53 protein-coding genes are annotated in these 52733 nt (G+C 60.7%); 12 read left to right on the top strand and 41 right to left on the bottom strand.

The genetic code is table 11. The features are described 5' to 3' along the window. The 26 genes from ACEW8N_RS07540 to flgB form a co-directional block, all read right to left on the bottom strand. Nucleotides 1-308 (bottom strand): hypothetical protein (locus ACEW8N_RS07540; protein WP_373499189.1); only part of this gene is annotated, 308 nt, incomplete at its 3' end. Continuing rightward, nucleotides 298-2400, bottom strand: coding sequence for a flagellar biosynthesis protein FlhA (gene flhA, locus ACEW8N_RS07545; RefSeq protein WP_373499190.1), 2103 nt, complete (start codon nt 2398-2400; stop codon nt 298-300). The genes ACEW8N_RS07540 and flhA, both read right to left, overlap by 11 nt. 72 nt (nt 2401-2472) lie before the next feature. Continuing rightward, complete coding sequence (gene flhB, locus ACEW8N_RS07550) at nt 2473-3534, bottom strand: flagellar biosynthesis protein FlhB (protein ID WP_373499191.1); 1062 nt, start codon at nt 3532-3534, stop codon at nt 2473-2475. A gap of 21 nt (nt 3535-3555) precedes the next feature. Further along, nucleotides 3556-4332, bottom strand: coding sequence for a flagellar biosynthetic protein FliR (fliR, locus tag ACEW8N_RS07555; RefSeq protein WP_373499192.1), 777 nt, complete (start codon nt 4330-4332; stop codon nt 3556-3558). Nucleotides 4333-4359: 27 nt separating this feature from the next. Next, nucleotides 4360-4629 carry a flagellar biosynthesis protein FliQ gene (fliQ, locus tag ACEW8N_RS07560; RefSeq protein ID WP_373499193.1) on the bottom strand — a complete coding sequence of 90 codons (270 nt, stop codon included), beginning with the start codon at nt 4627-4629 and terminating at the stop codon, nt 4360-4362. Between the two features lie 74 nt (nt 4630-4703). After that, nucleotides 4704-5507 carry a flagellar type III secretion system pore protein FliP gene (gene fliP, locus ACEW8N_RS07565; RefSeq protein ID WP_373499194.1) on the bottom strand — a complete coding sequence of 268 codons (804 nt, stop codon included), beginning with the start codon at nt 5505-5507 and terminating at the stop codon, nt 4704-4706. Next, nucleotides 5491-5856, bottom strand: a complete 366-nt coding sequence (gene fliO / locus ACEW8N_RS07570; RefSeq protein WP_373499195.1) for a flagellar biosynthetic protein FliO — start codon at nt 5854-5856, stop codon at nt 5491-5493. Before fliO ends, fliP begins: the two co-directional genes overlap by 17 nt. Next, entirely contained in the window at nt 5853-6230 is a 378-nt protein-coding gene (gene fliN / locus ACEW8N_RS07575) for a flagellar motor switch protein FliN (protein WP_373499196.1), read from the bottom strand. The genes fliO and fliN overlap by 4 nt, the downstream gene beginning before the upstream one ends. A gap of 5 nt (nt 6231-6235) precedes the next feature. Beyond that, a complete protein-coding gene (fliM, locus tag ACEW8N_RS07580; RefSeq protein ID WP_373499197.1) occupies nt 6236-7222 on the bottom strand; it encodes a flagellar motor switch protein FliM in 987 nt (328 codons plus the stop codon). 12 nt (nt 7223-7234) lie between these two features. Further along, entirely contained in the window at nt 7235-7705 is a 471-nt protein-coding gene (gene fliL / locus ACEW8N_RS07585; protein ID WP_373499198.1) for a flagellar basal body-associated protein FliL, read from the bottom strand. A 57-nt stretch (nt 7706-7762) separates the two neighbouring features. Then, on the bottom strand, nt 7763-8251 hold the full coding sequence (locus ACEW8N_RS07590) for a hypothetical protein (RefSeq protein WP_373499199.1): 489 nt from the start codon (nt 8249-8251) through the stop codon (nt 7763-7765). A gap of 530 nt (nt 8252-8781) precedes the next feature. Further along, entirely contained in the window at nt 8782-9138 is a 357-nt protein-coding gene (locus tag ACEW8N_RS07595) for a HigA family addiction module antitoxin (RefSeq protein WP_373499200.1), read from the bottom strand. Next, entirely contained in the window at nt 9122-9397 is a 276-nt protein-coding gene (locus tag ACEW8N_RS07600; RefSeq protein WP_373499201.1) for a type II toxin-antitoxin system RelE/ParE family toxin, read from the bottom strand. Before ACEW8N_RS07600 ends, ACEW8N_RS07595 begins: the two co-directional genes overlap by 17 nt. Nucleotides 9398-9571: 174 nt before the next feature. Continuing rightward, nucleotides 9572-9847 carry a winged helix-turn-helix transcriptional regulator gene (locus ACEW8N_RS07605; protein ID WP_373499240.1) on the bottom strand — a complete coding sequence of 92 codons (276 nt, stop codon included), beginning with the start codon at nt 9845-9847 and terminating at the stop codon, nt 9572-9574. Nucleotides 9848-9952: 105 nt separating this feature from the next. Continuing rightward, complete coding sequence (gene ltrA, locus ACEW8N_RS07610; RefSeq protein ID WP_373499202.1) at nt 9953-11215, bottom strand: group II intron reverse transcriptase/maturase; 1263 nt, start codon at nt 11213-11215, stop codon at nt 9953-9955. A gap of 801 nt (nt 11216-12016) precedes the next feature. Beyond that, entirely contained in the window at nt 12017-13264 is a 1248-nt protein-coding gene (locus tag ACEW8N_RS07615) for a flagellar hook protein FlgE (RefSeq protein ID WP_373499203.1), read from the bottom strand. A gap of 35 nt (nt 13265-13299) precedes the next feature. Next, the gene (locus ACEW8N_RS07620; protein ID WP_373499204.1) at nt 13300-13971 is read right to left on the bottom strand and encodes a flagellar hook assembly protein FlgD; all 672 of its coding nucleotides are present in this window, start codon (nt 13969-13971) and stop codon (nt 13300-13302) included. Nucleotides 13972-14071: 100 nt separating this feature from the next. Continuing rightward, nucleotides 14072-14779 (bottom strand): flagellar hook-length control protein FliK, encoded by a 708-nt coding sequence (locus ACEW8N_RS07625; RefSeq protein WP_373499205.1) that lies wholly within the window; start codon nt 14777-14779, stop codon nt 14072-14074. A gap of 189 nt (nt 14780-14968) precedes the next feature. Continuing rightward, nucleotides 14969-15427: a flagellar export protein FliJ gene (gene fliJ, locus ACEW8N_RS07630; protein WP_373499206.1), complete on the bottom strand. Its 459-nt coding sequence runs from the start codon at nt 15425-15427 to the stop codon at nt 14969-14971. A gap of 26 nt (nt 15428-15453) precedes the next feature. After that, entirely contained in the window at nt 15454-16770 is a 1317-nt protein-coding gene (fliI, locus tag ACEW8N_RS07635) for a flagellar protein export ATPase FliI (RefSeq protein ID WP_373499207.1), read from the bottom strand. Between the two features lie 57 nt (nt 16771-16827). Continuing rightward, a complete protein-coding gene (locus ACEW8N_RS07640) occupies nt 16828-17565 on the bottom strand; it encodes a FliH/SctL family protein (RefSeq protein WP_373499208.1) in 738 nt (245 codons plus the stop codon). Beyond that, nucleotides 17549-18508: a flagellar motor switch protein FliG gene (gene fliG / locus ACEW8N_RS07645; RefSeq protein ID WP_373499209.1), complete on the bottom strand. Its 960-nt coding sequence runs from the start codon at nt 18506-18508 to the stop codon at nt 17549-17551. Before fliG ends, ACEW8N_RS07640 begins: the two co-directional genes overlap by 17 nt. A 10-nt stretch (nt 18509-18518) precedes the next feature. Then, nucleotides 18519-20102: a flagellar basal-body MS-ring/collar protein FliF gene (gene fliF, locus ACEW8N_RS07650; RefSeq protein ID WP_373499210.1), complete on the bottom strand. Its 1584-nt coding sequence runs from the start codon at nt 20100-20102 to the stop codon at nt 18519-18521. 14 nt (nt 20103-20116) lie between these two features. Continuing rightward, entirely contained in the window at nt 20117-20413 is a 297-nt protein-coding gene (gene fliE / locus ACEW8N_RS07655; protein ID WP_373499211.1) for a flagellar hook-basal body complex protein FliE, read from the bottom strand. Between the two features lie 8 nt (nt 20414-20421). Continuing rightward, nucleotides 20422-20859, bottom strand: a complete 438-nt coding sequence (gene flgC / locus ACEW8N_RS07660; RefSeq protein WP_373499212.1) for a flagellar basal body rod protein FlgC — start codon at nt 20857-20859, stop codon at nt 20422-20424. A 2-nt stretch (nt 20860-20861) separates the two neighbouring features. Next, nucleotides 20862-21275, bottom strand: a complete 414-nt coding sequence (gene flgB, locus ACEW8N_RS07665) for a flagellar basal body rod protein FlgB (protein WP_373499213.1) — start codon at nt 21273-21275, stop codon at nt 20862-20864. 403 nt (nt 21276-21678) lie between these two features. On the opposite strand from flgB, the gene ACEW8N_RS07670 reads away from it, so the two are divergent. The 6 genes from ACEW8N_RS07670 to ACEW8N_RS07695 all read left to right on the top strand — a co-directional run bounded on the left by ACEW8N_RS07670 (nt 21679) and on the right by ACEW8N_RS07695 (nt 28825). Then, the gene (locus tag ACEW8N_RS07670) at nt 21679-22869 is read left to right on the top strand and encodes an HD domain-containing phosphohydrolase (RefSeq protein ID WP_373499214.1); all 1191 of its coding nucleotides are present in this window, start codon (nt 21679-21681) and stop codon (nt 22867-22869) included. A gap of 69 nt (nt 22870-22938) precedes the next feature. Further along, nucleotides 22939-23742 (top strand): MotA/TolQ/ExbB proton channel family protein, encoded by an 804-nt coding sequence (locus ACEW8N_RS07675; RefSeq protein WP_373499215.1) that lies wholly within the window; start codon nt 22939-22941, stop codon nt 23740-23742. A 45-nt stretch (nt 23743-23787) separates the two neighbouring features. Further along, on the top strand, nt 23788-24519 hold the full coding sequence (locus ACEW8N_RS07680; protein WP_373499216.1) for a flagellar motor protein MotB: 732 nt from the start codon (nt 23788-23790) through the stop codon (nt 24517-24519). 441 nt (nt 24520-24960) lie between these two features. Further along, entirely contained in the window at nt 24961-25977 is a 1017-nt protein-coding gene (locus tag ACEW8N_RS07685) for a sigma-54 interaction domain-containing protein (protein WP_373499217.1), read from the top strand. A 275-nt stretch (nt 25978-26252) separates the two neighbouring features. After that, on the top strand, nt 26253-26792 hold the full coding sequence (locus tag ACEW8N_RS07690) for a hypothetical protein (RefSeq protein WP_373499218.1): 540 nt from the start codon (nt 26253-26255) through the stop codon (nt 26790-26792). Between the two features lie 296 nt (nt 26793-27088). Next, nucleotides 27089-28825, top strand: a complete 1737-nt coding sequence (locus ACEW8N_RS07695) for an aldehyde ferredoxin oxidoreductase family protein (RefSeq protein ID WP_373499219.1) — start codon at nt 27089-27091, stop codon at nt 28823-28825. 109 nt (nt 28826-28934) lie between these two features. Here ACEW8N_RS07695 and ACEW8N_RS07700 read toward each other — a convergent pair whose 3' ends face one another. Genes ACEW8N_RS07700 through ACEW8N_RS07710 form a run of 3 tightly spaced genes read right to left on the bottom strand, consistent with a single transcriptional unit; the run spans nt 28935 to nt 31432 of the window. Beyond that, entirely contained in the window at nt 28935-29816 is an 882-nt protein-coding gene (locus tag ACEW8N_RS07700; RefSeq protein WP_373499220.1) for a ThiF family adenylyltransferase, read from the bottom strand. Next, nucleotides 29816-30049, bottom strand: a complete 234-nt coding sequence (locus ACEW8N_RS07705; RefSeq protein WP_373499221.1) for a MoaD/ThiS family protein — start codon at nt 30047-30049, stop codon at nt 29816-29818. The genes ACEW8N_RS07700 and ACEW8N_RS07705 overlap by 1 nt, the downstream gene beginning before the upstream one ends. Before the next feature lie 9 nt (nt 30050-30058). After that, on the bottom strand, nt 30059-31432 hold the full coding sequence (locus ACEW8N_RS07710; RefSeq protein ID WP_373499222.1) for a sigma-54-dependent transcriptional regulator: 1374 nt from the start codon (nt 31430-31432) through the stop codon (nt 30059-30061). A 334-nt stretch (nt 31433-31766) separates the two neighbouring features. On the opposite strand from ACEW8N_RS07710, the gene ACEW8N_RS07715 reads away from it, so the two are divergent. Both ACEW8N_RS07715 and ACEW8N_RS07720 read left to right on the top strand, forming a co-directional pair. Next, nucleotides 31767-33026 (top strand): exonuclease SbcCD subunit D, encoded by a 1260-nt coding sequence (locus ACEW8N_RS07715; RefSeq protein ID WP_373499223.1) that lies wholly within the window; start codon nt 31767-31769, stop codon nt 33024-33026. Further along, nucleotides 33023-36565 (top strand): AAA family ATPase, encoded by a 3543-nt coding sequence (locus ACEW8N_RS07720; protein ID WP_373499224.1) that lies wholly within the window; start codon nt 33023-33025, stop codon nt 36563-36565. The genes ACEW8N_RS07715 and ACEW8N_RS07720 overlap by 4 nt, the downstream gene beginning before the upstream one ends. Before the next feature lie 36 nt (nt 36566-36601). Here ACEW8N_RS07720 and ACEW8N_RS07725 read toward each other — a convergent pair whose 3' ends face one another. Both ACEW8N_RS07725 and ACEW8N_RS07730 read right to left on the bottom strand, forming a co-directional pair. Then, nucleotides 36602-37852, bottom strand: coding sequence for an IMP cyclohydrolase (locus ACEW8N_RS07725; protein ID WP_373499225.1), 1251 nt, complete (start codon nt 37850-37852; stop codon nt 36602-36604). A 98-nt stretch (nt 37853-37950) separates the two neighbouring features. Further along, nucleotides 37951-39192, bottom strand: coding sequence for a response regulator (locus tag ACEW8N_RS07730; protein WP_373499226.1), 1242 nt, complete (start codon nt 39190-39192; stop codon nt 37951-37953). A gap of 356 nt (nt 39193-39548) precedes the next feature. Here ACEW8N_RS07730 and ACEW8N_RS07735 point away from each other — a divergent pair, with 356 nt between their 5' ends. Further along, on the top strand, nt 39549-39917 hold the full coding sequence (locus ACEW8N_RS07735; RefSeq protein WP_373499227.1) for a nucleotide pyrophosphohydrolase: 369 nt from the start codon (nt 39549-39551) through the stop codon (nt 39915-39917). Continuing rightward, nucleotides 39877-40437, top strand: coding sequence for an LEA type 2 family protein (locus ACEW8N_RS07740; RefSeq protein ID WP_373499228.1), 561 nt, complete (start codon nt 39877-39879; stop codon nt 40435-40437). Before ACEW8N_RS07735 ends, ACEW8N_RS07740 begins: the two co-directional genes overlap by 41 nt. Before the next feature lie 76 nt (nt 40438-40513). Here ACEW8N_RS07740 and ACEW8N_RS07745 read toward each other — a convergent pair whose 3' ends face one another. The 8 genes from ACEW8N_RS07745 to ACEW8N_RS07780 all read right to left on the bottom strand — a co-directional run bounded on the left by ACEW8N_RS07745 (nt 40514) and on the right by ACEW8N_RS07780 (nt 48726). Beyond that, nucleotides 40514-40690 (bottom strand): MarR family transcriptional regulator, encoded by a 177-nt coding sequence (locus ACEW8N_RS07745; RefSeq protein WP_373499229.1) that lies wholly within the window; start codon nt 40688-40690, stop codon nt 40514-40516. A 195-nt stretch (nt 40691-40885) separates the two neighbouring features. Further along, complete coding sequence (locus ACEW8N_RS07750) at nt 40886-42004, bottom strand: Coenzyme F420 hydrogenase/dehydrogenase, beta subunit C-terminal domain (RefSeq protein WP_373499230.1); 1119 nt, start codon at nt 42002-42004, stop codon at nt 40886-40888. Between the two features lie 8 nt (nt 42005-42012). Continuing rightward, entirely contained in the window at nt 42013-42948 is a 936-nt protein-coding gene (locus ACEW8N_RS07755) for a methylenetetrahydrofolate reductase (RefSeq protein WP_373499231.1), read from the bottom strand. Beyond that, nucleotides 42941-43609 carry a methylenetetrahydrofolate reductase C-terminal domain-containing protein gene (locus ACEW8N_RS07760; RefSeq protein ID WP_373499232.1) on the bottom strand — a complete coding sequence of 223 codons (669 nt, stop codon included), beginning with the start codon at nt 43607-43609 and terminating at the stop codon, nt 42941-42943. The genes ACEW8N_RS07755 and ACEW8N_RS07760 overlap by 8 nt, the downstream gene beginning before the upstream one ends. Further along, a complete protein-coding gene (locus ACEW8N_RS07765; RefSeq protein ID WP_373499241.1) occupies nt 43606-44094 on the bottom strand; it encodes a hydrogenase iron-sulfur subunit in 489 nt (162 codons plus the stop codon). The genes ACEW8N_RS07760 and ACEW8N_RS07765 overlap by 4 nt, the downstream gene beginning before the upstream one ends. A gap of 88 nt (nt 44095-44182) precedes the next feature. Continuing rightward, nucleotides 44183-47206, bottom strand: a complete 3024-nt coding sequence (locus ACEW8N_RS07770; protein WP_373499233.1) for an FAD-dependent oxidoreductase — start codon at nt 47204-47206, stop codon at nt 44183-44185. Further along, complete coding sequence (locus ACEW8N_RS07775; RefSeq protein WP_373499234.1) at nt 47196-48077, bottom strand: CoB--CoM heterodisulfide reductase iron-sulfur subunit B family protein; 882 nt, start codon at nt 48075-48077, stop codon at nt 47196-47198. Before ACEW8N_RS07775 ends, ACEW8N_RS07770 begins: the two co-directional genes overlap by 11 nt. A 16-nt stretch (nt 48078-48093) precedes the next feature. Further along, on the bottom strand, nt 48094-48726 hold the full coding sequence (locus ACEW8N_RS07780; protein WP_373499235.1) for a 4Fe-4S dicluster domain-containing protein: 633 nt from the start codon (nt 48724-48726) through the stop codon (nt 48094-48096). A 537-nt stretch (nt 48727-49263) separates the two neighbouring features. Between ACEW8N_RS07780 and ACEW8N_RS07785 the strand changes: the two genes are divergently transcribed. Continuing rightward, nucleotides 49264-49746 carry an ACT domain-containing protein gene (locus ACEW8N_RS07785; protein WP_373499236.1) on the top strand — a complete coding sequence of 161 codons (483 nt, stop codon included), beginning with the start codon at nt 49264-49266 and terminating at the stop codon, nt 49744-49746. A gap of 68 nt (nt 49747-49814) precedes the next feature. Here ACEW8N_RS07785 and ACEW8N_RS07790 read toward each other — a convergent pair whose 3' ends face one another. Beyond that, nucleotides 49815-50468 (bottom strand): hypothetical protein, encoded by a 654-nt coding sequence (locus tag ACEW8N_RS07790; RefSeq protein WP_373499237.1) that lies wholly within the window; start codon nt 50466-50468, stop codon nt 49815-49817. Nucleotides 50469-50680: 212 nt separating this feature from the next. Then, complete coding sequence (locus tag ACEW8N_RS07795; protein WP_373499238.1) at nt 50681-51883, bottom strand: response regulator; 1203 nt, start codon at nt 51881-51883, stop codon at nt 50681-50683. A gap of 397 nt (nt 51884-52280) precedes the next feature. Here ACEW8N_RS07795 and ACEW8N_RS07800 point away from each other — a divergent pair. Continuing rightward, the coding region (locus ACEW8N_RS07800) for a single-stranded DNA-binding protein (protein ID WP_373499239.1) at nt 52281-52733 on the top strand (453 nt) is incomplete at its 3' end.

Below are 52733 nucleotides of genomic sequence, written 5' to 3' on the forward strand. Positions count from 1 at the left end.
GCGGGGCCGGGTTTGGGCGCAGGCGCCGCGGCCCGCCGTTTCCGGGGGGCCGAGAGGGTGACGGAAACCGGCGGACGCTCCAGGGAAAAGGGCTGCCTGCCATCCTGTTCCTGCCGCGGGGGGGCATCGGTAAAGGGCGCGTCGATGGCGGCCGTCACCTCCAGGCCGCCCCTGCCCATGATGCCGAAAAGCCCCTTGCCCTTTTCCAGATCACGAACGGAGAGAATCACCGCTTCAGGCCCGAATTCCTGTTTGATCATCTTGAGTGCCGAATTCATGTCGGATGATCTGAATCGTTTAATTTGCATCGGAGAGCTCCACAGTTGCCAGAGACTGAATCTTGAAGGTGTTGACCAGTTCACTATACGAGAGGACCGCCACGTTGGGCACAAAACGGTCCAGCAGCTTCTTGAGATGGGGCCGGACCGGGGCCGAGCAGAGCACGACCGGCGTCTGGCTCAGCCCGGAGAAGATCTGCATCTGCCGGGAGATTTTCGTGATGATCTTCTGGGCGACATTCGGTTCCAGGGCGATGAAGCTCCCCTGGTCCGTCTTCTGGATGGCGTCGGTGATGAGCTTTTCGACATCGTGCCCCAGGGTGACCAGGGAGATGTTTCCGTCCGGGGACTGGTACAGCCGGGTGATGGTCCTGGCCAGGGCCTGGCGGACGTACTCCGTCAAAATATCGACATCCTTCGTCAGGGTTGCCCAATCCGCAAGCGTTTCGAGGATGGTGCACAGGTCCCGGATGGGGATCTGCTCCCGCAGGAGGTTCTGAAGCACCTTGCCGACCGCGCCCAGGGAGAGCAGGCCGGGAATCAGCTCCGAAACCACGGTCGGGTGGGTCTCCTTCAGTTGGTCCAGCATCTTCTGGACCTCCTGCCGCCCCATGAGTTCGTCCGCATGCCGGCGGATGATCTCCGACAGATGGGTCACCAGCACCGTGGGCAGGTCGACCACGGTGTATCCCTTGGACAGCGCGTCCTCACGAACCTCTTCCTTGATCCAGTATGCGGGCAGGCCGTAGGTCGGTTCAACCCCGCGGACGCCCCGGAGGCCCTCGGCCGACTTCCCCATGTGCATCGCCAGGAAATGCCCCGGCATCAGTTCGGCCCGGGCGACTTCGTTTCCCTTGAGCAGGATGCAGTACTCCCCCGGCTTCAACTGCACGTTGTCCTGGATATGAATGGGCGGGATCATGACGCCCACTTCCCGGGCGATCTGGTCCCGGATCGCATGGATCCGGGTCAGGAGCTGCCCGTCCTGCTCGGCATCCACAAAAGGGATCAATTCATACCCGACCTCGAGGCCCAGGGCATCCACGGGCAGCAGCCGCGAGGCCCTGTCCGGCGCGACGGGTTCTCCGCCGCGATCCGCCGCGGCCTTCTCCGCCCGGGACCGTGCCTTTTCAGACTTGAGCAGGAAATAAGCCATGGTGCCGGATAGTCCGGCCAGGATCATGAAGGGAAGCCAGGGCATTCCGGGGATGAGGCCGAAGCAGAGGAGGATGACGGCCGCGGTGGCGATGGCCCTTGGATGCCTGAAGATCTGGACGGTGATCTCCTCCCCCATGCTGGCCTCGGCGCCCGCGCGGGTGACGATGATGCCCGCCGCGGTGGCCACGATCAGCGCGGGGATCTGGGAGACCAGCCCGTCCCCCACGGCAAGCAGGGTATAGGTCCTTGCGGCGTCGGGGAAACTCATGCCGTGCTGGAAAACGCCGATGATCAGGCCGCCCAGGATATTGATGATCGTGATGATGATGCCCGCGATGGCGTCGCCCTTGACGAACTTGTTCGCGCCGTCCATGGCCCCGTAATACTCGGCTTCCCGGGTGATATCGAGCCTGCGCCGTTTGGCGGTCTCTTCATCGATGAACCCCGCGTTCAAGTCGGCGTCGATGCTCATCTGCTTGCCCGGCATGGCGTCCAGGGTGAACCGGGCCGCCACCTCGGCGATTCTTCCCGCGCCCTTGGTGATCACCATGAAGTTGATCAGCACGAGGATCACGAAGATGATGGCGCCGACGACGTAGTTCCCGCCCACCACGAAATTGCCGAAGGCGTTGATCACCTTTCCGGCGGCCTGGGGGCCGTCGCTGCCGTTGAGGAGGATGATCCGCGTCGAGGCGATGTTGAGGGAGAGGCGGAACAGGGTCATGACCAGCAGCATCGACGGGAATACCGGCAGGTCGAGGGGTTTCAGGATGTAGATCACCACCAGGAGAACGATCAGCGCGAAGGTGATGTTGAAGGTGATGAGCAGATCCAGAAGCGGCGTCGGCAGCGGGAGAATCATGAGTACCAGGATGCTCACCACCAGAAGCGACATGACGGCTTCGCTGTTCTTCGAAATCAGATGAACGCCGCCCGAATCGGCGGCCGGATTACTCGCAGTCATATTCGCCATTCCGCAAAAGGAGGTTCTGAACAAAACTCATACAAAAAGTTATAGCAACAACCATGCCAGCATCTACCCCCTCTTCAGGCGGTAGACGTAGGCGAGGACTTCGGCCACGGCCCGGTAGAGATCGGATGGGATCGCCTTGCCGATATCGACGCTCTTGTAGAGGGTCCTTGCCAGGGGCTTGTTTTCGACGATGGGCACGGCGTGTTCCCGGGCGATCTCCTTGATCCGCCGGGCGATGATATCGGCGCCCTTGGCCGTGACGACGGGCGCAGCCATCTTCTTCGGGTCGTACCGAATGGCGATGGCCAGGTGCTCGGGGTTGGCCACGATCACGGAGGCGTCGGGGATCGTCTGCATCATCCGCCTCCGGGACATCTCCATCTGGGTCCTTCGGATGCGCGCCTTGATCTGCTGGTCCCCCTCCATCTGGCGGGTTTCATCCCTGACCTCCTGGCGGGTCATCCTGAGGTCCCGCTCATGGCGCCACCGCTGGAAGAGATAGTCCAGCCCCGCGAGAAACATCAGCCCCATGCAGGCATAGAGGCCGATCCACAAGCCACCCCGGCCCATGATGACCAGGATGTCCCCCACGCCGGCATCGATCAGCCGGGGGAAACTTTGGGCCTCACGCCGTATCTGGATATAGGCGATGGCGCCGACTGTCAGAATTTTGACGAGGGATTTGACCAACTCGACGAGGGACCGGAGCGAAACGAACCGTTTGATTCCCTCAAGGGGATTGAGCTTCGAGAATTTGGGCGAAAGAGCTTCCCCGGAGATCAAAAACCCCACCTGTGCTACGTTGGCGGCGATGCCCCCGGCCCATGCCGCCAGCATCAGCGGCAGCAGGACCCATGCCGTATGCCGGAGGACCTCCCCCATCAGCCGCGCGGACGATGCATCGTCCATCCGGAACGCCCCCATGCCCTGGAGCATCTCGCGCATGAATGCCGTCAGATGCCGGCACATCCAGGGTCCGGCGAAATAGAAGACCAGCAGGGAGAACAGCAGCACGACCGCCGATGAGATCTCGGCGCTGTGGGCGACGTTTCCCTTGCGCCGCGCCTCGGTGCGCCGCTTCAGGGTGGGTTTTTCGGTTCTTTCCTGTTCGTTTTGGGCCGACATGGGGCAATCCTTTACACGGGGTCAGAGGGTTTTCAGCAGGGTGTGGACCACCCCCGCGAAATCCCGGAAGAACCGGGCGAGATACGTCCAGAAAAAGGGAAGCGACAGGCCGATGAAGATCAGGCCCACGACCACGTTGGCCGGCGCCGCCACGAAGAAGACGTTCATCTGGGGAACGGTCCGGGCCATGATGCCCAGGGCGATGCTGGTCAGCATCAGCACCACGACGACGGGGGCCCCGACCTGAACGGCGATGACGAACATGCTCCCCGACAGGTCGACGACCGTCCATGCGGCAGCCCCGCTGTAGTGCGCGCCCAGGGGCGGGATAAGCCGGAAGCTCTCGGCCACGGCCCGCAAAAACAGGTGGTGGGCGTTGGTCACCATGAAGATGACCATGGCCAGGAGGTTGTTGAACTGGCCGATCACGGAGACCTGGCTGCTCGTGACCGGATCGAAGACATTGGCGATGCCGATGCCCATCTGGAACCCTGCGAGCTGTCCCGCGAGCTGAACGCCGGCAAAGATAAGCCTGACGGCAAAGCCGATGACCGCCCCCAGGAGGACCTCGCCCGCGGCCCCCAGCCCAAAGGCGACGGACATCCCCGCAGCAGGCGGAAGAACCGGATCGAGAAGCGGCAGCAGGAGGAGGCTCATGCCAAGGGAGAGCCCGGCCTTGAACAGGACCGGGACGCTCCTGCCGTCGAAAACCGGCAGGAGCCAGATCATGGCCCCGATGCGAAGGAAGATCAGAAAAAGCATCTGGAGCTGCTCCGGAAGGATGTGAAAAGATGCCATTTCAGGTGACCGCGGGGCGGAGGGCCACTATCGGACGTAGTTGGGAATATGGATCAGGAGATTCCGCGTGAAGCCGACGAGCAACTGGAGCATCCACGGAAAAAACAGGAGCAGGGTGACGACGATGGCGATCATCTTCGGGATGAAGACCAGGGTCATCTCGTTGATCTGGGTCGCGGCCTGAAACATGCTGATCGCAACACCCGTGATGAGGCTCGCGGCCAGCATGGGGGCGGAGAGAAGGATGGCCGTCTTCAGGGCGTCGAAAAAAAATCCGGTGACGAACTCAGGGGTCATGGCTGGCTCCTCGATGGGGCTCCGTTTTCAGGACACGCGCCGGGCGACGGCCGTATCCGGGGGTTTTCCCGCCTTCACCCGAAGCTCTTCACCAGGGACCCGACGATGAGGTTCCATCCGTCGGCCAGCACAAAGAGGATGATCTTGAAAGGCAGGGAGATCATGACCGGCGGCAGCATCATCATGCCCATGGAGAGCAGGATGCTTGCCACGATCATGTCGATGATCAAAAAAGGGATATACAGCAGAAACGATATCTGAAAGGCCGTCTTCAACTCGCTGATGATGAAGGCCGGGATCAGAATGAAGGTGGACACCTCCTCGATGTTTTTCGGCCGCTCCGTTTTCGAGATCTCGACGAACAGGGCGATGTCCTTTTCCCGGGTCTGCCGGCTCATGAACGTGCGAAGCGGCCGGGCGGCGGTCTCTATGGCCTCGGACAGGGGCATCCGGCGCTCCAGGTAAGGCTGGAAAGCCTGGATGTTGATCTCCGTCGCCACCGGCTGCATGATGAAGACCGTCATGAAGATGGCCAGGCCGATCACCACCTGGTTGGGGGGCATCTGCTGGGTCCCCATGGCCTGCCGGAGGACCGAAAGCACCACGACCACCCGCGTGAAGGAGGTTACCATGATCAGGATGGCCGGCGCGATGGAGAGCACCGTCAGGAGCAGGAAGATTTCCAGCACGACGGCCACCCGCTCGGGATCGTCGGCCTTGTCCAGGCCGATGCTGACCTGGGGAAAGGGGATCGACGGCGTCTGGGCCGCTGCCGGGGCCGCAAGAAGGATGGCGGCCAGCAGGAGGCAGACGGCCATCCGCACCGCGGCCTGTTGCGGAATCCGTGTCGGGGTCATCCCGTCAGCGCTGTTTTTCATGCCCGGAGACCAGGCGCTTCAGGTGCGCCGCAAAAGGAAGCGGGGGGCGCTCGCCATCGGGCGCGCTGAATTGAGCCATGACCCCCGCGTCGTCGATTCTGTCCAGGACCCGGATGTCGTTTTTGGTGACGCCCAGGACGAGGATTTTTCCGGGAACCTCCACGAGGGAGATCACCTTTCTCGGACCCAGATAGGTGGTGGCCAGAACCCGGATCGGCCGTCCTTGGTACTGCCCCGCGCCGGACAGGCGCCGCACCGCGTACAGGGCCAGCAGAAGCCCCCCCAGGAGGACCACCAGGACGACCACCATCTTGACGCCCGCCATCGTCATATCGGGCGGAGGGGTCATTTGAGCCTCTCGATGCGCTCTTTGGGGCTCACGATCTCGGTGATCCGGATGCCGTATTTCTCGTTCACCACCACCACCTCGCCCTTGGCGATCAGCTTTTCATTGGCCAGAATCGCCAAGGCGTCGCCGGCCAGGTTCGACAGCTCGATCACCGACCCCTGTCCGAGTTTGAGGAGGTCGCTGACCAGGAGGCGGGTCCGGCCCAGCTCCACGCTGATCTGCAGGGGGATGTCCAGGATGAAGTCGAGATCCCGGGGGGCCCCGATGCCCGAAAGGTCGTCCTGATCCAGCATCTCGAACGGGTCATCATCTGCGGAGCGGGTGGTGTTTCTGCCCGCCTGAGCGGTCTTGTTCTCCTGGGTTGGATTTGCCATGATCTTTATACATCCTCCATCTTTTCACTGTGGATTTCCGCGATGCGAACGGCCTGGTTCCCATAGTAAACCCCTGGATATCCCTTGTATTTAATTGAATTTTCGATCTTGACCGGAATGGGGACGTTGGGGCCGGTATTCAGCTTGATGGTGTCGCCGACCTTGAGCCGCAGGAGGTTTCTCACCGTGCAGGTGGCCCGACCCAGTTCGGCGGAGACGTTGAGGAAGGTGCTCTTGAGGACCGCCTTCATCCGCGGGTCCGGCGAATTGCCCGAATCGGCGGCGCTCAGGCTGCCGTAGGTGAGCTTTTCCTTGACGGGTTCGATCATCAGGTAGGGCATGCAGACATAGATGTGACCCTCGTAGCTGTTTCTCCGGACGATGAACCCCGCGGCAACCACCAGATCATCGGGCGCGATCATCCGGATATAGTCGGGGTTCGACTCCATCTTCCGGAATACCGTCCGGACGGATTGGACCACCTCCCAGGCCTTCTCCAGGTTTTTGAGGATATCGAGGACCAGGCGCTGCATCACCCGTTTCTCGATCTGGGTGAACTCCCGCACCCGGGCCAGGGGCTTCCCGGTACCGCCGAACATGGAATCGATCAGGGAGAAGAAGAGCGGCGCCGTGATGACCAGGAGGGCCGACCCGTGAAACGGCTCCATGTTGAACACGTTGAAGCAGGTGGGCCGGGAAAAACGCTTCAGGAACTCCCTGAATTTGACGATCTCCGTCGAAATGAAATCCGTATCGCTTGCGCTCTTCAGTTTTGTTGACAGGGTGTCCCGAACCAGGAGGGAATACTTGTCATAGACCTCCTCGAGGACCTCGAAGTGCCCCTCCATTTTGCTCTGCTGCGAATAGAGCACATACGGGGTGGCCTCTGTCTCGGCTTTCCGGCCGCGCTCCGGATCCGTGTCGATCTGGCCGTCGGACATGGCTGAATAGAGGGCTTCTATCTCTTCCTGGGAAAGAATCTTTTCGGACATGCAAGCGCTCCCCTACTGGATAACGAAATCCGTGAAATACAGCGAGGTGATCTTTCCTTTGGAGAGGAATCGGTTCAACCCCTCCGTGAGCTGGCTTCGCAGCACCTGCTTCCCCTCGGTGCTGAGAATCTCGGCGCTCTTCTTGGTGGGCAGCAGGGTGACGATGTAGTCCTTGATTTGGGGAAGGCGGCTGGTGGCCTCGGTGACCGCCAGGTCGCTGTCCATCTCGACGGCGATCGATGTTTTCAGAAAGCGCTGCGCATCCTCGTCCGCCAGGTTGACGATAAAGGTGCTGAGATCGAGAACCGGCCCGACCTGGGGCCCCTTCTCCGCCTCGGTTTTCTGAGCTCCGGCGGTCTCGGTCGCCTGGGCGGGGGCCGCCAGGTTCGAGATCTTGGTCCAGATCACGTAAAACCCAGCGCCGCCGGCACCCAGCAGGAAAACCAGCACCACGCCGATGATAATGACCAGCTTTTTATTCATGTCCTCTCTCTTTCATTTTCGTTCCACCCATTGGATTCCAGGCGGCGGATGAGCGGTTCAGGGATGGGTCGGGGCGTCTTCGTCGACACTCAGGGGCTGGATGTCGATCCCCGTCCCCCTGGCCGCCGGTTCTACGTCCGTCATGTCGCCCGTCTCCGGGGCGGCGGCGGTCGATTCCCAGAAACCTGACGGCGGACGCGACGCCGGCCTGGTTTCAACACCGGCCCCGGCATCCGTTTTTATTTCGGCTTCAACTTCCACACCTGCCTCGATTTTCACGACGGCTTCAGGTTTCACGTCCGCCTCGGCTTTCACATCGACTTTCGGCTTCATTTCGGGAGGCGGCGTCACAGGGCGGCGCACCGGGAGCTCCCGCCCGGCATCCTTCCCGGGAACGGCTGCGACTGCCCCGGGCGATGCCGTCCCGGTGGCCCCATGCCGACGATGATGGATTTTTTTAACGTCCATGGCGGTGATGACGAACATCAGCATGAAGAGGGCGAACATCACGTTCACCATGGCAGTGTTTTCCGCTGTTTTTTCCATATCTTTCCCAAGCCTGCGCGGTCTTCCGGACGGAGCGCCCTCCCGAAACCCGGCATTTGATCCGATTCCCACCGCTCACGCGTGGGGGGAGATGCAATCGTTGCCCCAGATATCAGCAAAGAATGTGCCATACGGCGGGAATGCCGTCCATCCCCGGAAAAAACGCCCCCCGATCCGGCCGGCATGCTTGCAGGGGCCGAAGACGCGGGCGATCCCGGTCATCGAAATGGCCTGAGTTGTCATGTAACCGGCGGGGATCCTGTCAGGGGAGCTTAAGGGGTCGTCAAAGCGTTGACACCGGCGCTGCGATGCCTGCGGGTTCGGGACGGGAGCGCAGAAGGATTGGTAGGAAGGATTTGCACCTGAGGAGACAAGGCAAAAACGTCGGTTGGCCGAGGCCCCCTCTTCACAAGTGCCAACGTGCGGGTTTCCCACGCACAATGGATATGAGGCCCCATTTTGAAGCTTCTTTGCAGGAGCCTAACTCCCGCGTCACGGGCGGCATGCTGCTCGCCGTCCCGTGGACGCAATTAGGTATTGCAGCAATCTGACGTGAGTGATTCAATTTTGGATAGCTCATCTGCCATCCGATGCTCAGCATGCCATAGATCATAGGCCTGCTGCATTCGCAGCCATATCCCCGGTCCATTGCCGGCAAACTTACCGATCCTAAGAGCCATTTCTGTTGTGATTGGATGTGTGCAGGCTAAAACACGGTGCAACTGCTGGCGAGAAACACCGAGCCGCCGGGCAGCTTCGCTAACCGACAGACCAAGATTTTTCAGGACATCTTCGCGCAAAATCTCACCGGGGTGAATCGGTGGTCGTTTCAATGGGCGCTTGACAAAATATTCTGCCATGGTTTTACCCTCAATGATATTGTTCAAGATCGACTCTAAGCGCATCACCTTCTTCCCGCTCAAAGGTGATTCTCCAAGGGCCATTGACATGAATGCTGTAGCGTTTAGGTACTCCTTGAAGGCCGTGGAAATTAAATCCCGGAACATTTAAATCCGTCAACGACTCTGCTTGATCTAAAGCCTCCAAGCGGCGCAGGGACCGTGATTGTAAATCCTGCCGCACCTTTTTAGAACTGCCATTCTCAAACAATTCAGTAAGGCCCTTATGCTTAAAGCTTTTTATCATATTTTATATTGTAGCATGATTTGTTACAGTGTCAACGATATTGTTACATCGATTCTGAGGAAACTTAGATTTTTTCTGTTAAGCAGCGAAAGCGGATACCAAGGGCCTCGCCGCAACCCCTGGTCCGATTTCTCCGTACACATGGTTCGATTCCGAAAACCGAATCGAATTGACCTACCTTTCCGGCAGTTCCGTGCCGCGACTCATGATATCGATGCAGCCCGTGTAGCTGAACAGGCGGTTGCGCTTCCGGGCGGTCAGTTCCTTGACGATGCCGAGCTGCTCCAGATGGCCGAGCGCCTTGTTGACCGTGGCCGGAGTGATGCCGGTCTTCTCCACCAGAGAACCCGAGGTGGCGATGGGGTGCTCCATGAGCGCCCGGTGAACCTGCAGGGTGGATGCCGCCGCCCGGCCGAGGCCACCGATCTTGTCGCGGTCCTGGTTCGACAGATCGAGGAGCCGCTGCTACGATCGGAGGGTCGAGTGGCCCGAGGGAACTGCCCCCTCAGGCTCTCACAGAACCGTACGTGAAGCTCTCACCTCATACGGCTCTTCTTATCCATGACCTTTTGCAAACAGGTAATCCCAGTGTACAAACATTTTGGAGAAGGAGTTACGGCATCTCTTTAGCCATTTCCAGGAACGGCGTTTATGGCCACGCAGTCTTTTATATTTATTTCTAGCCCAACGTCCTAACCTCAAATCAATCTGTATTAGAAACCGTTTCAAAGGCTCCGGATAAAATGCCCCGTAGTAGGCAATCCAGCCTCTTACCATCGGGTTGATTCTTTCAGCCAACTCCGGCAGCGTTGCCTGCGTACTGCGGTTGATATTGAGATTTCGGATATCTTCGTTCATGCGCTTGAGAGATTTCCTACTGACAGCAGGATTGAATCCTGTGAATAGATTGCCTTTTCGATCTTGAACTGTCCTTCCATGAAAGCTGAAACCTAAAAAATCGAAGCGAGTAAAGGGATACGCTCCCTTCCTCCTGTTATCTTTGCAGTAAACCAGTCGGGTTTTGGCCGGATGCAATTCTAATTTGCAGTTTGCCAGCCTATCCCTCAGGCTTTCCAGAAGTGCTTCGCCCTCATTTCTGGTCCGACAGTGACAAATCACATCATCAGCATATCTCGCAAACAATATGCCGGGATAATTTACCTTCATCCAGCGATCAAAAGCATAGTGAAGATAAAGGTTTGCTATCAGCGGGCTTATCACGCCCCCTTGCGGTGTCCCACAAGAACGGCTCACCATTTCACCGTTTTCCAACTGAATCGGGCATTCCAACCATCGCCGTATGTACAACCGTATCCACTTTTCTGGAGCGTGCTTCTCCACTGCCCGCATCATCAGGTCATGGTCAATGGAGTCAAAAAAGGCCTTGATGTCCATATCCAGCACCCAATCATACTTCCAGCAGCTTCGACGCACTTGTGCAACCGCGTCCTTGGCACCTTTCCCGGGGCGATACCCATATGATTCCGGGTAAAATATCTTCTCGAGTCTGGGCTCAAGTGCCATCTTTACCGCCGCCTGGGCAACTCGATCGGCAACGGTTGGTATTCCCAGCGCACGAAAGTCATCTCCTTTCGGTATCAGAACCTGCTTTACCGGGGCCGGATGGTAGCTTCCTGAGCTCATACGGTTCCACAATTTGTACAGATTACCTCCCAGATTTTCCTGGTATGCCTGGATGCTTTCATTATCCACACCTGGTGCACCTTTATTGGCGGCTACGTCTTTCCAGGCATTCCATATCAATCGTTTGGGGATCTCAAAAGGTTTGGCCTGGGGCCGGGGATCATCCTGTTTCAACAGTTGTCACCCTCCTTTGGCCGAATAAGGTCATGCCTTCGCTCTTCCGCCATTACAGCGTCCTCAACACTACTACGCATGACTCCGCCGCTGTGCTCCGCATCGGTACTCTGATTCTTGCAGGTTCTCTGCTTGAACGGCTCCCTTATCATCGGAACGACAACTTCCCAAGTTCCATACCAGCGCCTGAAACGAAGTTCACGCCACCTCTATGCCGGATGCCACCAGACCAGAACTCAGGTGCCCGTCTGATTTGTCCCGGGATGATGTCAAGACCCCGGTTTTGGCATCGGTTGCAATTATCGACACTTCTTCGATGGTTCACTTGTATTCGTCTCCTTCGTTCACACCTTGCGGAATTATTTCCGCCTTTTCCTTTGACGCTCACCACAAACGCTCTTTACGTTTGCAGCTCAAGGTGGTTTGGTATCTCCTCCTGATAGACGACACCGAGAGGCCTGCTCTCATCACTGGTATAGCATGGCTAACCGGATTACTTTGGTTTTGCCTTCATGGCACACTGACAACTATCCTGGCACAGGGGGGGACCATCCTTGAGCAAACCGATGTCCTTCGGCTGGACATTCTCAAAATCGACGAGGACAAAGTTTGTGCGTGTCGTAACGAGAGAACCCTAACGGGGCGGCGGATAAGCCGCCGAAGGCGGCTTATCCGTATTGATATATGGAAAATTTTCCATCTATTGCAGATATTGAGCGTGTGAACATGGAAACTGGTTTGGTTTTTCCGTTTCTTCTAAATACCTTGTCAATCCTTAACATGCGAATATTGCGTTCTGCATCAGCTCTTCAACTTCATCAGTTCCTGAAGAAGCGCGTCGCTCGTGGTGATCACCTTGGAGTTGGCCTGGAAGGCGCGTTGGGTTGTAATCAGGTTGACGAATTCCGAGTTGAGATCCACGTTGGATTTCTCGAGGGCACCGGAGGTGATGCCGCCGAAGGGGCCTATGGCCGGCTCGCCTGTCCTGGGCTGGCCCGATGCGGCGGACTGTCCGAAGAGATTGCTTCCCTTGTCGATCAGCCCGTAGGGGTTCCTGAAATCCGCCAGGGTGATCCGGTAAATGGGGGTAACATTTCCATTGCTGTAAATAGTTGAAATAATACCTGTCTCATCCACGCCCACCCCCTGAAGTACCCCTTCGGGATACCCGTTCCGGGCCTGGCCGGTCACCTCCGAGGTCCCGGCGTATCCGGTGATCGATCCGTCGGAGGCCCCATCCTCCAGATATTGCCATTCTACGCTGAGGGGGTCGGCCCCGCTTTTCAGGCCGGTGAGATCGATGGTCGGGTTGCCGCCGGCCGGGATGCAGGCCGAGGGATCGAGCCGGCCGTCGGGGTCGAAGGCCAGGACGCCGCCGGAGGAGACGGGGCTGTCCGTCACCGAGGGGTCGACCGAGACCGCCCAGTTCCATCGGCCGGGGAGGCTGTTTCCGCCGCCGTCCAGGGCCGGGGTGAACAGGAAGTCTAAACCCGTGGGGGTTGCCAGGGAGTCATAGACCATCACCGAGGTGCTGAAGGTGTCGTCGGCAGATGCGGCCGGATCGAGGTTCATCACCATGGAGAGGCTGTCGGTGGCCCGGGCCGGGTCGTTTTCGGACGGAATATTTATGGATTCGAGATTCCCCAGAAGGCCCGTTTCCGGATTGAGGATCTTCTTCCCCTGGACCCTGAGGCCGTCGGGATTGACGACATCCCCCGCCATATCCATCTGAAAGTTCCCCGCCCGGGTGTAGCGGATGGTGCCGGCATCATCCGCGACCATGAAAAACCCCTGGCCGTCGATGGACAGATCCATGACATTGCCCGTCTCTTCAGGGGCACCCTGATTCCAGGAATTGCTGAGATCCCAGAGTGCCACGCCGTTGCCCGATCCGCCGGTTTCCAGGGTCTGGTTGAGGAGTTCGGCGAAGGAAGCGGTGCCCGCCTTGTAGCCGACCGTCTTGACGTTGGCGATGTTGTCTCCGATGACCCCCATGGCCAGGGCGTTGGCGTTGAGCCCGGTCACGCCCTCAAACAGCGATTTCATCATATGGTCTCTCCTCTTCTCCCTGCGCTTTGCCGGCGCTACCGGCTTTCGGTTTCCGAAACCCGGACCACCTGGGACAGGGGAATCGCATGGTTCTGAGCCAGCAGCACGGCCGAATCGTTCTGGAAGGTGACGCCGGTGACACGGTTCAGGGTGAACGGGGTCGCCTCGACGGCGGCGCCGGCTTCGTCCACCGCCGCCGCCTCGAAGCGGTAGGTGCCGTCGGGAACCCGGCGGCCCTTGTCGTCCTTTCCGTTCCATTCGACGGACTGCTCCCCTGCCCCGGTTTCTTCTGCGGTAAGGGTCCGGACCCGCAGGCCGCCTGCGTCGAAAATATTGACGGAGACGGACTTGGCATTGCGGGCGAGATCGAAAGAGAGCGCCAGGGGTTCGCCCTCCGTCAGCGCGACGGTGTTTCCCTGGGCCTTCACCGTCTTGCCGATGTAGTCCACAAACTGGGCGTTGGCGGAAAAAAGCTGGGCGGCCTTCAGCTCTTCGAGGTGGGTGTTGACCTCCATCAATTTTTCCAGGGAGTTGAACTGGGCCAACTGGGCTGAAAATTCAGCGCTCTCCAGGGGGTTGAGGGGATCCTGGGCCTGAAGCTGCGCGATGAGCAGATTGAGAAAATCATCCTGCCCCAATTCATCGGTTTTGACGGCCGTGCCGGTATCCCGGCTGGGGACTACGGGATTGACGCCAGAAACGGACATGTGTTTTTTCCTTCCCTTTGTATGTGCGTTGCTTCACCTGCGGCGGCCCCGCGGATGGATTCATCCCGAAACGCCGAGCTTCCGCGGATCTTGCCCCGGTTCACGCGAAGAAATCGATGCGGCCCCTGGACGGCAATCCCTTCCCGGCCGGCAATACCGGCGCGATCTGTCCGAAAGGCTTGCCGGCATGCACCTGTGAGCTGAAATCCCGGTCGTCCGAGGCGACCGAGATTTCTAAATCCCCCATCTCCAGACCGGCGGCATCGAGATCCGCCCGGAGCTGCGCCCCGTGGGCCGCCATGATTTCAGCGGCCGAGGCCTTCTCCGCCAATATCCTGACGCTCACCTTCCGGCTGTCCGACGTCACCCGCACCTGGAGAGACCCAAGGGCCTCGGGCCGGAGCAGGATCACGATCTCCGATGTTTCCCCGCGGGCGGTGAAGCGGGCCTGATCGACCACATGGGGTAAGACCTCGGCCGGGGCCGCGGTCTCCGTCATCGCGGCGGGACCGTCCGGGATATCCGCAGGCGCCCTGAGGGGGACGAGCTGATTTTCCGGGACTTCCGGGGCTTCCAGCGCGTTCCCCGCGCCGGCCGTGACCTCCGGTGTCGTTCCATCGCCGCTTTCGGGAACCGCCTCCCGGGCGCCGTCATCCGGCGATTCGGGGTGGGATTCGAGGGCGTTCGCGGCCTCCTCCGGGGGTGACGCTTCCCCCTCCCGGGCCTGCGTACCCTCGGCGGCCCCGGCAGCGACCGGGGGCTTGGCGTCTTCAGTTCCATCCCCGGCCGAAACGGTCGCCTGAAGCATGGCCGTGAGGAAATCTCCTGGCCCAGCACCCCACGCCTCCCCCGGGAGGGCTTTTTCCCGTGAAACGGCGCGGTCGGATTTTCCTGGGGCCGATTCCCGAGCCGACGCCGGCGGTGCCGTCTGGTTAAAAATTCTGGTCAGCAACGCAACCCTCCTAATTGTGGAGATTCACATGGTCCCGCGCGGCGATCACCCCTCATAGGGGTCCGCCTTCCGGGTGTGGTTGAAACGGTTGACGGCAATCTCATCGAAGAGGCCGGTCTCCTGCTTGAGGAGCTCCCTTCGATGAGCCTCCTCATGCTTTTCCTTCAGCCGCTCCAGGATCTTTCTTTGCCGGACCCCCTCGATCAGCCGGCCCCGCGCGATCTCCGAGGCCTCTTCGGCGATGTCCACCGCCTTCTTCCGGACCACCATCTCGTCGTCCATTCGCACCAGGTAATCGATGTAGAGGAAGTTCTCCGAAACATTCATGCCCCGCGCGAGTTTTTCCCCGAGTTCCCGAAGATGGTCCCGGCGCCGGAAGGTGAGTGCTTCGAGGGCCGCCGTTTCCGCGTTCAAGCGTTCCTTTTTTTCAAGCGCCGCCCTGCGCAGGGCGTCCTCGATGGAATTTCTGTAGCGCAGCACCGGCTCCAGCTTGAATGCTTTCATATGGCCGTCGCCTCATGCACCGGTCGTCAGCGGCCTTTCTCGAACAGGGCCGCAAGCTGCCTCACGCTGGCGTCGAAATCGATGGTTTCGTGGATATCCTGCCTCAGATAGGCATCGATGCGAGCCTTCATGGACACGGCGTAATCGATCTCCGGGCTGCTTCCGGCCGCATAGGCGCCGATGTTGATGAGGTCTTCGACCCTGCCGTAGGTCGCGAGCACCTCCTTGAGCCGTCCGGCGTGCTTCTTGTGTTCGGGCTTGACCACATCGATCATGGTCCGGCTGATGCTGGCCAGAATATCGATGGCGGGATAGTGGTTCCCATCGGCCAGGCCCCTGGAGAGAACGGCGTGGCCGTCCAGGATGCCGCGGGTCGCATCGGCGATGGGGTCGTTCATGTCGTCCCCCTCCACGAGGACGGTGTACAGGCCGGTGATGCTGCCCGTGCCGGAGCTGGTGCCGGCGCGTTCGAGGAGGCGGGGGAGCAGGGTGAAGACCGACGGGGTGTAGCCCCGGGTCGTCGGCGGTTCGCCGGCCGCCAGCCCCACCTCCCGCTGGGCCATGGCGAACCGGGTCACGGAATCCATCATCAGGATCACCTGGGCGCCCCGGTCCCGGAAAAACTCGGCGATGGCGGTGGCGATGAACGCCCCCCGCATGCGGATGAGGGGGGGTTTGTCCGATGTGGCCACCACCACCACCGAACGCCTGAGCCCTTCCTCGCCCAGGTCCTTCTCGATGAAATCGTTCAGCTCTTTTCCCCGCTCGCCGATGAGGGCGACGACGTTGACGTCCGCCTTGCTCTGGCGGGCGATCATCCCGAGGAGCGTGCTCTTGCCCACGCCGGACCCGGCAAAGATCCCGATGCGCTGGCCGCACCCGATGGTCAGAAGGCCGTTCAGGGCACGGATGCCCGTATCGAGAGGATTGCGGATGCGGCGCCGGGACAGGGGATTGACGGGATTGGCATAAATGGGGTACCGGGCCTCGGCCGCGACGGGCCCCTTGCCGTCGATGGGGCTCCCGAGACCGTCGATCACGCGCCCGAGGAGCCCCCTGCCCACGTCCGTGGCGGCATCCTGATCCTCCGCCGCCACTCGGCTCCCCGAGGCGACCCCCCGGATCTCCTCCAGCGGCATCAGCAGGGCCCGCTCCTGGTTGAAGCCGATGACCTCGGCCCGGATTTTCGGGAGCCCCTCCCCGGGATCGATGGAGCAGACGCTGCCGACCTTGACCGAGGGCCCCTGGGACTCCACGATGAGGCCCGACACCCGGGTGACGCAGCCCACGGCCTGGATGGGGTTGACGGTCGTCATCCGCTCAAGATAGGATTCAAGATTCATAGGGTGAACTCCTGAAACGTGTCCCTGAAAAGCCGTGCTCGCATAATCCGGTAACGTTCACTTCAACCGGGATTTCAAGGCGGATTCAACGGCCTGAAGCCGCTTTTCGATCCGCGCGTCGATCATCCCGAAGGGGGTGTCGATGATGCAGTCGCCGTCGTGGATCGATTTGTCGGGCTGCATGCGCATCTCCTCGAGGGAAGCGGCGTCATCGGTAAAAGCCGCCGCCCGCGCCTTGAGGCGCTCGTAATCCATGGGGCTCACCCGAAGCGTCGCGGACTTCTGGTCCGGGACCTGCTTGAGGGCTTCATGGATGACCTCGAAGATCGTCTCCTCGCGCGTAGCGATCTCGTGGTAGACCACCTTGCGCGCGATGGCGAACGCCAGCGTCACGGCGTCTTTTTCCCCATGGGCCTCCAGCGTCTTCCTGAACCCCGCAAGCTCCGCCATGGCTTTGTTCAGGGTGGTGAAGAGGGTTTCAACGTCCTTCTCGACCAGGGCTCTGGCGTCGACCATGCCCTTGGCAACCCCGTCGTCGTAGGCCTGTTTTTCGATGGCCTCGGCCCGGATCCTGGCCGCATTGACAATGCAATCCGCATTTTCCCGCCGGTTTTCCTGGTGCTGCACCAGGCTGAAAAAACCGCCGCCGTCGCCCTGAAAATGGGTGACATGAAAGTCGTCCCCCCCACCTGCGCTCTCCACGTCCAGGCATTCGACCGAGGCGAAATCCGGAAAAAAATAGGATGGGGCGGATGCGGCACCGCTCTCCGGACGGGAGCTATTCGACGAACTCATCCCCGCCCCCTCTCCGGATGATCAATTTTCCCTCGGCCTCCATCTCCTGAATGATGTTGAGGATGATCTGCTGGGCCTCCTCGACCTCCTTCATCCTCACGGCGCCCAGGGAGTCCATCTCCTCGCGCAGCATCTCTCCTGCCCGGGAAGACATGTTCCGGAAGATCTTGTCCCGGATCTCCTGGGTCGCGGCCTTGAGCGCAACCGCCAGGTCCTTGGACTCCACCCTTCTCAGGACGTTCTGGAGCCCCCGGTCATCGACCAGCGCGATGTCGTCGATGACGAACATCATCTGCTTGATCTGGGCAAAAAGGGCCGGGTCCTCCTTCTGAATTTCGCTCATGATCCTGTCTGCCGAGGCCTTGTCGATCAGGTTCAGGATATCTGCCAGACGCTTGACGCCGCCCGCCTCCACCGAACCGGAGGCGTGCTTCCGCCGCAGGATGTCCTCGAAAACGGCGTTCATCTCGTCCACCATCTCCGCCGCGAATTTTCCCGAGGATGCGATCCGGAACGCCACATCCGTCTTGATCTCGTCGGGGAGAAGGGAGAGGATTTCGCTGGCCTTGTCGGGAAAGAGGTGGACGAGGATGACGGCGATGGTCTGGGGGTGCTCGTCCTTGATGAGTGCGACCAGTTCGTCGGGATCCTTGGACTGGAGCACCCCGAGGGCGGGGGAATCGGGTGACGGGGAGAAGCCGTGGGGATCCTGCGGCAAAGGCGATGCGGCCCCCACGAGTTGTGGGGTCATCAAGGCCAGGAAATCGGTGGCGACCTTTTCCTGGATCCCCGCCGAAATTTCCCTGGATTGGGCCATCACATTCTGAAGCACCTGCCGCTCACCATCGCTCAGCATGGCCAGGATCTCCGCCGCGGTTCGGTCGTCCATCGCCTGAATGAGGCTCGCGGCCTTGATCAGTCCGGGTAATGATTTCGTGTTCATCGGAGTTCCATTATTTTTGTTCTTTTATCCATTCACGAAGGTATTGGACGGTCTGCTCCTTGTTCTGGACCACCGTCCGGTTCAGTTCCTCACTGACGGGCAGCTGTTTCGGCCCCTTGTAGCCTCTTTCCATCTCTCCGACCGTCATGGGGAGCTGCCGGATGAGCTGGCTGTCGACGGCGGGGCTCCGGGTCATCCACCTGACCATGGGCCTGGCCACGAAAATCAGGAAAAGCAGGATCAGGAATCCCGGTACAAAGGGTTTATAGGTATCCACGCGCTTCCACCAGGCCTCCGCTTCGGCCCGTTTGACCATCGCACTCTTTTCAAAGGGGATATTGACGACATCGATCTGATCCCCCCGGTCGGGGCTGAAATTGACGGCCCGCTGGACAATTTTCGTGAGGGCCGTCATCTCGTCGCCGCTTCGGGGAACATACACCGCGTCCCGGGGGCCGTCTTCCTTCCCGCCCTCCGCCTCGGCGGCCTTGTAGGTGCCGTCGACAATCACTGCAACGGATATCCGCCGGATTTCACCGACGGGATCCACGGTGTGCCGGGTGATTTTGCTGATCTCATAGTTGGAGGTCTTTTCCTGCTTTTGAAATTCGGTTTTTTCCGATGGGGCGGCGGCGTCGCTCTTTCCGGCATCCGTCATATTGGACAGGACGCCCGGAACCCCGGCCGCCGTATCCTGCGGACGGGCGGAGGTGGTGCTGACGGTCTGCTCGCTTCGGGCGACCTTCTCCGGGTCATATTTCTCCTCCTTGATCTCCTGTTTTCTGTAATCGAGCTCACAGGAGACCCGGACGATGGATTTACCCGGACCCAGCACCTCGTCCAGCATGGTCTTCACCCGCATGCCCATCTTTTGCTCCATCTGCTGCTGCCGCTCCAGATAGTCGCCGCCGTCCGGACCCGCTCCGGGTCCGCTGCCCGCTGCCGACAGCATATTCCCGTTGCCGTCGACGATGGCGACCTCAGCAGGCGTCAACCCGGGGACGCTTGCGGAGACCAGGTGGACGATTCCCTGGATCTCTTTTCGGGTCAACTGATTTCCCGGAAGGAGATCCAGGATGACCGAGGCCGACGCCGGCTTTTCCTGTTCAACGAAGATCGACTCCGTCGGCATCACGATGTGAACCCGGCAGCTCTGGATCTCGGGAAACCGGCCGATGGTTCTGGCCAGTTCCCCCTGGAGGGCCCGTTGATAATTGACATTCTGCTCGAATTCGGTCATCCCCAGCCTGGGGTTGTCAAAAATCTCGAAGCCCACGCCGCCGCCCTGGGGAAGCCCCCGGGAAGCCATGGTCATGGTGGTCTCGAACACCCTGTCCGCGGGCACGAGGATGGTGTTTCCCGACGCGACCTGGTAGGGGATTTTATCGGCCTTGAGCCTCTCGACGATCATCCCGGCGTCTTCCGCGGAGAGGTTCGAATAAAGCGGTTTCAACTCCGGCCTTCCGATCCAGATCAGAAGATAGACGAACCCGGCCAGAATGGCGGCGGAAAGAACGATAAAACTGATCTTTTTTCTCGTATCGAGGCCGTCTAAAATCGTTTTCAGAGGCATGAAAAAATTGCGACTCGGCATGGTTCAACTTTCCGCTACACATTCATCCGCATGACTTCTTCATAGGCCGATACGATCTTGTTCCGCACCTGGATCAAAAACTTGAATGAAATATGGGCCTTCTGTATGGCGATCATGGTGTTGTGAATATCGGCATCCCTCCCGGTCGCAAGGTTCCGGACAGCCGTATCCTTTTCCTTCTGAAACCTGTCGACCTCGCCCAGGGTTTCTTCCAACACCCCCTTGAAGGCGCGGTCCGAACCCGCCGGCCGATCCTGGGGAATGCCGGAGTATTCCGTCACCATTTCGGTTGGAAACGCGATCTCTTTCATCCTGCCGCCTACCTTCCGATCTCCAGGGCCTTCAGAGACATCTTCTTGGTGGCGTCAACCGCCGTGAGGCTCGCCTCGTAGCTGCGGCTGGCGGCGATCAGGTTGACCATCTCCTCGACCAGGTTGATATTGGGCGTCCGGATATACCCGGATGCATCGGCATCGGGGTGTTCCGGCGCGTACTTGAGGATCGGCGGCCTCGGATCCTCCACGATTTCCGAAACCTCCACCATCCCCGAGGTTTCAGACAATTTCGACTCCAGCTCGTTCTGAAACGACGGCGCCGGCGGGCCGGCCGCAAACACGACGTCCTTCCGACGGTAGGGTCCGCCTTCGGCCGTTCGGGTGGTGTTGATATTGGCCAGGTTCGCGGAGATGATGTTCATCCGGGTTCTCTGGGCCGTCAGGGCCGAAGCGCTGATGTTGAGATTTTCCAGAAAATTCATGACTATTTCCCTTCGACCGCCGTCGTGAACAATTGAAACTCCTTGGCGGTCATCTGTGCCAGCGTTGTGTACATGAGGCTGTTTTCGGCCAGTTTGACCATCTCCCCGTCGACATCCACGGTGTTTCCGTCCCCTTTGAGGGAATAGGGCCGGGGGGGATTTCGATGGAGGCTCATGGGATCCGCACCCGTGACGTTTCCCTGAACATGCGAAGGGTGGGACTGCTCCAGAGCCATGCCCCCGCCCACGGCATCGATATTGCTCAGAGCCTCCTTCATGGACAGGTCAAAAGATCGATAATTCGGTGTGTCCATATTCGATAGATTCCCGGTGATGAGATCATGCCGGATGGATCTGACATCCATGGCCCTGGTGAGCACGGCCAGGCTTCCCGCAGGCGTTTCAAGCGTCTTCACGATTCCGGTTCTCCTTCTGCCGCTGATGATTGAGGATTTCGGCGCGGCGCCATCGCCCGCCTTTGTCGCAAACCATCGAGAGCAATATCCATGCCCATAACAAAAATTATTTGAATTTCGATACTCCTCCGCCCTCCCACGCGCCGACCATGCCTTGCCGGTCCCTTTCGAGGTTCACATTTTTGACGTCTATCGCCCCTTCTGTCATTATTTTGACATTCCGCCCCTGCCTTGAACCGGGGCATCGACACGATCCCCCATGCCGCAGTCAAGAGCCTCCCTCCGGGGTGCCGGCGGGGTGGAACGCCTTGTTTCCGGGCCGTTTTCCACCATGGCCCATTTCTTGCTGTGAATCCCGTCAGCCAATATAAGAAAGGGAAAACCGCGACGTTGGGATAAAAAAATGACCTCAAGACCATGCGACAACACGCTGAAAATACTCGTTGCGGACGATGATCCAAACCATCTTGAAATGGTCTCGCTGCTGGTTCGAAATCTTGGATATCCGGCCTTGACGGCGGAAGACGGACAGAAGGCCTGGGAGATCTTTCAGGAGGAGTCCCCCCGGATCGTCGTCACGGACTGGGTGATGCCCCGGCTCAACGGCCTTGACCTCTGCCGGAAGATCCGTGAAGCCGGCAGGGCGCATTACACCTACCTGATCATCCTGAGCGGCCAGAACGGACCCCAGGATGCCGCCCGGGGCCTTGCCGGCGGAATTGACGATTACGTCATGAAGCCGTTCAAGATCGATGAGTTCCAAGCCCGAATCGAAATCGGGGTCCGCATCGTCAGGCTGGAAACCGAACTGGCATGCAGATATGAAGCCATCCGGAAAAACTATTTTCAGACCATCCGCATGTTCAGCAATCTCATCGAGGTCTATGACCGCGAACTCGGCGGGCATTCTCGGCGGGTGGCGGCCCTGTCATTGAAAATCGGCAAACGCCATCCGGAAATCTCCGAGGAGGATCTCGAGCTTCTGGAGGCGGCCGCCCTCCTCAAGGAGATCGGGATGATCGGCCTTCCCGCGGCCGTTTTTTCCAAACGCAGGGTCGAGCGCACGGGAGAGGAAGGGATGCTCTACCGGTCTCACCCGGAGATGGGAGAGATCATTCTCAAGGAGATCGAATTTCTGAGGCCTGTGGCCGCCCTGGTGAGGGCCCATCACGAGCAGTTCAACGGCCTTGGATTTCCCGACGGCCTGGGGGGAGAGGAGATCCCTGTCCCCGCAAGGATCATATCGGGCGCCACCGTCTACGACAACCTCCTTTACCGGGGCAACTTCGACGATGAACAAGTGGTCCAAAAACTGATGATGATGCGGGGATTCCAGCTCGACCCCAAGGTCGTCTCCCTCATTCTGGAACTGCACAAGGAGGCGGTCGAGGAAAAGATGAAAAACCATCTCGGGTCGGTCGCCCTGACGGATCTCGCGGAGGGCATGCGCCTGGCGAAGGATTTCCACGGGGCCACCGGGGCGCTCCTTCTTCCCGCCAATATCCAGTTGAACCGGCAGCATATCGAAAAATTGAAAAAACACCAGCAACTGACGGGTCTGACGGACAAGGTGTATATTTATGCATCATTTTAGAAAGCAGCGTGTTTCAAATGCTTGCGGGTATCATGGACAAACGCCCCAATTGAAGATGAAGAGGTAAATGTGGATATCGCAACCGTTATCGGTCTTCTAGGCGGGACCATTCTTGTCATATTCGCCGTGCTCCTGGGCGGCAGCCCATTGATGTTTATCGATCTGCCGAGCATCCTGATCGTCTTCGGAGGCACGCTGGCCACCTGTTTCATCAAGTTTTCCATGTCGGACGTGATCAATTCGATAAAGGTCGCCATGAAGGCGTTTCTCATCAAAATCGACCGCCCGGAGGAGGTGATCACCCAGATGGTCGCCATGGCGAGGATCGCCAAAAAGGAAGGGCTGATCGCCCTGGAGAATCACGAGGCCAAGGACGAGTTCACCCAGAAGGCCCTCCGCTACCTGTCCGACGGGTTTGACGAAGGCATGATCGAAAGCATCCTCGACAAGGACATCCGGCTCATGGCCCAGCGCCATACCATCGGGCAGAAGATCTTCAAGGGCATGGGCAGCTCCGCGCCCGCCTTCGGCATGATCGGGACCCTCATCGGCCTCGTCCAGATGCTCTCGAACATGGCCGATCCGAGCGCCATCGGACCGTCCATGGCGGTGGCGCTCCTGACGACCCTCTACGGGGCGCTGGTCGCCAACCTGGTCTGCATTCCCATCGCGGATAAACTGGCACTGCGAAGCGAGCAGGAGCAGCACAACAAGAACATCATTCTCGAAGCGGCCGTTGCCATCAACCAGGGGGTATCCCCCATCGTTCTGGAAGAATCGCTTAAAATCTACCTCTCCCCGGTCGGCCGGCGCAAATTCAATCCGCAAGAAGGCGGAAAAGAGGCGGGGATCGAGGAGGCCTTCGGCCGGTAGCGGCGATGCCGGGGCGTTGACGCCGCCGGCGCAAAGGAGAAAAACATGCGGAAACGGTCGGTCGAAAAAGCAGAAATCGTGGAGGAGGGCGCCCCGGAATGGGTGGTGACCTTCGGGGACCTCATGAGCCTCCTGCTCTGCTTTTTTGTTCTGCTGCTCTCTTTTTCCGAAATGGACCGGGAGAAATACCGGGTGATGTCCGGGTCCATGGCCAACGCCTTCGGCGTTCAGAAAAAACAGAAGGTCATGGAGATGCCCATGGGCAATAAAATCATCGCCAAGGATTTCGATCAGGATACCGTGGCCATGTCGGTGAGGGAAAATCTCATCAAGGACATTCAATACGAAGTGGATAACCAGCTCATCGGCATGAAGCACCTGGTTGCGCTGAAGGTGGAAAAGGACAGCGTCACGATCCAGCTCATGGGCGAGACGACCTTTGATTCGGGCAGCGCTCAAATCCGCCAGCAGATGATCCCCGTTCTGAAAAAAATCGGGGCGCTGCTGATGGAAACAACAGGCGACATTGTCATCAGCGGCCATACGGACAATGTGCCGGTGAAAGGCGGCATGTACCCGTCCAACCTGGTACTCTCCATGGCCCGGGCGGCCTCGGTGGCCGAGTTCATCCTCCGGGAAACCCCCGTGGTGCCCGCGCGGGTGGCCACCATGGGATATGGCGAATTCCGCCCCATTGAACCCAACGACACCCCCGAGGGCCGGCGCAAAAACCGCAGGGTCGAAATCAAACTCTCTACGGCTTCCAGCCAGAAGTGACGGCTCCATAAGAACCGGAATTCCCGCGTTACGCCCCCTCCCTCGTCCCCGCGGCATACGTCAAGTGCGCTGCGGGGATTCGCAAACCTGGATCTCGAACCTTTTTGAAAAACTTCTGCAATGCGACTTTTTCGGGTTTATCATCCTTTGATTTCCATCGATCCCCGGGCCATGGAAATTACACACCATTTTCCATGAATTACCGGTGAGATCTGCAACCCAATCCCCCCTGCACCGATCGCCTAAAAAATTATTTAACTATACAAATTTATATGGTTAAGATTTTTTGGGACTATGAAGTATAATTTCTGTTGACAGAAATCTATAAAATTTGTTATATGCTTTTTCAACTTCGGCAACCCCTGATTCCAGAACCTGAAGACGGCAGACGCTTCAATCGACGCACCGACACCAACGGCACACAATGGAGGTTGAATCCTCATGATGAATCTGGCTGTAAAAAATGACATCTCGGAAGCACCCTTTCCACGACTCCAGGACCGGTTTCAAGGCATCATCGGCCGGAGCCAGCCCATTCTGGACATTTTTCGGCTGGTGGAAAAGGTCGCCGACAGCGACAGCACCATTTTCATCAACGGTGAGAGCGGAACGGGAAAGGGCCTGATCGCCAGGGCAATCCACGACAATTCCAGCCGCCGGAACCGCCCCTTCGTCGCCGTCAACTGCAGCGCCATCCCGGAAAGCCTCATGGAGAGCGAGCTCTTCGGTCATGTCCGCGGCGCCTTCACCGGCGCCAATTCGGATCGAATCGGACGGTTTGAACAGGCCAATAAAGGGACCCTCTTCCTGGACGAGGTGGGCGACATGAGCCCGGACCTTCAGGTCAAGATCCTCAGGGCGATCGAGGAACGCGAGGTCGAGCCTCTGGGAGGGTGCAAGAAGATCAAGGTGGACGTCCGGATCATTACGGCGACCCATAAGGACATGCGGAAAGAGGTCGAAAGAGGAAATTTTCGCGAAGACCTCTATTACCGCCTGTATGTCATCCCGATTAAAATGCCCTCCCTGCGGGAGTGCCGGGAGGACATTCCGCTTCTCGTCGATCATTTTCTTGATCATTTCAACACCAGAAACAAACGCAGCGTGGCCGCTGTTTCCGAAAACGCCCTGGACGTTTTGAAATCCTATTCCTGGCCCGGCAATATCCGGGAACTGAAAAATATGATGGAACGCCTGGTGGTGCTCCAGGGGGAAGGTCGCATCACGCGGCGCAGCCTCCCCTGCGAACTCACCCAAAGCCGCATGCCCAGGATGCCCCATGACATCGATATCTCCGACGAAGGCATCTGCCTCCATACCGCCGTCACCGAATACGAAAAAGCGCTGATCCTCAAATCCCTTGAAAAGACCCAGTGGGTGAAAAAGCAGGCGGCAGACCTCCTGCAACTGAAAAGAACGACCCTCGTGGAGAAGATCAAGCGCTACAACCTGCACTAGCCCTCAGGGCATTCATGATGGCCCGGTTTGGATTCGTATTTGCTGAAATGCTGAAAAAGCCGTTCTATTATGACCCAATCGCTGTTTAAAAAAGGGTCAATCTGACCCTTTTTTCACGCTTTTGCGTTCCCCTCCGATCTTGCTCTTGACTTTCGTCCCCCGATCATCGACATCCATAAAGACGATTTTTTAAGGAATCATGTTTCTCCTTTTTCCGGCTCAGGGGTTTGGCTGTTGGGCTAAAACCGGCTGAGGCCGCAATTGCCGGAGGATGTATGACGGAATCATCCATACCCAGAATTCACGTGTCTCCGGACACGGCGACGGAACTCGCCCCCCTGTTTCAAAAAGGTATCCGGGTGTCAGTTGAGACGGGATGCACGATCAGATCCCTGCTGCAGGACCAATGGGCAATCCCCCCCGATTACATCACGGGAAGAATCAGCACGATGTTTCTCAACGGAAAGCCTTTGGATGACATGGACGAAGCCCGGGTCAGGGACGGCGACGTTCTGGCCCTTTCCTCGGCCATGCCGGGACTGGTGGGCGCGGTCATGCGGCGCGGAGGCTTTTATGCGAGTCTCCGGGGCGGCATCACCTACCACGAGGCGGCTGCGGAGGCGGGCGTCCTGAGAGGCACCATCACCGTCAAGCTCTTCAACCTGCTGATCCGGGAACTGGGCCCAGGCTTTCTCGCGCATGGCTTTCGTGCAAGCCGCCGCGACCTGCCCGACGGGGTTCTCCCCGCGGACGACAGCCCCCAAGCCCATAACGGAGATGTGTTCATCATCGCTCCTCCCCCCCCATCCGCCTGAGCGCCGGCCGCACCCCGCCGCGCCATCGTTGCGGCGGGGACGGCATTCGGCCCCACGCTGTTTTTCTTCCTGGCAGCTATTTTGCATAGATAATCTCCCAGCGGTGCTTTTCGATGCGGACCATCGGCCAGGTATTTGTATTGACATGGGGAAGTGATTTTAATATAATAATACCGATTAGTTATTTTATATCTGTATGTGTAACCCCACTTCTTCTATCGTTAAAAAACTTCCTGATCGCAGAATAATCAAACCTCAAATAACGAAAACAAACATTTCAAGGAGGCTGTGAAGTTATGGACAAAATATTACGTATCGACGTTGGCGCGGCAGGCGGGCCCAAGGCCACGGTGACCGATCTCGGCGCATACGCCGGCATGGGCGGCAGGGCGATGACCTCCATGGTCGTCAGCAGCGAAGTCCCCCCGGACTGCCACCCCTTAGGCCCTGAGAATAAACTCGTCATTGCCCCCGGACTGATGAGCGGTTCCGCCGCTTCGACCTCCGGACGGATCTCGGTCGGCTGCAAGAGCCCGCTGACCGGCGGCATCAAGGAATCCAACGCCGGCGGACAGGCCGGCCAGGTTATGGCAAGGCTGGGATATGCGGCCATCATCCTCGAAGGCGAAAACAAATCCGATGATCTCTACAAGATTTTCATCGACAAAGACAAGGTTGAGATCACCCCGGCCAACGAATTCAAGATGACGACCAACTACGATCTGGCCGACAAGATGAAAGCCCGGCATGGCGAGAAGGTGGCCATGATCTCCATCGGCCCCGCCGGCGAAATGAAGCTCTGCGCCGCTTCCATCGCCGTCACCGACCGGGAGTTCCGGCCGTCCCGCCACGCTGGCCGGGGCGGCGTCGGCGCGGTCATGGGCGCCAAGGGCATCAAGGTCATCATCCTGGACGACACCGGCTGCGGGATGAGAAAACCCAAGGATGCGGAGCGATTCAAGGCGGCCAACAAGCTTTTTGTGGAAGGCCTCAGAAAACACGCGGTGACGGGGGAAGGGCTTCCGGCCTACGGCACCAACGTTCTGACCAACGTCATCAACGAAGCAGGAGCGTATCCGACCTACAATTTCCAGAAGGGCCAATACGCCGACGCCTCCAAGATCAGCGGCGAGGCCCAGGCCGAGCTGGAGCAGAAACGCGGCGGGAACCCCACCCACGGCTGCCACGTGGGTTGCGCCATCCGGTGCTCCGGCATCTTTGTGGACAAGGACGGCAACTACATCACCAAACAGCCGGAATACGAGACGGTCTGGGCCCACGGCGGAAACTGCGGCATCTGTGACCTGGACGCCATCGCCAGGCTCGACTTCATGGACGACAATATCGGTCTCGATACCATCGATATGGGCGTGGCGATCGGCGTGGCCATGGAGGCCGGTCTGCTCAAGTTCGGTGACGCCGAAGGCGCCATCAAACTGCTGGAAGAGGTGGGCAAGGGCACGCCGATGGGGCGGATCATCGGCAACGGCGCAGCCTTCACGGCCAAGGCGTTCGGGATCGAGCGGGCGCCGGTGGTCAAGAACCAGGCCATGCCGGCCTACGATCCCCGCGCCGTCAAGGGCATCGGCGTGACCTACGCCACCACGCCCATGGGCGCGGACCATACCGCCGGATACGCCATCGCCACCAACATCCTCAAGGTCGGCGGCGACGTCGACCCCCTGGGCAAAGAAGGGCAGATCGAGCTGTCGCGGAACCTTCAAATCGCCACGGCCGCCCTGGACGCCACGGGCTACTGCCTGTTCATCGCCTTCGCCATCCTCGACCAGCAGGAGACCTTCGGCGCCATGGTGGACAGCATCAACGGCATGTATGACCTCAACATGACCGGCGACGACGTGGTGGCCCTGGGCAAGAAGATCCTGTCCATGGAGCGCGAATTCAACCGCAAGGCCGGCTTCACGAAGGAAGACGACCGCCTGCCGCGCTTCATGAAGCGAGAGGCCATCGGACCCCACAATGTCACCTTCGATATCGCGGATGAAGAACTCGACAAGGTCTTCAACTGGTAATTTTCGACAGGTCGCAGTCGTTCCCTGCGGGGGCGGGCAAACGCCCGCCCCCGCTCTTTTTCGCCCCGCCGCCGGGGCGTTGTCCGCGGAGGGTGATGGGCGCGGCCGCTTACGCCAGTTCCATGATCTCGAAGGTGTAATCCGAGAGGTCCATGACCAGCAGACGGTTTCTGAGGGTCTCAGGGCTCCCCAGAAGGAGCTTGACGACCTCGGCGCATTCCAGGGCCGAGAGAATGGTGATGGCGTGGGGGAGGCACCCCAGGGACCGCTCGACTCCTTTTTCGTCGACGGTCTCCCGATCGCCGTATACCAGGCAAAGCCCCTCGTCCTCCGGGAAAATGGTCGTCACATGGCCGGCAACGCCGGCAATGGCGGCTGAAACCAGGGGAACCCCCAGCGCCTTTGCCGCGGATTCCATAATAAATCGATACTTGAGGGTATCCAGGCAGTCCACCACCACGTCGGATCCCCGGATCAGCCCGGCCGCCGTATCCTGATCCAGAAAGACCCCATGGGCCGAGACCGCTACGGAAGGATTGACCTGGGCGATCCGCCGGCGGGCCGCCTCCGCCTTGGGCATCCCCAGCCCAGCCACCGTGCTGTAGAGCTGCCGGTTGAGATTGCTCTCGTCGAACCGGTCTCCGTCAACGAGGCGGAGGGTGCCGATGCCGTCCCTGGCCAGAATCTCGGTCACGGTCCCGCCGAGCCCGCCCAGGCCCACCACCGTCACCGTGGCCCCCAACAGCCTTGCCTGGTCCGCCGGGGAGAAGGTCTTCATGTTCCGGGTGTAGCGCTCGGGCCAGACCCGGATGTCGATGGCGGCCCGCTCCACCTCCCAGCCGGCTTTCTGGAATCTTCGGGCGATTTCAGCCACCGCGGATGTGCCAATGCCATCGTACGGCGTACCGTCGGGGAGAAAAGCCCCCCGGACCGCGCCCCGGATCGCCTGCGCCATCTCCTCCGGCGCGCCAGGCCCTGCGACCTCGCCCATCACCCGCCTCCCACCGGCGGGAAGATGCCCAGCCGGTCGCCGTCGCTCAGCACCGATGCCAGGAGCGCACGCTTGTTGTTCACGAAAATGAGCTTGGCCTCGCCTTCGCGGATGTCGAGTCTGGAGACGATGTCCTGGACGGTCGTCCCGGGGGCGATGGGATACCGGTCTGAATCCGGCGGCATCCGATTTGCCAGTGTGGCGAACAGTTTCAGGGATATGGTTGCATTCATCGGGCTACCTCAGTTGACGGAGGGCATCTCCTCACCCTCCATTTCATAGATCTTGAGTTTCCGATAGAGGGTTTTTCGGCCGATGCCGAGGATCTCCGAGGCCTTGGCCCGGTTCCCGCCCACATATCTCAAAACCCGCTGGATATGGTCTTTCTCCATTTCCATCAGGCTGAAAAAGGGCGTGTCCCTCGCGGGCGCATCCCGGGTCGCCTCCACCAGCTCCCGGGGCAGGCCCCGTTCCGTGATCCATCCGTCCTCGGCCAGGATGATCCCCCGCTCGATCACATTTTGGAGTTCGCGGATATTCCCGGGCCAGTCATAGGCCATGAGGCACTGCCTGGCCGGTTTCGACACCTGGCAGGGAAGGGGCCCCATGCTCAGTTTCCGCAGGAAATGTTCAATCAGGAGCGGGATATCCTCTTTTCGCTCCCGAAGCGGCGCCAGCTCGATATTGAAAACATTGATCCGGTGGTAGAGCGCCTGGCTGAAACGGCCGGCCTCCACCTCTTCGGTCAGGTTCCGGTTGGTGGCGAAGATAAACCGGATATCGACGCGTCGCTCATCCTGTCCCCCGACCCTGCGGAAGGTCTGGCTTTCCAGGACCCGCAGCAGGGAGGCCTGGACGTCCATGGGCAGTTCCCCGATCTCGTCGAGGAAGAGGGTCCCCTTGTGGGCCAGGGCCAGGAGGCCGTCCCGCGATTCGGCCGCGCCGGTGAATGCCCCCTTCCGATACCCGAAAAGCTCGCTCAGTATCAGCTCCTTCTGGAGGGTCCCGCAGTTTTTGGTGATCAGCGGGAATCCGGACCGCCGGCTCTGGTGGTGAATGTTCCGCGAGACGACGTTCTTGCCGGTGCCGCTTTCGCCGGTGATGAGCACCGGCACTTGCGTCGGGGCAACCTTGTCCGCCAGGTATCTCACGTGGGCCAGCGTCGGAGAGGTGCCGATGAGGGTATCGGTCGGGGCCTCCCCCTGCTTGTGGCGAAGCAGGCGGTTTTCCCGTTGAAGGCAGGCCCGCTGGTACGCCTTTTCGATGACCAGCTCCAGCCGATCCAGGTTGAAGGGCTTGGTGATATAGTCGTAGGCGCTTCGCTTCATCGCCTCCACCGCGCTGTCGATATCCCCGAACCCGGTGATGAGGATGATCTCCGCGCCCATGGAGGCCTTCCTGAACCGCTCCATCAGTTCAATGCCGTTGCCGTCGGGCAGTTGGATATCCAGGACAATGACATCGAACTGCCGCCTTCGGACAAGCATCAGGGCCTCTTTGGCGGTTCCCGCCGTTGCCACGCTTCTTTCCGCCGCCGACAGCTCCTTTTCAAACAGGCGCCGGATGGATTGTTCGTCGTCAACAACGAGAAGCTGTATGGGTTCCCTCGGGGGCATAATCGCTCGTCAACCTTTTGTATTATTCAGATTAAATATCGAGCCGACGGTCATTCCGCATCATATTGTCCCCCCTTGCTCAACGATGGGAGGATGCGGCATCTCCATGGCCGTCTTTCTATAATCTGCGACGGCTGCCGGATTTTTCAAGGAATGGCGCCACATTTATCATTCAGATTTCCATATCCGGGCGGAAGCCCGCCATAGCCATCCCCGCCCCGACATTATCCTTGATCCGGACGGGCCGATTGGGATAGGGTATGCCCGCCGCGGACCACCGCGTCCAAATGAATGCCCCGCGCGGGAAGCATCACGCCCCAAAAAGGAGCACGCCATGCCGACCATTATCCATACCGCAGACATCCATCTCGACAGCCCCCTCCGGAACCTTCCTGCCTACGAAGGCGCGCCGGTCGAGGCAATCCGCGGCGCGGCCCGAAAGGCCTTTGACGGCCTCATCGAGGAAGCCGTCAGCCGGCCGGCCGACCTGCTTTTGATCTCGGGCGATCTTTACGACGGGGACTGGCAGGACTACAACACGGGCCTCTATTTCGCCGCGCGGATGGCCCGCCTCAGGGAGGCTGGCATCCCCGTCTGCATCATCGCGGGCAACCACGACGCTGAAAGCCGGATGTCCCGGACCCTGAGGCTTCCCGACAATGTCCATATCCTCCCCGCCGACCGGCCCGGAACGGTCCTTCTGGAGAAGATCGGCGTCGCCGTCCACGGCCAGGGATTTTCCGCCCCGGCGGTCAAGAACAACCTTGCCGCGCGGTATCCCGACGCCCTGCCGGGGGTCGTCAACATCGGGATGCTCCATACCTGCGCCACGGGGCGGGAGGGCCACGAACCCTATGCCCCCTGCAGCCTGGATGATCTGCGCGCCAGGGGATACCAGTATTGGGCCCTGGGCCATGTCCACCAGCGGGAGGTCCTGTGCGAGAACCCCCCCGTCATTTTTCCGGGAAACATCCAGGGGCGCCATATCCGCGAAACCGGTCCCAAAGGCTGCATGATCGTCACCACGGCCGACGGATACGTCAGCGCCGCCTTGTTCCACCGGCTGGACCGCATCCGGTGGGAGCGCATCGACGTCGACGTGCGGGATGCCGCCGATGCCCATGACGCCGTGGGGGCGGCATGTGACGAGACCCTGCGCCTCCTGGAGGAAAACAGCGGGCTTCCCATGGCCGTCCGCATCGCCCTCTCCGGCCGGTCCGCCGTTCATGACCCGCTCTCGGCCGACCCGGAGCGATGGCTCAACCAGCTCCGTCTCGATCTCCTGGATGCCGGCGGCGGAGCCGTCTGGGTGGAATCCATGGAGATCCGCACCGCTTCGCCGGCGGACATGGAAATCATCGAAGACAGCCCCATCGGGGAGCTGCTGACGCTTGCCGACGGCATCGCCTCGGATCCCTCCCTCATGGCGGAGATGGACGGCGTCATGGCGGAGCTCTTCAAAAAGCTGCCCAAGGAGGTGCGGGACGCCCTGGCCGGCCCGGCGGATGATCCGCACGCCTGGCTTGCCGAGACGGCCCGGGGCGTCCGGCCCATGCTCCTCGGCCGGCTTCTTGGCCGGGGACGGCCCCGATGAGGATTCTCCGTCTCGACCTGATCGCCTTCGGCCCGTTCACGGATGCGACCCTCCGCTTTCGCGAGGAGACATCCGGGTTTCATCTGGTTTTCGGGCCCAACGAGGCCGGCAAGAGTTCGGCGCTCCGCGCCCTCCGCCAGATGCTCTTCGGCATTCCGGCCCGCACCGCCGACGATTTCATCCACCCCTACGGAAAACTGCGCATCGGCGCCCTCATAGAGGGGCGCGACGGCAGGCGATTGGAAATCATCCGGCGCAAGGGCCGGGTCCACACTCTCCGCGGTCCGGACGACATCGCCGTCGTTGAGGAGACACGCCTGCGGGGCTTGCTGGGGGGCGTGGACGAGGGCCTGTTCGCCACCCTGTTCGGCATCGACCACGCCGGCCTGGCCGACGGGGGGCGGGCCATCCTTCAGGGTACAGGGGATGCCGGCCAGATCCTCTTCGCCGCCGGCGCGGGCATCGCCGATTTTCGGAAGGTTCTGGGCGACCTCAAGACCGAAGCCGAAACCCTTTTCAAGCCGGGCGCCCAGAAGCCCGCCGTCAACGCCGGCCTCGCCGAACTCCAGAAGATCCGGAAGGCCCTCCGGGAGGCCCAGCTTCCCGGCCAGGCCTGGGTTCTCCACGACCAGGCCTTCCGTGAAGCCATGGAGCGCAAGGCCCGGATCGAGGCGGACCTGGAGCGGGAAACGCGGCAGCGGAATCGGTTGATGCGCATCCGGGACGCCCTTCCGGCCATAGCCCGTCACAGGGAGCTGTCGGACCACTATGAAACGGTCAAAACAGCCGTGCTGCTTCCCGTGGATTTCGGAGAACGGCATCTCTCGGCCGTCGAGGCCCTCCGCATCGCCGAAAGCCGCCAGTCCCGATCCCGGCAGCGGATCGAGGAGCTTCTTCGGGACCTGGAAGGGTTGACCGTCCCGGATGCCATGATCGACGCCGCCGAGGCCGTCGAAGCCCTGTTTCAGGAGGCCGGCAGCGTCCAGAAGGCGGCCTCGGACCGCCTGCGCCTCGAGGGGCTGCTTTCCAGCGCCCGCATCGAGGCCCGGGAGCGTCTCCGCGCCCTTGGCAGGGACATCCCCCTGGAGCAGGCCGATGCCCTCCGCGTCAGGAAGCCCGCCGTCATCCGCATTCAGGAGCTGACCGCCCGGTATGAGCGGCTTCAGGCCCGAAGGGCGGGCATCGATGAAGAGATCGGGAAGCTCGCCCTCCGAACGGAGCGGCTGAAAATCGACATGGCCGACCTTCCCGCCCCCGTCGACCAGACGGATCTCAAACTGGCCATATCCGAGGCGGCGGCCTCTGCAGATCTCGAATCCCGGGCGGAGGCCCTTCAGCGGGAGCTTCATGACGCGGAAACCGGGCTGAAGATCGCCCTGTCGCGGCTTCCCCTGTGGACGGGCCCGCCCGAGGCCCTCGAACGGCTGCCCCTCCCCTCGACGGAAACCGTGGACGCATTCGAACTGCGCCTCCGTTCGGTCGAAGACCGCCTGGCAAAGCATCGGGCCGAGGCGGCATCCCTGGCCGACCGCCTCGGGGAGATCGACGCGGAACTCCGCAGGCTCGCCCTCTCGGGCGGTGTCCCCACGGAGGCGGATCTCACCGACGCCAGGAGCCGAAGGGACCAGGCCTGGCGTGACCTCCGCAGGGCGTGGGAAACACACCGCCCCATCCACGGAGAGGCGGGGGCTGCCCGGGGTTTCGATGGATCCGTCGGCCGCGGGGCCGACCAATTTGAAGCCCTGGTCCGCGACGCCGACGACCTGTCGGACCGGCTTCGCCGGGAGGCCGAGCGGGTGGCCGCCAAGGCCTCCCTTCTCGCCGAACAGGAGCGACTTTTGGCCCGCAGCCGGCAGGCCGGGATCGCCGCCGAGGCTGTTGCGGCGGAATCCGCCGAAGCCCATGGCGCATGGATCGGCCTCTGGAAAGGCGCCGGAATCCATCCCCTCTCCCCGCGGGAGATGCGGGGATGGCTCCTCCGCCAGGCGGACCTGGCGAACCGGATCGCAGGCATCCGGGATCGCAGGGCTCAAACCAACGCGCTCCTCCGGCAGATCGGCCAATACCGGGAAGCCGTCGCCGCCCGCCTCGATCCCCCTGTCGCCGCAGGAGATCCCCCGCCGAGGCTGTCCCGCCTCCTGGCGCAGGCCAGGGCTGCCGTATCCCGGAATGAATCCGTCGAGGCCCGAAAAACCAAGCTGTCTGAAGACCTGAACCAGCGCATGGAGGAGCTCCGGGAAGCCCGCAAGCGCGAGGAACGAACGGCCGAGGACCAGGCCGCCTGGCGGCGCCAGTGGGAGGAGGCCGTCCGTCCCCTGGGGCTGGACGGCGGCGCATCCCCGGCCCAGGCCAACAGCATCCTGTCGGAGATGAATCTTCTTTTCGAAAAAATCCGGGACGCCGATATCCTGGCGGCGCGCATCCGCGGCATCGACCGGGATATGGCGGCATTTGCGGAAAAGGTCCGGGATGCCGCTGCATCTCAGGCGCCGGACCTGCTTGGCCTGACGCCGACGCAGGCGGTCCGGGAACTCCACACCCGGCTTGCCCACGCCCTCAGGATCAAGGCTGCCCGGGAAGGGACAGAAAGACAGCTCGCACAGGAGCGCGACGCCCTCCGGGAGGCTTCCGAACAGATCCAGCGGGCAACCTCCCATCTCGACATCCTCTGCCGGGAAGCCGGCTGCGACGGCATGGATGGACTCCGGGGCGCCGAGGCGAGGTCCGAGGCGCGGCGGCGCACCGAAGCCGACCTGGAGCGGACAGCGGCCCAGCTGCGGTCTCTCAGCGGGGGCCGGCCCCTCGGCGCGTTCATCGCGGACGCCTCGTCGGTGGACCCGGACACGTTGGACCTTCAACTCACCCGGATGACCGAGTCCCTGGCACGGCTGGATCAGGAAAAATCCGATCTGGATCAGGCCATCGGCGGGCATCGAACGGAACTCGCCAAGATGGACGGCGGACATCAGGCGGCGGACCTGGCCGAGCAGGGCCAGGCGCTCATCGCAGCCATCCGGGGGGACGCCCTGCGGTTTCTGCGCCTAAAACTGGCCGGGGCACTGCTCAACCGGGCCATGGAGCGGTATCGCGAAAAAAACCAGGGGCCCATCGTCCGGCGCGCCGCCACGCTCTTTTCGCGGATGACCCTGGGCTCTTTTGAGGGGCTGCGGCTCGAGGTGGACGAAACCAACACAGTGGTGATCGCGGGGGTCCGCCCCGGCGGCAGGGAGGCGGTCCACGTTTCCGGCATGAGCGACGGCACCGCCGATCAGCTCTATCTCGCCATCCGCCTGGCCAGCCTCGAGGCCTTCCTCAAAAACAACGCACCCCTCCCCTTCATCGTGGATGACATCCTCGTCCAGTTCGACGACCGCCGGGCCGGGGCCACCCTGGAGGCCCTCCTCGAACTCTCCCGGGAGACCCAGGTCATCTTCTTTACCCATCACCGCCATCTGGTGGAGCTGGCCCGGTCCCGCCTGGACGGCGGGATGGACATCCTTACCATAGAGCCCGGGGCCGGAGACCCCGCCGCCGGATGACGCCCCGTCGGCCCCTGGATGCCCCGGGATGCAAATTTAATGTTTGAAACTTCTCTGGCCGGTGTAGACCATGGTCACATCCGCCTCGTTGCAGGCCTCGATGACCTGGTGGTCGTTGGATGATCCGCCGGGCTGGACCACGGCCGTCACCCCTTCCCGGATGCCGACATCGATGCCGTCCCGGAACGGGAAAAAAGCGTCGCTGACCATGGCGGCCCCGATGAGCCCCCCTCTCTCGGCCGCGACCCGCCCATCAATCTCGGCCTTTTTGTCCGGTTCCCACAAATCATTGTAGGGAATGCCCCAGGCCTCGAAGCAATAGCGGTCGGCCAGCTTTCGATAGGCCTTGTCCCGCGCGATCTCGGCCACGCCGACGCGGTCCTGCTCTCCCGTGCCGATGCCCACGGTCGCGAGGCCCTTGACGTAAATCACGGAATTGGAGGTGATGCCCGACTCCACCAGCCAGCCGAAGAGCAGGTCTTCATACTCCCCGGGGGTCGGCGCCCGGCGGACCCGGTAGGTCTTCCCCTGGTGCTCGCACTCGGCAAGCTTGAAATCCGCAGGGGTCCTCGCCTCCGGAACAAACGACCACTGGACGATATGGCCGCCGTCGATCAGGCTCTTGAATTCCACGAACCGTTTGCCGATGAAGGTCTGGAGGCGGGCGATATTGCCGATGCGGATGACGCGGAGGTTCTTTCGCCGCCCCAGGATCGCAAGAACACCTTCCTCGAAATCGGGGGCGACCACGACCTCGGCATACTGGTCGGAGACCGCCTCGGCCGTGGCCCTGTCCACCGGCCGGTTGAGGGCGATGCAGCCGCCGAAGGCGGCCACCCGGTCGGCCATGTGGGCCCGGGCGTAGGCATCCGCCAGGGTGTCCGCCTGGGCCACGCCGCAGGGGTTGTTGTGCTTGACGATCACGGCGGAGGGCTTGCCGTCGAGATACCTGAGAATATTCAGGGCATTGTCCGCATCGGTCAGGTTGGTCTTGCCGGGGTGCTTCCCCGACTGGAGCAGTTCGATGTCGGAGGCCAGATACTGCCCCGGCAGGATGGTCCGGATTTCCCCCAGCATCAGGTTGCCGTTGACAAGGCGATAGAGCGCCGCTTCCTGGCCGGGGTTTTCGCCGTAGCGCAGCCCCTTCTGAACGCCGTCGATGGTCCACAGGACCTTCTCATAGAAGAGGGTTTGACGCCGGCCCCCCTCCACGAAACTGATCTCCATGTCGGGCGGGAAATGGTCCTCGATGATGGTCTGATACATTTTCTTGAGATTTTCTGCCATACATGTCTCCTTGCCTGGCGGCTTCGCTTCCGCCGGGGTGAAAGGCGCGTCACGCCCGGGCCTGAAATGCCCGTCGATGGGGCGGCGGGGGCAGCCCCTCATCGGACCGGGGGGGGCGCCGGATCCAGGGGAAGCCGGACGATGAATGTGGTTCCTTCACCCACCCGGGAGTCAAAGGTCAGGCGTCCGCCCAGCCTGTCGACGATAACCGACCGTGAAATGGCAAGCCCCTGACCGGTTCCCCGGCCCACTTCCTTGGTGGTGAAAAACGGGTCGAATATTTTCGGACGGATCATGTCGGGAATGCCGGTTCCGTTGTCCTGGACACGGACCTCGACATGGTTTTCCATTCTACGGGTGACGATGGAGATGATGCCGCGTTCGGCATCGGGATCCTTGTCGATCCGCTCTTCAATGGCATGGGCCGCATTGACGATCAGGTTCAGGACCACCTGGTTGAATTCGCCCTGAATGCAGGGGACCAGCGGCAGATCCGGCTCGAGATCCAGCCGGATATCCGCCACGCGGGTCCATTGATTCTGGGTGACCCGTATCGTGTTGGAGACGGCCTCGTTGATGTTCATGGGGGCGATCTGGCGGTTGCCGGGATGGGTGAACTCCCTCATGGACCGGACAATCTCCGTGACGTGCGCCACCCCTTCGATAGACTCCCGGACGGCGCGCGGGATTTCCTCCAGGATGTAGGCAAGGTCGATCTCGTTTTCGATATCCCTGACCTCCCGGAAGAGGGGCTGGACGGCGCCGATCCCGGCAATTCGGCTTTCCAGGCTTCCGTAAGCCTTCAGCAGGTTCACAATCCCCGCAAAGGATTCCTGGAGGAACAGGGTGTTATACTGCAGGTACTGCATGGGGGTATTGATTTCGTGGGCGATTCCCGCCGACAAGGTCCCCAGAGAGGCCAGCTTTTCAGAATGGAGGAGCTGGGAGGTCGTCGATTTCAGGTCGTCTTCGAGCTTGAGGACGCGCTGCCCCGAGCGGATCCGGGCCTTCAGCTCATAGGGGTCGTAGGGTTTGGTCATATAGTCGTCCGCGCCCGCGTTCAGCCCCTCCACGATGTCCGACTTCTGATCGTTGCTGGTCAGCAGAATAACATAGACGTATTCAGGCAGCTTCTCCTCCCGAATCTTCCGGCAGAGGGTCAGGCCGTCGATCTTGGGCATCATCCAGTCCAGGATGGCCAGCCTGGCCTCGTTGTTTCGAATGGCCTCCCATGCCTTCAGGCCGTTCTCGCACGAAATGACCTGGTGCCCCAGCTTCTCGAGCATCTTGTGAAGTATCCGGCGCGCAACAAAATCATCCTCCGCAATCAGTATGTTCATCCCCCGGGACGTCTCCATTTCAATTCGTGGTGGAAAGCATCATCGATTGAACGCCGCGTCCAACCGCATCAAACGACTTTCAATTTTCTAACAGACGGCCTCATTCCGGTCAAGTCGCGGATCTCCTTTCCGATATTTTTCTTCCGCCCAGGGCCTGAAGGTCGCGCCGAGCCGGCAATGCCCCAGGCCCCCCCCTTTACGATGCCTGAAATCCGAACCCGACGCGGCGCACGGCTTTTCCTTTTAGAAAAACTGTGCTATCCGTAGGGTCGCAGGGGCCGCCCTGCCTGCTTTCTTTTCGGCGATGATTCAGATACCGACCGGGTGCGCCCGATCAAGATGACGGATGGGGATACATGACGGCGACAAGCATCGATGCCTACCAGGCCATGGTGGATGACTGGGTTCGGACCTTCGGGGTCCGCTACTTCTCCGAGCTGACCAACCTCGCCCAACTGGTCGAAGAGGTCGGCGAGGTCGCCCGGATCATGTCCCGCGTATTCGGGGACCAGAGCTTCAAAGGCGCCTGCGGGGAAACGCCGCATGCTCCGATGGAAACCCATATGGACGGCCTCGCGGATGAACTTGCGGATGTGATGTTCGTGCTCGTCTGCATCGCCAACCAGACCGGCATCAACCTCACGGATGCCCTTCAAAAAAACCTCGAAAAGAAAACCCGACGCGATGCAAACCGACACCGGAACAACCCGAAGCTCCAAGGCTGAAACGAAAAGCAGCCCTCACGCCAGGCTGTGGACGCACCTTCGCTCGTGGTTTCTGGGCGGGGTGGTCATCCTTGCCGCCGCCGGCATCCTGGGCGGGTGCGCCGCCCTGGGCAAACGGCTTGAGACGCCGCGCATTTCCCTCAGCCGGATCGAGGTGGAGAGCGCGACCTTTTTCGAGATGGTCATGGGCGTGACCCTTCGCATCTTCAACACCAACGATGTGCCGCTGACCCTGAAGGGCGCGGACGTCAGCCTCGAGGTCAACGGGAAGGCCTTTGCCCGGGGCGTCTCACCGATCGAGACGACCCTGCCCGCCTACGGCACCACCCTTGTCCCCATGACCCTCTATTCCTCGACGATGGACATGGTCGAGGGGTTCGTAAAAATGAAAAACCGGGACGCCCTCAAATACCGCGTTTACGGCAGCGTCCGCATCGAGGGTGGATTCCTTCTCCCGTCCTCCCTTCCCTTCTCGTCGGAGGGCGAGCTGTCCCTGGACGAACTCCAGCCGGAGAAATAACCGGCATCTCATCCCGAAGGATCCCCCGGGCGGCCGCACCGCCGGGGGTTCGACCCATCGGACCGCTGGTGTCCTGCTACTCCTCCGCGGGGGCGTAGTAGCACCGTTTGGGGGAGATCACCCTGCCCTGCTTCTTCAGTTTGGCAATCACCTTGGAGACCTCCGCGCCGTCCATGCCGACGGCCTCCGCAATGTCGCCCGGCCTCACCGGCTTCCCCGCTTTTTTGATGGCCTCCAGTATCTTATCTTCCATGGTTCCGCTCCTTCCGACCGTTCATCCACACCGCATTCCACGGAGATTCGGAAAGCCCCCGGCACCCTGCTCATCCAGCGCCCATGTTCCCAATCCCCATGATGTCGGGGCGTCATCCGCCAAAAAAAGGGTTGCGGCCCCCGAGACGTCGGGAAAGGCCGCAACCTAGAAAAGGGACGGCGCCGGCTATCCGACTCAGCCCCGCCCGCCTCGCTGCGAGCGGACAAGGGAGTCGTGCATCCGCTTGGAGTAGGCTTTTTTCTTCATCGATTTGTCCCGGATCCGGTCCCGGATTTCCGTGGTCATCTCGGGTCGATTGGAGACATCATAGAGCTCCAGGGTGTTGCCCCTGGCATCGGCCATGATGGCGCGCCCGATGGGCGAGCGGGTGATCACGGTGGTCCACCCCTCCTCCGCGCCGATGCCGCCGAAGGAGACGTCGGCATACTCGGAGGCATAGTCCGGGCAGAAACGGCAGGCGTAGCGCTTCATAAAATCGATGCCCTCCAGGGGAACCGTTTTGAGGCGGCCCGAGGTCAGATGGATCATCAGCTCGTCCTTGATGTTGATCTTCCGGACATCGGACCAGGCGATCCCCGCAATCTCCTCCAGTTTCTTCCGCTCCTCCTCGTCGAAGATGTAATTGCCCGAGCAGAAGAGACCCAGGGTGATCTTGATGCTGTCGGACGGAACGATGCTCATGGCCTCCATCTTCCGGAGGGTCTTGATCTGGCAGGGGGTTCCCACCAGGGCGACCCGCCGGAGCCCTTTCTGCATCATGGGCCGGAATTCCTGGACCGACGGGGAATAGGTGGAATAGTCATGCCCGAAATGCTTGACCCCGTGGGAGCTGTCGAAATAGAACCCCGCCGAATCGATGATCTCCTGGCGTGTCGTCGCCAGCATGGGATCCCGCTCGAAAGGCCCGGTCTGTCGGGTCACGATGGCGCCGTCGATGTGCCCCCGGTCGAACAGGTGGACCAGAAGGGCCGTCACCACGCCGCCGTCCGTGGCCTTGGCGCGGATTGTCGGGTCAAGGGCCCGCGCCGTCATGGTTTCGATGATATGGCCCATGGGCGGCGTCCAGCCGGACACCTTTTTCGTCTCCTCCTGGTATTCATCGATTTCCGGGCAGATGGAATAGCACAGGCCGCATTCGATGCACTTTTCACGGTCCGCGTACTGGGGGGAGCCGTCGTCTCCGAGCTTCAGGGCGCCATAGTTGATCGAAGTACAGAAGGTCACGCATCCGCCGCACCGGTGGCACAGGCCGGGCTCTTGAACTTCGTCTATCAGGTCGTTAAAGGTCTTCATGGTTCCTCCTACACTTCCGGCCGAGGATACAGACCTGCCGCCTCCACGATCTCCGGCACCTTCTCTTCCCACTCGATGGCCATGATATGAAAGCCGGCGATCCCCTTGACCTCCTTGAGGCGCAGAATCTGCTCGATGCAGATCTTGATCCCCTCCTCAGCCTGTTTTTCCTTGGGCGTATCGGCCAGGCGTTTCACGATGGCGTCCGGAACGTCCATTCCCGGCACCCTGTTTTTCATGTACCGGGCCATCCCCACGGATTTCATGGGCGTCAGCCCCGCCATGATGTACGTTTTTTCATGAAGCCCGCGGTCCACGACCTTTTTCATCCAGTCTTCGAATTTCTCCATGTTGTAGATGCACTGGGTCTGGATGAATTCGGCGCCGGCGGCGATTTTCTTCGCCAGGCGGGACACGCGGATCTCGTACGGGTCCGCAAAGGGGTTGGCCGCGGCGCCGATGAACATCCTGGGCGGGCGCTTGATCTCGTCCCCGCCCAGGAATTTGCTTTCATCCCTCATCATCCGGACGGTCTGGAGCAACTGCATCGAATCCAGATCATGGACGTTCTGCCCTTTGGCGTTGTCGCCGAAACTCTGGTGATCGCCGGTGAGGCAGAGGATATTGTTGATATCCCATGACGCCGCCCCCAGGATGTCGCTCTGGAGGGCGATCCGGTTCCGGTCCCGCGTCACCATCTGCAGCACCGGCTCCACGCCCAGGGTTTTGAGACGGATGCAGGCCGCGAGAGAGCACATCCGGCAGACGGAGGTCTGGTTGTCCGTGATGTTGATGGCGTCGACATGGTTCCGGATCAGGGCGGCCTTCTCGCCGATCGCCTCGGGGTCGCTTCCCCGGGGCGGACCGCACTCGGAGGTGACGCCAAAATGGCCCGCGGCGAGAATCTTTTCCAGCTTGCTTGGGGTCTTGCACTCTTTACTCATTCAACAGGTCCTCCCTCACCAGTTTGCGGGGTCCGCCGGCTCTGTCGGTGGACCAGTCCTTAATGGGGGTCAACGCCTCGTAGTCGTCCATCCGCCCCAGCAGCTTCAGGCGGTCCACGATGAGCTGCCAGGCGCAGTCCACATCCTTGCTGATCTCGCATTTCCCCTTGGTGGATCCCCCGCAGGGGCCGTTCAACACGCGCTTGGCGCACCGAGCAATAGGGCAGATCCCTCCGGTCTGTCCGAGAATGCACGTGCCGCAGGCCTGGCAGCGCTCGGTATACACGCCGAATTTCTCCACGGCCCCCAGGAACGTGGTGTTCAGGCCGGGATAGATGGGTTTTGCGTATTTTTCCGCCATGAACTGCACGCCGATGCCGCAGGCGGTGCTCAACACGGCCTCGGTATTCTGGATCCGGCTCTCGGCCTTCTCGAAGAACTCATGCTCGCACTGTCTTTCGATGCCGGAATCGGTGATTTCGATGTCAACGCCCTCTTTCACGGCCTTCATCCGCAACATGGACGCCATGATCTCCGCTTCCTTGTTGCCGCCCTGCTGGCATACCGCCACACAGGTGTTGCAGCCGAAGACCAGGACCTTTTTGTGACCCTTGATCATGTCCCAAATTTCTTCCAGGGGTTTTTGTTCTCCGACGATCATCCTGCCTTACTCCTTTCCTTTGCTTCCGTGAGAGCAAACCAGATGGGAGACGGACCGAGCGCTCTGATTTTCTCCGTGAACTCGGTACAGATCTCCGCCCACCTCGGCCCCATGGCCGCAGAGAGGTTGTACATGTCAAGCCGCTCAGGATCGATGCCTACTTGGGGTAACAGTTTTTTCAGGTGATGGATCCGTTTCTTGGCGTTCAGATTTCCTTCCAGGAAATGACATTGCCCCTCCAGTCACCCGGCCACGAACAGGCCGTCGACGCCCCGTTCAAAAGCGCGGAGCACATAGCTGTGGTCCAGTTTGCCGGTGCAGGGCAGCCGGATGATCATGACGTTCGGAGAATAAGAGAGCCGCATGACTCCCGCCAGATCGGCCGCCGCAAATGCGCAGTAATGGCATGCGATGGCGAGGATTTTAGGCTCCCATCCCGGGGGCGCCTCCCTCGGCACCTCCAGCAGGGCCGCCGTCTCCTGCATTGCCGTTTGTGGTAATCCGGTCATGGTGTATCTTCCTTTTCTTTATACGTAATCCGCAGGGTTCCGTTCATGATGCGTCGGCGCCTCTTCATTCCATTTCCGTGGCGGCGTCGATCATGGCCATGATCTGGTCGTCCCGGAAGCTGTTGACTTGAAATGCCTTGGCGGGGCAGATGCCGGCGCAGATGCCGCAGCCGGTGCAGAGAATCTCGTTGTGGCTGATCTTCCCGTCCTCGTCAATGAACGGCGACCCGAACGGGCAGAGCCGCAGGCAGGCCAGGCAGGACATGCAGATGTCCCGGTTGTGCTTGGAGATGATCCCCGACACCGTCAGCCGGTCATGGGAGAGCACCACCCCCGCCCGCCCGGCCGCAGCCAGCGCCTGGCTCAGGGTCTCGTCCAGGTTCTTGGGCGCGTGGGCCAGGCCGGCCACATAAAGGCCCTCGCTGGGGAAATCCACGGGCCGCAGCTTCACGTGGGCCTCCAGGAAATATCCGTCCGGATTGACCGTCAGCTTGTACTGGCGACCGATCTTCTCGGTCAGGGGATGGGGCCTCAGGCCCGTGGAGAGCACCACCCAGTCGGGAGCGAAACGCATCTCCCGGTTGAGGACGTAGTCGTAGGCGTCAACCTGCAGCCGCCCGCCCGCCGCCTTCACCTCGGGTTTCCGATCCGGCTCGAAACGGACGAACAGCACCCCCAGCTCCCGCGCGCGCGTATAGTAGTCCTCGCGGAGGCCGTAGGTCCGGATATCCCGGTACAGGATCGTCACCTGGGCCGCCGGGGAGGCTTTTTTGATGGCGATGGCGTTCTTCACGGCGTCCTGGCAGCAGATCCGGGAGCAGTAGTTATTGGGCTCCTCCCGGGACCCCACGCACTGGATCATCAGGAAATGCTGGGCGGCCGGCGCCATGCCCTGGGCGATCCGCTTTTCCAGCTCCCGCTGGGTGATGATGCGGTCGCTCTCCCCGTACCCGTATTCCGTGGGCGTATACTCCACACCGCCGCTGGCCACGACGATGACCCCGTGGTCAAACACGTCGCCGTTGGTGAGCGTGGTCTGAAAATTGCCGATATATCCGCCGGTGCCGTCGACCTCCGCGCCCCTGTGGACGCTGATTTTGGGATGGGCCGCCACCTGGTCGATCCTGGCCTTGACAAAGGACTGGACGTCGGAGCCGTCCAGGGTCCGGTAGACCCCGGCGGCAAGGCCGCCCAGATGCTCCTCTTTTTCCACGATGTGGACGTCAAACCCCTGGTCTCCCAGGGCCAGGGCCGCTGTCATGCCGGCGATGCCGCCGCCGATCACCATGGCGCCCGGGATGACGGATACCGAATCGGTCTGGACCGGCTGGAGCAACCGCGCCTTGGCGACGTTCATTTTGACGATCTCCGTCGCCTTCCGGGTGGCGACCTCCTTCTGGCCCATGTGGCACCAGGAGCACTGCTCCCGGATGTCGGCAAGCTCGAACAGGTACTTGTTCAGTCCGGCGTCCCGGATGGTGTCCTGAAAGAGCGGGGCATGGGTCCGGGGCGTGCAGGAGGCCACGATGACCCGGTTGAGGCCCTTTTCCCGGATGATCTCCTTGATCCGTTCCTGGCCGTCGGGGGCGCAGGCATACATGAGGTCGTCGGAATATTCGACATCCGGCAGCGCGCGCATCTCCTCGGCCACCTTCTTGACATCCACGGTCTGGGAGATGTTGATGCCGCAGTGGCAGACAAACACCCCCACCCGCGGGGCCTGTCCGGTGATGTCGGTTTCAGGCGGCAACTGGACCGCCTCAATCTCGGTGCCCCGGGCCTCGCCCAGAAGGGCCATGGCCCGGCCGGCCACGGCGCTGCCCTGGGCCACCGTCTCGGGAATGTCCTTGGGCCCCTGGAAGGTGCCGGTGACGTAAACCCCTTCCCGGCTGGTCTCCACCGGCGCCAGGGTTTCGGTTTTGGCAAACCGGTGCACGTTGGCCTCGATGCCGAAGGTTTTTGCGAAGGCAAGGGCATCCTTGTGGGGTTCGAAGCCGATGGAGAGCACCACCATGTCGAACATCTCGTCCACCAGAGCGCCGTCGGGGGCGGCATACCGGAGCAGAAGGTTCCCGCTTCCGGGCTCCTCCTTGATGTCGGAGACCATGGTCCGACGGTAAACCACGCCGTACTGGTTCTTGGCGCGGTCGACGTACTTGTCGAAGTCCTTGCCGAAGGCCCGCATCTCCATATAGAAGATCGTCGGCTGGATGCTGCCGTCGTGCTCCTTGGCGATGACCGCCTGCTTGGTGGCATACATGCAGCAGACCGACGAGCACCAGGGGTTGGCATTCCGCTGGTCCCGGGACCCCACGCACTGGATCCAGGCGACCTTTTTGGGGTGACGCTCGTCCGAGGGGCGCTTCACCTCCCCCATGAAGGGGCCGGAGGCGGACAGGATCCGCTCGAACTGGATGGAGGTCACCACGTTGGCCCAGCGGCCGAACCCGAGTTCCCCCCGGACCTTGGGATTGTAGCGATCCAGGCCGGGGCTCAGGATGATGGCCCCCACCTTGAGGTCGTAAATCTTCTCCGTATCCTCGAAGTTGATGGCGTTGGTCTCGCAGAATTTGACGCAGGCCTTGCATTTCCCCTTGGTCAGATAGATGCAGTTCTCCTTGTCGATGACCCGGGTATGGGGCACCGCCTGGGGCAGGATCGTGTAGATGGCCTTGCGCTTGCTGAGGCCCTGCTCGAAGGCGTTGACGACCAGCTTGGGGCACTTCTTCTCGCACGCCCCGCACCCGGTGCAGCGCTCCGGAATCACGAACCGTGGCTGCTCCCGCACCGTCACCGTGAAATCGCCGGGGACGCCCGAAACCGCCTCCACATCCGAAAGGGTATGGATCTCGATGTTGGCATGCCGGCCCACCTCCACCATTTTGGGCGAAATCATGCACATGGAGCAGTCGCCCGTGGGGAAGGTCTTGTCGAGCATGGCCATGGTTCCGCCGATGGAGGATTCCCGCTGGATCATGTGGACCTTGAACCCGCTGTCAGCGAGATCGAGAGCCGCCTGCATGCCGCCGATGCCGCCGCCTGCAATCAGAACCGAGCCGCGTTTGATGGTGTGTGGACTATCGTTCATCTCCCTCCAGCTCCTTTAAGAGTGTCGTGCCGTCTATGAAATGCCGATCCACCTGAAGCGCCTCGGGGGATATCCCCATGGCCGCTCCGATGACCTCTGTGATGAAAAAGACCGGCAGCCGCTCCTCGATGCCGATTTTCCGGCAGACCGTATCCTGATGGGCATCCAGGTTCAACTGACACATGGGGCAGGTGGCCACGAAGCAGTTTGCCCCCCGCGAAACCGCCTCCTTCATGATCTTGCCCATCAGGCTCAGCGACGTTTCCAGGTCGTTGACGGCCGCAGACGCCCCGCAGCAGAAGGTCTTGTGGTTCCAGTCGATGGCCTTGACGCCCAGGGCGCCCAGCACCGTTTCCATCCCCTGGGGGTTTTCCACGTCGTCCGGCACCGGCACCGTATACGGGAAACGGGTCTGCATGCAGCCGTAATAGCAGACCGGTTTGAGGCGCCTGAACTTGTGCTTGACCTTGGGTTGGAGGGCGCCCGCCTGGATCCGGTGGATCAAAACCTCCAGAATGGAAGAGACCTTGAGGCCCCCGTTCATTTTTTTTACAAAGGCCCCGTTGATCTCCGCCTTGAGCCGGGCATCGCCCGCGAGCCTCTGCTGCGCCACAAGGGTCCTGGAATAACAGGCCGAGCAGGGGATCACGATCTCTTCATAGCCGGCGGCCTCGGCGATGCCGATATTCCGGGCCGGCATGGCCACGGCCAGGAAATCATTCACCTTCCCGGCGGATGTCGCGCCGCAGCAGTTCCAGTCTTCAATTTCCTTCAGCTCGACCCCCAATTCGGAAAAAATCCGGCGGCTCTGCAAATCGTACAACGCGGACGACTGTTTCAGGGAGCATCCGGGGTAATACGCGATTTCCATGATCTACCTCTTTCCTTTATGGGTTTATGCCGGGAGAGGCCGGGGGCCGCTTCTTCGCCTTGCGGTAAAGGGCCTTGATCTCCTTCCGGCCCTTGGCCATCATGAAACCGGCATGCAAGCGCTTCAGCTTGAACATGGCCATCCCCAGGCGCGCCTGCCCCTTCAGCTCGTCGACAATGGCGGCGTAATTCTTGACGCGGACTTCCCGGAGGGCGTTCTTGATTTCGTAGATACCCATGAATTCCATCTCATTGACCCGCCCCCATCGCAGGCCCGACTCCAGGAAACTGTCGTGGAATGCGGCCACCTTCGGCTGGAGCGGCGGGATATGGGCCTCCTTGGCCATCTTTTTGAGCGTCTCTGTGATCCGGGCCGTCTGGATATCGTTGGGGCAGCGCGTGCCGCAGGTGTAGCAGGAGACGCATTTCCAGACCAGTGGATTGGAGAGGGCCGTCTCCCGGTCGCCCAGGATGACGTGCCGGATGAGAATATTGGGGGTGAAAAATCCGGTTTCGTCTCCCACCGTACAGCCGGCAGCGCACCGGCGGCACTGATAGCAGGCGGTCAGCATCTGTCCCGAGCGCTCCATGACCTCCTGAAGAAAGGGGGTGGCGTTTTCGGGTCTAAAGTCGAGTACAGGTCCCGTCATTTTCTCTCCTTCTATAGTGAAGGTTTACAATTCGGAGCCAACCCCGCATCTCGGATTCGCTGTCGCTATGGTCTGTTTCGATGGAACCGGCGTGATTGGTACCCGGATAGCACACGACGCATCGCCATTTGGCAATGGAGATTTGTCAATATTTATACAGATTCCAAATAAATAAATTGTATTTATTAGATGCCTATTCGCAGATTTGTCAAGGATAAAATACTCGGCGGAAGCAATCTTTTCCGGAGATTTTCGACCTTTCCATCTTATTAAAAATCTTATCTCATATTTAACGATCTTGGACAAAAGAAAATGAGAAATTGAAAGGGCTATCGATCCCTCATGACGAGGATGCGGCGGTGAAAATCACCCCGCCGGCATCCTGAAAAAGACGCCCCGGAGCAGGAGATCCGGTGGGTTGGCGGATTCTGGACCCCGGGGCGGCATGAAGGGATTCGGTTGACTTCAAATCCGACATTGTCTATGCTCGGATCCATGCATTTTATTTAGATTGATCTCAAAAAAAGGAGAAAAACCATGGTCAGAACAGAGATATCTTTATTCCTGAAAAATGTCCCCGGAGAGCTGGGCAAGCTGTCGTCCCTCCTGTCCGAAACAGGCATCAACATCGATGCCATCACCATACAGGACGCCTCGGCCTATGTGCAGACCCTGTTTCAGGCCCGCGGAAAATCCCTCAAGCGGATCGCGTCGAGCGCAAGCTACAACTCCATGCGGAAGGACTCCTCGGATTTTGCCCTGATCCGCCTCCTCGTGGATAAAACCGATGCGGCCGTTACGCTCCTGGAAACCCATGACTACCTTTTCGACACCGTCCAGGTCATCGCCGTCAAGCTGGAGAACCGGCCGGGGGAACTGGCGAAGATCACCAACAAGTTCGGCGAAGCGGGGATCAACATCAACTACGTTTACGGATCCGTCTCGTCTCCGGAGGAGAAGTGCCTCTTCGTGTTCTGCCCGGAGGACATCCAACTGGCCTCCAAGATTTTCAACGGGTAACGCGGCGGGGAAGGCGGGCGCCCCCCTGTTCCCTGAGACGAGGGGGGCGTTCATCGAACGGGGCCGGCCTATATTTTGTACTTGAGGGTGATCTCCTCCTCCTTGGGTTTGTCCGGCCCGCCCGGATCTTCCTGGGGCGGCGGGGGCGACGGCGGCGGTGCGGGTGCGCTTCCGGAGACCTTTTCCTCGTATACCCTCATGAGGAAAACGGTCGCCAGGGGCTGGGTGAAGAGCCAGCCGACAAACACGGAACTGCCGATGGCCGAAATCCCCATGAACAGGATGGCGGCGATCACGTGGTCCATCAATTGATCCCCGGACACGATCCGGAAGCTCTCCTTGACGGCGTCCACAAGCCCGAAGTTCCGGTCGGTCATGAGCGGCATCATATAGAGGCAGGCAAAGGTGACGCCGCAGACGATGACGATACCGGGCAGAAAAAGGATGGAAAATCCGATCATCGACACGACGAAGACCACGATCCCGAAGGCCAATAACGGAAGAAAAAGCCGCATTTCCGAGAAGAGGTCCTGAATTTTCGGCTCCCGCCCGCTCCTGACCAGCATCAGAACGGACTGCATGTACCCGGCCAGCATCACCGGCGCCATAATGCCCAGGGTGATGACGCCGACCACCCCCATGACCAGGGTCATCAGCAGCAGGGATACGATGTATTTCAGTGTCAAATGCCAGGCGTTTTCCAGATGAGATTTAAAATCCATGCGCGCTCCTTTTCACATCAGGGTTGATAGAGTCTTCAAGACAACGGTGCCGGGGCGTCTCATTGACCCTTTTCGGCATCACCATCCTGCTCGTCTCAGGTGGTTGAAGATCCGCCCACTGCGGGAGATTTCCCGATCCCGGAGCGGCGGATGATATGTTATCCCTCCCGAACTTGTCAAACACTATTGCGGCCGGCCGGCCCCGCGACGGTTTACGGACCATCGGCCATGGGCTTGAGCGGCACGGTCAGCCCGACGCGGGTGCCGCCCCCCGGCGAGGACTGGATCTCGAAATCCCCGCCGAGATGAAACAGGCGCTCCCGGATGGAGAACAGGCCGAAGCCGCCGCCCGCATCGGGCTTGAATCGGGTCCCCGCGACCTCAAACCCGATCCCGTTGTCTTTGATTTCTATGGTAACGCATTCGCAGCCCCGGGAGATGCGGACCTCCGCATGGGTCGCTCCGGCATGCTTGACCACATTGAAAAGCAGTTCGCGGATGGAGCGGAAGAGGTGAATCCGGGAGGGACTGTCCAGGGATTTCACGTCATCATCACAGTGGAGATCGATGGTCAGATGATGCTTCTCGGCGATCTTGTCGATGTGGTCCTTGACCGCGGCCGTCAGCCCCAGCTCATACAGGATCGGGGAGCTGAGTTCGTATGACAGGTCGCGGGTCTCCTTGATGACGCAGCGGACATTTTGGATGATGCCGTCGATGGTATCCGCGTGCCGGGGGTCCTCCATGCCGCGCTTGAGCCGTCCCAGCTCGATCTTGATCCTCGCGAGGGCCTGGCCGACGCTGTCGTGAATGTCGCAGGCGATTCGCCTTCTCTCCCGCTCCTCGGTCAGGGTCAGTTCCGACGTAAGGGACCGGAGCTTCCCCTGCTGCCGCAGCAGTTCCTGGGCCGTCCGCATGCGCTCCCGGTTTTCCAGCGCCAGTTGGCGGTTGATCTCCTCCAGTTCGGCCGTCCGCTCCCGGACCCGCCGCTCCAGTTCGTCGCGGGCATTCCGCAGTTCCGCCGTTTTCAGCTTCAGTTCCAAGTTGGTCCGCAGCCGGGCCAGGAGCTCGGCCGCGTTGAACGGTTTGGTGACGTAGTCCGACGCCCCGACCTGAAACCCCTTGACGATGTCCTCGGGCGTTCCCCGATGGGCGCTGATGAAGATCACCGGGATCTCCCGGGTTTCCGCTCCCTGTTTCAACCGCCGGCACGCCTCGTAGCCGCAGCCGTCCGGCATGACGATGTCCATCAGGATGAGATCCGGCATCACCTCCCCGGCCATCTCCGGCAGGCGCTTCCCGGTTGTCGCATAGGCGATCCGGTATCCCTCCGTGTGGAGGATCTTGGCCAGCAACTGAATGTTTTCCCGAATGTCATCCACGATCAGGATCAAGGGCGGCTTGCCGGTCATCATCCATCCTTCCACGCAACGGGGTGAACAAAAAGCATGGGCTTCGCGAACGCCAGGGGAACCTAAGGATTAAATCTCATAACAACCTGTTCCCAACGATTTTCATATACAAATTCCAAAAAAATGCAAGTCGCATCTGCTCCGCCGGGGAAACCTGCGTCGATATCTATCCATTTGACAAACCCGCGGGTTATCGCATAGTGATGGGAGTCGTTCGGAGAACCATGCGAAAAATGCTGGGACCAGGATTCCGGCCCGCACCGACGCCCGCTGGTGCGTCAACCGCGCCGCCCCGGCAGATGGACCTTACTCACCTGATTTCTTCAATTTTTCAAACCGCGAGGGCTGGAGGCAAATCCGACGGCGCTTCCGGCAGCGGCATCGACAGGGAGACCTCACCATGGCAGGAGTCAACAAAGCGATTATCATCGGCAGGCTGGGACAGGATCCGGAAATCCGATACTTTCAGGACGGTACGGCCGTCGCCAACTTCAGCGTTGCCACGTCAGAGGAATGGAAGGACAAGGAGACCGGCGAAAAACGGGAGCGCACGGAGTGGCACCGCATCGTCGCCTTCAAGAGGCTTGCGGAAATCTGCGGGCAGTATCTCGCCAAAGGCCGGCAGGTTTGCATCGAGGGCCGCATCCAGACCCGCGAGTGGGAAGACCGGGATGGGAACAAGCGCTACACGACGGAGATCGTTGCGAACACCATGCAGATGCTCGGTTCGAAAACCGACACCGGACCTCAGAACGCCAATGCCGGCGGCGGCCAGCCCGGGGGGTACGGCAGGGCGCCCCAGGGGAACCCGCCGAATCAGGGGAACCCGGCTGGCGGCTACCCGGGCGGCCCC

The organism is Desulfococcus sp., assembly GCF_041737845.1.
In the GTDB taxonomy this organism is placed as follows: domain Bacteria; phylum Desulfobacterota; class Desulfobacteria; order Desulfobacterales; family Desulfococcaceae; genus Desulfococcus.

Coding starts and splice junctions, on each gene's coding strand:
- ACEW8N_RS07620 (WP_373499204.1), bottom strand. CDS start 13,971: ATGTCCGTTTCTGGCGTCAATCCCGTAGTCCCCAGCCGGGATACCGGC.
- ACEW8N_RS07625 (WP_373499205.1), bottom strand. CDS start 14,779: ATGCTTCAGGCGACCGTTTCGGCCGGGGATGGAACTGAAGACGCCAAG.
- fliO (WP_373499195.1), bottom strand. CDS start 5,856: ATGACCCCTCCGCCCGATATGACGATGGCGGGCGTCAAGATGGTGGTC.
- ACEW8N_RS07725 (WP_373499225.1), bottom strand. CDS start 37,852: ATGGCAGAAAATCTCAAGAAAATGTATCAGACCATCATCGAGGACCAT.
- ACEW8N_RS07700 (WP_373499220.1), bottom strand. CDS start 29,816: ATGGGCGAGGTCGCAGGGCCTGGCGCGCCGGAGGAGATGGCGCAGGCG.
- ACEW8N_RS07770 (WP_373499233.1), bottom strand. CDS start 47,206: ATGAACGATAGTCCACACACCATCAAACGCGGCTCGGTTCTGATTGCA.
- fliF (WP_373499210.1), bottom strand. CDS start 20,102: ATGCCGAGTCGCAATTTTTTCATGCCTCTGAAAACGATTTTAGACGGC.
- ACEW8N_RS07705 (WP_373499221.1), bottom strand. CDS start 30,049: ATGAATGCAACCATATCCCTGAAACTGTTCGCCACACTGGCAAATCGG.
- ACEW8N_RS07795 (WP_373499238.1), bottom strand. CDS start 51,883: ATGATGACCGGCAAGCCGCCCTTGATCCTGATCGTGGATGACATTCGG.
- fliG (WP_373499209.1), bottom strand. CDS start 18,508: ATGAACACGAAATCATTACCCGGACTGATCAAGGCCGCGAGCCTCATT.
- ACEW8N_RS07730 (WP_373499226.1), bottom strand. CDS start 39,192: ATGAACATACTGATTGCGGAGGATGATTTTGTTGCGCGCCGGATACTT.
- ACEW8N_RS07680 (WP_373499216.1), top strand. CDS start 23,788: ATGCGGAAACGGTCGGTCGAAAAAGCAGAAATCGTGGAGGAGGGCGCC.
- ACEW8N_RS07590 (WP_373499199.1), bottom strand. CDS start 8,251: ATGGAAAAAACAGCGGAAAACACTGCCATGGTGAACGTGATGTTCGCC.
- ACEW8N_RS07695 (WP_373499219.1), top strand. CDS start 27,089: ATGGACAAAATATTACGTATCGACGTTGGCGCGGCAGGCGGGCCCAAG.
- fliJ (WP_373499206.1), bottom strand. CDS start 15,427: ATGAAAGCATTCAAGCTGGAGCCGGTGCTGCGCTACAGAAATTCCATC.
- flgC (WP_373499212.1), bottom strand. CDS start 20,859: ATGAATTTTCTGGAAAATCTCAACATCAGCGCTTCGGCCCTGACGGCC.
- fliI (WP_373499207.1), bottom strand. CDS start 16,770: ATGAATCTTGAATCCTATCTTGAGCGGATGACGACCGTCAACCCCATC.
- ACEW8N_RS07785 (WP_373499236.1), top strand. CDS start 49,264: ATGGTCAGAACAGAGATATCTTTATTCCTGAAAAATGTCCCCGGAGAG.
- fliN (WP_373499196.1), bottom strand. CDS start 6,230: ATGGCAAATCCAACCCAGGAGAACAAGACCGCTCAGGCGGGCAGAAAC.
- flhA (WP_373499190.1), bottom strand. CDS start 2,400: ATGACTGCGAGTAATCCGGCCGCCGATTCGGGCGGCGTTCATCTGATT.
- ACEW8N_RS07640 (WP_373499208.1), bottom strand. CDS start 17,565: ATGAGTTCGTCGAATAGCTCCCGTCCGGAGAGCGGTGCCGCATCCGCC.
- ACEW8N_RS07690 (WP_373499218.1), top strand. CDS start 26,253: ATGACGGAATCATCCATACCCAGAATTCACGTGTCTCCGGACACGGCG.
- fliL (WP_373499198.1), bottom strand. CDS start 7,705: ATGAATAAAAAGCTGGTCATTATCATCGGCGTGGTGCTGGTTTTCCTG.
- flhB (WP_373499191.1), bottom strand. CDS start 3,534: ATGTCGGCCCAAAACGAACAGGAAAGAACCGAAAAACCCACCCTGAAG.
- ACEW8N_RS07615 (WP_373499203.1), bottom strand. CDS start 13,264: ATGATGAAATCGCTGTTTGAGGGCGTGACCGGGCTCAACGCCAACGCC.
- ACEW8N_RS07750 (WP_373499230.1), bottom strand. CDS start 42,004: ATGAAGACCTTTAACGACCTGATAGACGAAGTTCAAGAGCCCGGCCTG.
- ACEW8N_RS07740 (WP_373499228.1), top strand. CDS start 39,877: ATGCAAACCGACACCGGAACAACCCGAAGCTCCAAGGCTGAAACGAAA.
- ACEW8N_RS07685 (WP_373499217.1), top strand. CDS start 24,961: ATGATGAATCTGGCTGTAAAAAATGACATCTCGGAAGCACCCTTTCCA.
- ACEW8N_RS07775 (WP_373499234.1), bottom strand. CDS start 48,077: ATGGAAATCGCGTATTACCCCGGATGCTCCCTGAAACAGTCGTCCGCG.
- ACEW8N_RS07760 (WP_373499232.1), bottom strand. CDS start 43,609: ATGATCGTCGGAGAACAAAAACCCCTGGAAGAAATTTGGGACATGATC.
- ACEW8N_RS07710 (WP_373499222.1), bottom strand. CDS start 31,432: ATGCCCCCGAGGGAACCCATACAGCTTCTCGTTGTTGACGACGAACAA.
- ACEW8N_RS07780 (WP_373499235.1), bottom strand. CDS start 48,726: ATGACGGGACCTGTACTCGACTTTAGACCCGAAAACGCCACCCCCTTT.
- fliP (WP_373499194.1), bottom strand. CDS start 5,507: ATGAAAAACAGCGCTGACGGGATGACCCCGACACGGATTCCGCAACAG.
- ACEW8N_RS07790 (WP_373499237.1), bottom strand. CDS start 50,468: ATGGATTTTAAATCTCATCTGGAAAACGCCTGGCATTTGACACTGAAA.
- ACEW8N_RS07600 (WP_373499201.1), bottom strand. CDS start 9,397: ATGATAAAAAGCTTTAAGCATAAGGGCCTTACTGAATTGTTTGAGAAT.
- fliE (WP_373499211.1), bottom strand. CDS start 20,413: ATGAAAGAGATCGCGTTTCCAACCGAAATGGTGACGGAATACTCCGGC.
- fliQ (WP_373499193.1), bottom strand. CDS start 4,629: ATGACCCCTGAGTTCGTCACCGGATTTTTTTTCGACGCCCTGAAGACG.
- ACEW8N_RS07670 (WP_373499214.1), top strand. CDS start 21,679: ATGACCTCAAGACCATGCGACAACACGCTGAAAATACTCGTTGCGGAC.
- ACEW8N_RS07720 (WP_373499224.1), top strand. CDS start 33,023: ATGAGGATTCTCCGTCTCGACCTGATCGCCTTCGGCCCGTTCACGGAT.
- ACEW8N_RS07715 (WP_373499223.1), top strand. CDS start 31,767: ATGCCGACCATTATCCATACCGCAGACATCCATCTCGACAGCCCCCTC.
- fliM (WP_373499197.1), bottom strand. CDS start 7,222: ATGTCCGAAAAGATTCTTTCCCAGGAAGAGATAGAAGCCCTCTATTCA.
- ACEW8N_RS07735 (WP_373499227.1), top strand. CDS start 39,549: ATGACGGCGACAAGCATCGATGCCTACCAGGCCATGGTGGATGACTGG.
- ACEW8N_RS07755 (WP_373499231.1), bottom strand. CDS start 42,948: ATGAGTAAAGAGTGCAAGACCCCAAGCAAGCTGGAAAAGATTCTCGCC.
- fliR (WP_373499192.1), bottom strand. CDS start 4,332: ATGGCATCTTTTCACATCCTTCCGGAGCAGCTCCAGATGCTTTTTCTG.
- ACEW8N_RS07745 (WP_373499229.1), bottom strand. CDS start 40,690: ATGGAAGATAAGATACTGGAGGCCATCAAAAAAGCGGGGAAGCCGGTG.